This window comes from Xanthomonas hortorum, from assembly GCF_040279205.1.
Lineage (GTDB): Bacteria > Pseudomonadota > Gammaproteobacteria > Xanthomonadales > Xanthomonadaceae > Xanthomonas > Xanthomonas hortorum_F.
Genome location: NZ_JBEOLS010000020.1, coordinates 1 through 56,964, shown reverse-complemented (window position 1 = coordinate 56,964; position 56,964 = coordinate 1). Strand labels below are relative to the sequence as shown.

Below are 56,964 nucleotides of genomic sequence, written 5' to 3'. Positions count from 1 at the left end.
TGTGGCCGGCATGGTCAACGTGGTCGGCTACCTGGGCTCCGAACATCAGGTGGTCAGCCACCTCACCGGCACCACCAGCCTGCTCGGCGTTGCCCTGGTGCAAAACACCGCGCCGGAAATCGGCTTTCTCTGGGGCATTCTGATCGCCTTCTGCGCAGGCGCCATGCTCAGCGGCCTGATCATCCAGGACGATGTCTTGCGGCTTGGACAGCGCTACGGCGCGGCACTGCTGCTCGAAGCGCTGCTGTTGCTGGCCGCGATTCCGCTGTTCAAGCTGCATCACATCGGCGGCGTACTGGTCGCCGCAGGCGCCTGCGGTCTGCAGAACGCCATGGCCACCACCCTCAGTGGCGCAGCGGTCCGGACCACGCATCTGAGCGGCATGTTCACCGACCTGGGCATTGGCCTGGGGCATCTGCTGCGCGGGCGCCCGCTGCAACTGCGCCGGCTTACGCTGAGCGGGTTGATCATCAGCGGCTTTCTCGGCGGCAGCATCCTCGGTACCTGGCTGTTCCAGCGCTGGCACTACGACGCGCTCTATCTGCCAGCCGGCCTCACCGGATTGACCGGTGCCGGCTACGTTGCCTACCTGCAATGGCGTCGCTGGCGAGCGCGATGACCCGCACATCCAACCGACAGCAGTGCAGAATCCACGCATGACCACGCCCAGCACGCTGTCCGCATTGACCATCGCCGGCTCCGATTCCGGCGGCGGTGCCGGCATCCAGGCCGATCTCAAGACCTTCGCCGCACACCGCGTGCATGGGTTGTCGGCAATTGCTGCGCTCACAGCACAGAACACGCGCTCCGTCACCGCCGTGCACACCCCGCCGATCGCATTTCTGCAGGCGCAGATCGATGCCTGCTTTGCAGATTTCGAGATTCAGGCGGTCAAGCTCGGCATGCTCGCCAATGCCGAGGTCATCCATTGCGTGGCCGATCTGCTCGAAAAATATCGCCCACCGTTCGTGGTACTCGACCCGGTGATGGTCTCCACCAGCGGCGCGCGCCTGCTCGAAGACGCCGCACTGGACGCGCTACGTACGCGGCTGCTGCCCCTGGCCACGCTGATCACCCCCAACACGCCCGAAGCCGAGCTGCTGACCGGCCGCCGCATCGACGATGCCGACGCCGCCGAGCACGCCACCGCCGCCCTGCTCGACCTCGGCACCAATGCGGTGCTGCTCAAGGGCGGACATCTGCTCGAAGGCGCACGCGTGATCGACCGCTTCGATGACGGCGTCACCCAGGACGTGTTCATGCATCCACGCCTGCAGGTCGACGCGCACGGTACCGGCTGCAGCTTGTCAGCCGCCATTGCTGCGCAGCTGTGCCAGGGCCTGTCCCTGCTCAACGCCTGCGAAGCGGCCATCGACTACGTTGCGCGCGCAATCCGCCTCGGCCACACCCCAGGTCACAGCGAGGTGCTGGTGCTCGACCACTTCGGCGCCGCGCCCAGCGTATGAGCGCGTGTACCGGCACATCTGACCTGCCGAAATTGGACCACGCACAGCTAGGCGCCTGCAGCGATCACTGCGCATGGATGAAAGCACCTACAGTCGCGCTGGCAGCGCCCCGGCGCGGACGTATCGGCAAGGCAGCCGGCAATCGCGTGTCACAAAAGGATTGACGAGTACGCCGGGCATCCGCATAATTCCGCTCCTGACGACGCGCCCGTAGCTCAGTTGGATAGAGTACCTGGCTACGAACCAGGCGGTCGGGAGTTCGAATCTCTCCGGGCGCACCATCATCAGAACAACAAAAAGACAGCATTGCATCGCTGTCTTTTTAGTTAAACGTCCGCTCGCATTGCGATGGATGTGCAAGTCAAAACAAGATAATGCGCCCGTAGCTCAGTTGGATAGAGTACCTGGCTACGAACCAGGCGGTCGGGAGTTCGAATCTCTCCGGGCGCACCAATCTTGAAGAAAACGACCAGCTTGCTGGTCTTTTTTTTGTCCGAATGAAAGCAAGCGCAATCAGGCCATTGCCCCAACGGCATCTGGCCCACCAACCACCGCCACCGGCAGCAGCGAGGTCACCGGATGCCCGGCATCGCGCCATGCATCCAGCCCGCCCAGCAGCGGACGCACATCGCGATAACCGCGCTCGCGCATTCGCCCTGCCAGCCACGCCGCCGACACCTCATCCGGACACGCGCAATAGATCACCACACTGCGATCGCGCGGCACGGTGGCCAGAATCTGTGCGAGCTGTCGCTCGTCCGCAAACACCGCGCCGGGAATCGTGTACGGCTGCAGATCGCGATACCCCGGTGCGCGGATATCCAGCACGGCAGGCCGCAGGCTCTCTTCGCCATCAAGCAAGGGCACCAGCTCGTCGACCGCAATGCGCGCATGCACCAGCGAACGCAGCAGGCTATGCCGTCGCCACCAGCGCCAAGCAACGTAGCAGGCCAATAACACCGCCAACACGATCACGGCGCCCGACCCCAGCTCGGACAGAAGCGCGAGCACGTCCTGCACCTGATGAGCGAATAATGCACCCAGGCCCAGACCGACAAATGCCCACAGCGACGCACCCAGGGCGTCATAGCGCAGAAACGCCACAGGACGCACCCGCATTGCGCCGGCCATCGGCACCGAGACCATCGACAACCCCGGTACGAACTTGGCCACTGCCAATATCCGCACGCCCCAGCGCGAGAAGAACCGCTCGGTCTTTTTCATGCAGGTATCGCGCGACAGCGACAGCCGGCACAGCGACTGCAAGGTGCGGTTACCGAAACGCCGGCCGGCCAGATACCAGGCCAGATCGCCGAGCAGGCTCGCCAACACCGAAACGCCCAACGCCGCCAACCCGGCCAGCCATGCATCGCTGCCGCCGCGCAGCGCGTAGCCGGCACCGACCAACACCAGCGTCGGCAACGCCGGCACCGGCAGCCCCAGCGACAACGCCAGCACGTTGGCGAACACCAGGGCCAATCCGTACTGTTCGATTAAGCCCTGCATGCGACGACCCTGCGCGACGACGAACGCGCATTATCCGCCCTTCCTCACGCGCGCGACTGCCCGGCAGCGACGGAACGATACGTCTCGGCAAGCGACTGCAACCAGCCATCGAACAGGCCCTCGCTGCGCAGGGCGCGCCGCCACCAGCCCAATGCCTCACCCTCCTCGCCCGGCCGCCATGCCAGATAGAACGTCTCGTCGGGCTTGTGGGTTTCTACCTGCACCTCGCACAGCCGGCCGTCCTGCAGCGCGCCGCGCGCATACGCCTCAGGCAGAAAGCCGTAGCCGGCACCTGCCAGCTGCAGCTGCAGCTTGGCCTGCATGTCCGGCACGGTGAGCACATCGCGTCCGGACAACAGGCCCACGGTGCGCGGCAGCAACCGCCGCGCCGAATCCGCTACAGCGATCGCACGATGCTCGGCCAGCTCGGTCGCACCCAGCATGCCGGCGCCCGCCAGCGGATGCGTAGAGGCCACCGCGAACACAAAGCGCAGCGTGCCGATCTGCTCGGCGACATAGCCACCACCACTCGGCCCCTCGCCCGCCGCGACGATCAGATCCACACGCCGATCTAGTAGCGCCTCCCAGCTGCCGGACAGCGATTCGCTCACGACGCGCAGGCGCGTGCTATCGGCCACCGTGTAGAAATCCAGTATCTGTGCCTGCAGCAACGCCACCGGCAGAATCGCATCCAGCCCGATCGCAAAGTCCGACTCCCAACCCGATGCCACCCGCCGCACCCGCACCTCCAGCTCCTGCGCGGCACGCAACAGGTGCCGCCCCTCGCGCAACAACTCGCGCCCGGCCTGGGTCGGTGTTGCCTTCGGACCGAGCCGCTCGAACAGTTGCACCCCCAGATCGTCTTCGAGCTTGGACACCGTGTAGGAAATCGTCGACGGCACCTTGAACAACACCTTGGCCGCGGCCGCGAACGAGCCCCGACGGTCGATTGCATCGAGGATTTGCAGCGCTTCCAGGCTGATTTTCATTGTTCGATTTTTTCGATGATAGCAGCCAAATCTACTCGCTTTTTGTCTCCCGCACAGAGGCGGAGACTACGCATCAAGCCGCAGGGACACCGATTCACTCCCCGGCGCCATTCGAGATCTTTCAAGGAGAAGCAACATGTTGAATGTCCGCAAGAGCGAAACCCGTGGCCGCGCCGAGCATGGCTGGTTGTCCTCGCGCCATACCTTTTCCTTCGCCAGCTACCACGACCCGCGCCACATGGGCGTCGGCCCGCTGCGGGTGATCAACGAAGACAAAGTGCAGCCGGGCGAAGGCTTCGGCACCCACGCCCATCGCGACATGGAGATCATTTCCTACGTGTTGGACGGCGCGCTGGAGCACAAGGACAGCATGGGCACCGGCTCGGTGCTGCACTACGGCGACGTGCAGCGTATGAGCGCCGGCAACGGCGTCAGCCACAGCGAGTTCAATCACTCGGCCAGCGAGCCGGTGCACTTCCTGCAGATCTGGGTGATGCCCGAACGCAATGGCATCGAACCCAGCTACGAGGAAAAGCATTTCGACACCGACAGCAAGCGCAATCAGCTGCGTCTGATCGCCTCGCCCGACGGCGAAGCCGGCTCGTTGCGCCTGCACCAGGACGCACGCCTGTACGCCTCCATCCTCGATGGCGACGTGCGTCTGCAACACCCGCTGGCACCGGGACGCATCGGTTACGTGCAGGTGGTGCGCGGCAGCCTGAGCGTCAACGGACAGGCACTGTCGGCTGGCGATGCACTGCAGATCACCGCCGAGCCGGAACTCGTGCTGGCCGACGCACGCGACGCAGAAGTGCTGGTGTTCGATCTGCCGCAGTAAGCGGCAACGCGTGGTAGTGCGGCGCGCTGCCGTGAATCGGCGCGCCGCATGATCGCAGCTGGTTGGAACAGGCAAAGCACGCTCCTGGCGCAATGCAGTTCACTTGAAAAAAACGGCACTTCCCGCGCGGGGAGCGCCGTTTTTTATTTGGCTTGAAGAATGAGCCGATTGGGGACTATGCCGAGATGCAGGAGCCCTCGATCAGCAACCTCAGTGAACAGCATTAGGTTCTGGCGGCCTTTGTGGTGCGCGGATGCATCTGCTGGAGAGCACGTTTAGTTTTGCGCAAACGTAGCGGCTGGCACGCGCGGCAACGATGCAACAACGAGCGTGCGCGTCACCGCTTCAACGACGCCGCACAGCGAATGCACCAGACCTCCCACAGTCACGTGGCCTGAGTCACGCGGCCTGCGATTTGGCGAACGGCTCTGCGTGCGCATCCTTTAGTGCAGAAGACCCTTCGGCATCGCCGTTGACCAATGCAAACAACGCATCCGCATCGGCTTCGAGCACATGCGCCGAACGCGCCAGATCATCGACCATCCGCGCCTGATCGCGCGCCTGCACGCCAATGGATTGCAGCGCCGTGTTGGCGGTCGAAATATCCTGCGCCTGCTCATGGCTGGCGGCGGCGATCTGCTCCACGGTTGCGGTCACGCGAAGCACCGATCCGACCATGTCCTGCATCACCACACCGGCCTGCTCGGCCAGGCGCGAACCATCGCCAACCTGATCGGTCGCGTTGTCGATCAGGGAACGAATCTCCTTGGCCGACACGCTGCAGCGCTGCGCCAGGCTACGCACTTCGGTCGCTACCACTGCAAATCCACGCCCCTGCTCGCCGGCGCGCGCCGCTTCCACCGCCGCGTTGAGCGCCAGGATGTTGGTCTGGAAGGCGATGCCGTCGATCACCTCGATGATCTGGCCAATGCGATCGGTCGCCGAACGAATGTTGGCGGTGGTCTTGACCACCTCGGCGATGACCTCGGCACCGCGTCGCGCAACATTGGCCGACTCTTCGGCCATGCGCTGCGCCGACCCCGCGCTCTCGGAATTGATGCGCACCGTCTCGGCCAGTTGATCGATGGTGGTCGAGGTCTGCGCCACTGCGGTGGACTGCGAGGATGCGCGGCTCACCAGTTCCTCATTGCTGATCGAAATATGGTGCGCCTCGCGCTGCACGTTCTGCGCGATGCTCATGGTCTGCCGCATCAACTCGCGCATGCGCTCGGCCGAGCGCACTTGATCGGTCACATCGGTGGCGTACTTGACCACCTTGTACGGCCGTCCGGAGACATCCAGGATCGGATTGTAGGAGGCCTGGATCCAGACCGCGCTGCCGTCCTTGCGCAGCCGGCGATAACGGCCCGCATCGAACTGCCCACGCGCCAGCTTCGCCCAGAAATTGCGGTACTCCTCGGAGGCGCCATACACCGCATCCACGAACACGCGATGGTGCTGGCCGATCGCTTCGGCGGCCGGATACCCCAAAATCGCCAGGAAATTATCGTTGGCGCTCAGTACGCGCCCTTCCAGATCGAATTCGATCACGCCCATCACCTTGTCGATGGCCTGGATGCGGCCATCCGCATCGGCAGAATCGATCACCTGACGGGTCACCTCGGTGGCGTACTTGACCACCTTGTATGGACGCCCATGCTCATCGAGTACCGGGTTGTAGGACGCCTGGATCCACACGTCCTGCCCATCCTTACCAACGCGCTTGTAGCGCCCCGCATCGAATGCGCCGCGCCCGAGCTTTTCCCAGAACGCGCGATAGGCGGCCGATTGGCGCGTGGACGCATCCACGAACATGCCGTGATGCTGGCCGCGGATCTCATCGAGCCGGTAACCCATCACCTGCAGAAAATTCTGGTTGGCCTCGAGCACGGTGCCATCCAGCGAAAACTCGATGACCGCCATGACCCGGTCGATCGCATCGATCCGCCCTTCGAAATCGGCGGTCTGGCGCACCTGCGCCGTGATGTCGGTGGCGTACTTCACCACGCGATAGGCGTTGCCGGATCGATCCAGCAGCGGGTTGTACGACGCGTTGATCCACACCTCGCGCCCGTGTTTGTCCAACCGGCAAAAGCGCCCGGCGTTGAAGTCGCCGCGCCGCAGCGCCGCCCAGAACTGACGATAGCTTTCGCTGTCGCGATCACTGGCAGTCACGAACATGCGGTGATGCTGGCCGACCACCTCGTCCAGCCGATAGCCCATCAAGGACAGGAAGTTCTCGTTCGCATCCAGAATGCGGCCATCCAGATCGAACTCGATCACCGCCATCACCCGGTCCACCGCATTGGCCTTGTGCTGCAGCCCACGGCCCCAGAAAGAGAACAGGCGTCCAAGCAGTGGCGGTAGGCGCATTACGTTGAAGTCCGAGATATATGTCACGTGTTTAGCGACCTATACCGCAGTTACTTGAACCGCTTCATGCAGCACGTTTGAGGCGATTCAGATGTTGTCGCGACAACCAGATGCCTTATGCAGGATGCGGCGAGCCGACTGGCAGCAAGCATGCTGCGCAGCTCACTCGAGGGCTTGCAAACCCAAGCCGCGATGCAAATAAAAACGCCCGCAAATCAAACATTTGCGGGCGTCTAGAACACTGGCGGAGCGAGAGGGATTCGAACCCTCGATAGAGCTTTTGACCCTATACTCCCTTAGCAGGGGAGCCCCTTCAGCCGCTCGGGCATCGCTCCAGTTTCGCGTCCTGCCGCGTTGTCCGTGGCAGGCCGCGAAGAATACCGGGTAAGGGGGGTTAACGTAAACCCTTTGCGACAATCAATTCGAAGAATCGTCGCCGTGATGCGCGCCGGAAGCGACCGGCTCATCGCCGCGCTGGATGCGCTGATAGATTTCTTCGCGGTGCACAGCCACATCTTTCGGTGCGGTGATGCCAATGCGCACCTGATTACCCTTGACGCCGAGCACGGTAACAGTGACCGAGTCGCCGATCATCAAGGTTTCGCCTACCCGGCGAGTGAGGATCAACATTTTTCAAATCTCCTGGAACCGGTGGGTTTCCCACCAGCATCGACGGCCTCCTGATGAGACGCGTCTATAGGTAAAGGGAATAGACCGGAAATGGTAGCGGCAGATCCTGCCAGCCAGCAAGGCATGGCAGGACAAGTGTTCAGCCCAAGTGTTGCTTGACCCAGGAGTGCACGCCGTCGAGCGCAGTCGCAAGGGCGGGCCCGTCCTCGCCACCACCCTGGGCGAGATCCGGACGGCCACCGCCCTTGCCCCCGATCTGACTGGCGATATGGCCGAGGAGTTCCCCTGCCTTCACCTTGCCAGTTGGGCTACCGTTCACGCCGGCAACAAGCGCGACCTTGCCGGCAGATGCGCCCGCCAGCACGATCACCGAATCGCCCAATTGCTGCTTCAGCCGATCCATCGCATCGCGCAGCGCCTTGGCGTCGAAGCCTTCCAGACGCACCGCGATGACCTTGATCCCTGCGACATCGACGGCGCTGGCGCCCAGATCTGCAGTCGCACCAGAGGCGAGCTTGGCCTTGAGCGATTCCAGCTCACGCTCCAGACGCTTCTGGCGCTCGGTGAGCGCGCGTACCTTGTCGACGACTTCAGTCGCATTGCCGCCGAGCAGATGAGCGGCCTCAAGCAAACGACGCTCTTCGTCGGCCACATAGTCCAGCGCGCCCTGCCCGGTCACCGCTTCGATACGGCGCACGCCCGAAGACACACCACCCTCGGAGGTAATCTTGAACAGGCCGATATCGCCAGTGCGGGTGACGTGGGTGCCGCCGCAGAGTTCGGTCGAATACCCACCCATCTTCAGCACACGCACGTTCTCGCCGTACTTTTCGCCAAACAACGCCATCGCGCCGAAATCCAGCGCTTCCTGCATGGCCATGTTGTGCACCTCCACACTGTGGTTGGTGCGCACCTCGGCGTTGACCTTGCGTTCGATCACGGCGAGTTCTTCGGCAGTGATCGGCTGAAAATGCGAGAAGTCGAAACGCAGACGATCCGGCGCAACCAACGATCCCTTCTGCTGGACGTGCGTGCCCAACACTTCGCGCAAGGCCGCATGCAGCAGATGCGTGGCCGAGTGATTGAGGATGGTCTTGCCGCGACGCTGCACGTCGATCCCGCCGGACAGCACATCGCCCAGCGCAAGCGCGCCTTCGGTGATGCGCCCCACATGACCATGAAACTGCCCGGCAAATTTCTGCGTATCGGCAATGTCGATGGAGACACCGGTCCCGCTCAGTTGACCGCTATCGCCGACCTGACCACCGGACTCGGCATAGAACGGTGTGCGGTCGGTGAACACGATGACCTCGTCACCGGCGTCGGCGCGTTCGACCGGACGGCCCTGCTTGAGCAGCGCAACGACCTTGAGCGCATCGGCGTCGTAGGCTTCGTAGCCCAGAAACACCGTCGGCGACATGGTGGCAACCAGATCGGCCGGCAATGCGACGCCACCACCGAACTTGCCTGCGGCACGCGCCGTCTCGCGCTGACGCTCCATCGCGAACTCGAAGCCCTCCATGTCCACACGCAAGCCGCGCTCGCGTGCGATGTCGGAGGTCAGATCGACCGGAAATCCGTAGGTGTCGAACAGACGGAATGCATCGGCACCGGGAATGACCTCCTGCGCGCGCGAAGCGACGTCGTCGAAGATCTTCATGCCGGCGTCCAGCGTTTCGGCAAAGCGCTCTTCCTCGGCCAGCAAGGCGCGCGCGACCGTCGCTTGAGCGACTACCAGCTCCGGATAGGCCTCACCCATCAGCTCGACCAGGGTCGGCACCATCTTGCTGAAGAACGGCTGGCGCACGCCCAGCATCCAGCCATGGCGCAGCGCACGCCGGATGATCCGGCGCAACACGTAACCGCGGCCTTCGTTGGAGGGCAGCACGCCATCGACGATCAGGAACGAACAGGCGCGGATGTGATCGGCGATCACCCGCAGCGACTTGTTTTCCAGATCGGTAACGCCGGTCAGCGCGCTGGCCTTGCCGATCAACGCCTGGAATACATCGATTTCGTAATTGGTATGCACGTGCTGCAGGATCGCGGCGAGACGCTCCAGACCCATGCCGGTATCCACACACGGGGCCGGCAACGGAATCAAGGTGCCATCGGGCTGCCGATCGAACTGCATGAAGACCAGATTCCAGATCTCGATGAAGCGATCGCCATCCTCGTCCGGCGAACCCGGCGGACCACCGGCGATGTGATCGCCATGGTCGAAGAAGATCTCGGTGCACGGGCCGCACGGACCGGTATCGGCCATCTGCCAGAAATTGTCGGAGGCATATGGCGCCCCCTTGTTGTCGCCGATGCGCACGATGCGGCTTTCCGGGATGCCGATCATGTCGCGCCACAACGCGAAGGCTTCTTCGTCGGTGTGGTAGACCGTGACCAGCAGGCGGTCGGCTGGCAGCTTCCAGACCTGGGTCAGCAGCTCCCAGGCCCAGCTGATGGCGTCCTTCTTGAAATAATCGCCGAACGACCAATTGCCCAGCATTTCGAAGAACGTGTGGTGGCGCGCGGTATAGCCCACCGAATCCAGATCGTTGTGCTTGCCGCCGGCACGCAGGCAGCGCTGCACGTCGGCAGCACGCACATAGCTGCGCTTTTCCGCGCCGAGAAAGACGTCTTTGAATTGGACCATGCCCGAGTTGGTGAACAGCAAGGTCGGGTCGTTGCCCGGCACCAGCGGTGCGGACGGCACGATGGTGTGGCCCTTGCCTTCGAAGAAGGCGAGGAAGTCACTACGGATCTGGGAAGTGCTGTATTTGGCAGGTGCGTTCATGTGCTGGCATTGGGCGGGCGGCGGTCCCGGTCACCCAATGAATGTGGGCGCAGACGAGCGGAACAACCTTAAACCACAAAGGGTAGCAGGCCTGACGCCCTCAGTCCTCAAGCTCGAAGCGCGTGGCGCTGCGAATGCTGTTGCCGTCAAAACCACGCCGGGCCAACAGATCGGCGGCCTTGCGCCGCTGCGGCAGATCCACCGGACCTTGTTCACCGAACCGGCGACGGATCAGATCGCGTGCGTTTTCGGTCCAATCGCCTTCAAAGGTCGCCATCGCAGCACTGATGGCCTCGCTATCCAGACCATGGGTTCCGAGTTCGGCGCGAATATGCAGTGGACCGTAGCCCGAGCCTGCACGATTACGAACGACCGACGCCGCAAACCGGGTGTCGTCCTGCCAGCCTTCACCAGCGAGACGCTCTACGGCAGCCTCGGCAGCTTCCGGCTCTATGCCGCGTGCCAGCAGCTTGCGGTTCAATTCCTTGCGCGAATGCTCGCGACGCACCAGCAATCCGAGTGCGCGTTGGACCGGCGTCTGCTCCTTGAACCGGCGTCCCCGCTTTGGCGCGGGCTCTTGCTCGTCCATCGTGAGGTGTCCTGAATTACCAAATCACTGCTCAACCAATGCGCCGTCCATGGCGCCTGCCCTCCTGGCCTTCGATAGATCTACCGCGAAGCGCGGCGGCACTGACTCCACCGTCCCCGCGATAGAAAAACTTTGGAGCGGCCATCAAAACCTGTTGCGCTGCTTTCAGGCGGGTGCGGCCAGCGTTAGAGACGAGCACCTACCACTCGTCGCCTGCGCTTCCTGCGCACCGCCCCACCTATCTGACAGCTATCCGCCAGGTTCTTCTGGCTGCTCTTATCGCTTATTCCTTCTCGGCGTCGTCGCCGGCTTCACGCGGCGCTTCGGCGGGCTGGAACTTCTCGCGCAGCTCGGCTTCCAGCTTGATCGCAACCTGCGGGTTGTCGCGCAGATAGGTACGCGCATTGTCCTTGCCCTGCCCGATGCGCTCTTCGCCGTAGCTGTACCAGGCGCCGGCCTTCTCGACCAGCTTGGCTTCCACGCCCATATCGATCAATTCGCCCTCGCGGCTGATGCCTTCGCCGTAGAGAATTTCAGTCACGACCTGCTTGAACGGAGGCGCCAGCTTGTTCTTGACCACCTTGATCTTGGTCTGATTGCCAATGATTTCATCGCCCTTCTTGATCGCGCCGATACGACGGATGTCCAGACGCACCGAGGCGTAGAACTTCAGCGCATTGCCGCCGGTGGTCACTTCCGGACTCTGGCCCGGCATCATCACGCCGATCTTGTGGCGCAGCTGGTTGATGAAGACCACCAGGGTGTTGGAGCGCTTGATGTTGCCGGTCAGCTTGCGCAGCGCCTGGCTCATCAGACGTGCCTGCAGACCCGGTAGCTGGTCGCCCATCTCGCCTTCGATTTCTGCCTTCGGGGTCAGCGCGGCGACCGAGTCGACCACCACGATGTCCACCGAGCTCGAACGTACCAGCATGTCGGCGATTTCCAGCGCCTGCTCGCCGGTATCGGGTTGCGACAGCAGCAGGTCGTCGACGTTGACGCCCAGCTTGGCGGCATAGATCGGGTCCAGCGCATGCTCGGCATCGATGAAGGCTGCGGTGCCGCCCTTCTTCTGGCATTCGGCGATCGCCTGCAGGGTCAGGGTGGTCTTGCCCGATGCTTCCGGCCCGTAGATTTCGACCACGCGGCCCTTGGGCAGACCACCAATGCCGAGTGCGATATCCAGCATCAACGAACCGGTTGGAATGACTTCGACCGCCTCGATGGCGCGGTCGCCCATGCGCATGACCGAACCCTTGCCGAATTGCTTTTCGATCTGGCTCAGTGCTGCGGAAAGGGCGCGCTTTTTGTTCTCATCCATCTGGGTGATCCTTGTCAGTGATTTCGGTGTAGGGCGAATGTAGCGGTGGTGTATCGCACAGGCTGAGACTAGCGGCGACACACTCAGATTAGGGATGCGGGCAGTGCGATGGCAGCGGGAAATCCTGCGGTGCCGGCTCGGGAAAAAGCCAGCACGCCCATCGGCGCACTGCTCAACGATTTGGCCTCAGTAGCCCGCAATACAAGCCCTCGATCGCGAAATCCTGATCCGGCAGCACTTCGATCGGCGCGTAGTCCGGGTTGCGCGGCAGCAGCCGAATGCGGTCCTTGCCGATCTTCAACAGTTTGACCGTGATCTCCTCGTCGATCCGGGCGACCACGATCTGCCCCGAGCGCGCGTCACGGGTGCGATGCACGCCGATCAGGTCGCCGTTGAAGATGCCTTCGTCGCGCATCGAATCGCCCTGCACTTTCAGCAGGTAGTCCGGCGAGGGCGAGAAGAACACCCGGTCCAGCACCACGAAGTCGTCCGAGCCGATATCCGCGCCGATCGGCAGGCCCGCTGCAACGCGGCCCAGCACTGGCAGACGCAATACGTCGTCGCGGACAGGCTCGCTGGCCGGCGGTGTGCGCGACTGTGTACCCCGCCCGGCCAGGCGGATGCCACGCGCTTGACCCGGAACACGACGGATCGCACCCGCCTGTTCCAGCGCCTCCAGGTGGTACTGCGCTGCGCGCACGCCCTTGAAACCGAACGCACGCGCGATCTCGGTCTGCGAGGGCGGCACGCCGTCGGCGTCGATACGCTCGGCGATCAAGGCCAGGATTGCTTGCTGGGTATCGGTGAGTTCCATGGTTAGTAGTATTACTACTAACTGACGCCTGCGCAACTGTTGATTGCGACTTCAGCCGGCGATTCGACGAACGGGTTGCACACAACTGCATCGAAGCCGAACGGTTGCGCTAGCGCCGGCTGCGCCAGATCGAGAACAGGATCCAGATGCCGCACAGTGCCGCGCCGATGAACCCGCCGACACCCAACGCCAGCAGCCAGCGACTGGCACTGCCGCCGACGCTGTTCATGACGATCGACGAGCCAATCACCAATGCGGCGGTGACAATGCCCATGGTGAGCCGATTGGCGGCACGATCGACCTGCTCGCCGAACTCGCGCAACGCACGCGTTTCGACATGCAGTTGCAGCTTGCCGCGACGCGCGGCCTGCAGCAGCCGTTTGAGATCGCGCGGCAGGTCGCCAAGTAGATCGATCGCCCCGGTCACGGTACGCCGGCTGCGCCGCAACATCGCGCTCGGTGCGTAACGCTGCAGCACCACGCGTTCAAGATACGGGCGCGCCTCGCTGGCCATATCGAAATCCGGGTCGAGCTGGCGGCCCATGCCTTCGAGCGTGAGAAACGCCTTGATCATCAACGCCAGATCCGAGGGCAACGTGAGCCCGTGATCGCGAAGGATGGACGTGACATCGCCAAGCATTGCGCCGATGCGCAGTTCCTTCAACGGCACACCGCGATACTCGTCGACGAAGGCGCCGATGTCCTGCTGCAGGCGCGACTCATCCACATCCAGATTGGTGCCGGCCCATTCCAGCAGCACGTCGATGACCGCTTCGGCGTCATAGCTCACCATGCCATGCAGCAGTTGCGCGACCTGAAACCGGCGCTGCTCGGAGACGCGCCCGACCATGCCGAAGTCGATCACCGCAATGCGCCCGTCACGCAGATAGAAAATGTTTCCCGGGTGCGGGTCGGCATGGAAGCAGCCATCCTGCAGCACCATCTTGAACACGATGCCGGCACCCGTGCGTGCAAGCGCCTTGCGGTCCAGGCCAGCCGCATCGACTGCGGCCAGGTCGCGCCCGGGAATACCGTCGATGAACTCCTGCACATTCAGCGATTCGCAGGTCCACTCCCAATACACCCTTGGCACCACGACATTGGGGTCGTTGGCGAAATTGGCGGCGATGCGTTCGGCATTGCGGCACTCGGCGGCGAAGTCGAGTTCGCGCCGCAGGGACACGGTGAATTGCTGCACGACTTCGGCGGGGCGATAGCGCTTCAGGTCGGGGGCACGTGCTTCCACGATCTCCGCTAGCCGCGCAAGCAAGCGCAGATCCGCATCGATGGTGTCGCCGATGCCGGGGCGACGGATCTTCAACACCACCGATGTGCCATCGGCGAGCCAGGCGCGATGGGTCTGCGCCAGCGATGCGGCAGCCAACGGTTGCTCGTCAAGGCGCGCGAAGATGCTCTCAGGCTCGGCGCCCAGCGCTGCAACCAGTTGCGGGCGGATCTGCTCGAACGGCAGCGCGGGCACTGCGTTTTGCAGCTCGCTCAACTCTTCGATCCATTCCTGCGGCAACAGGTCCACGCGTGTGGCCAGCACCTGCCCGAGCTTGACGAAGGTTGGCCCGAGTTCTTCCAGGGCGCGCCGCACGCGCATTGCGGCGGACATGCGCAAACGGCCCTCGGCGTTATGCCAATGCAACAGCTTGCCGGCACGCTCGAGCACATCGGCCAGACCGATACGGCGTACCACATCGCCGAACCCGTAACGAATCAGGACCGCGGCGATTTCCTGCAGACGTCCGAGGTCACGAACGGTGCCGAGCGCTTCCCACATCAGTGCACCGCCTGTGCGTGTGCGGCAACCAGGCGCTGCACGCGTGCAGGAGGTGCAGCGCGTTGCGGGTCGTCGAAGATCGACTGCATCGGGGCTGTGTTCCGAGACGATCCCGGCGCCATGCAGGCACCTGCATCATCACGCACGCGCAGGGTCATCGAGTGACCGGCAGATGTGTGTGCAGGCGGTTGAAAATAGGCGCCCGGGCGATCCAGAGACGCGACCCGTCTGCCAACTGCCTCTGGCATGGACGAAAACAACACAGGGGCAAACATCAGATGCATCGGCACGCAGCTCAACAATGAGAGCTTGTTTGTAGCCGATCTGCATGACGATGTCGCGCCTCCCTCCACATCAGGCTTAGCCCACGTTAGATCGTGTTTGCTGTAACGCGTCCGTGTAACGCTGCCAGGACGTCAGGCGAAACAGGCTCAATAACGCAGCCGCAACGTCACTCCATACGTGCGCGGCGCCCCCAGAAACGCATTCCACGAACCAGCCTGTAGCGGCGCGTCGATGACGATCTGCCGATAGGTTTCATTGCCGAGATTTTCTGCCCACGCTTCCAGCAACCAGCGCTTGTCGTTGGCGCCGATGCCGAAGCGCGCATTGAGCAAGGTGTAGCCCGGTTGCGATTTTTGCGGATCCAGATCCGAGCCTGCGTTGTATTCGGAGCTGTACTTGGCGCCAACGTTGAAACGGCCCGTGAGCCGGTTGCCAAGCGCGCGTTCGTAGGTCACCGACAGATTGGCCGACCAGCGCGGCGCAAAACTCAAACGGCTGCCCGGCAGCAGCGCCAGATCCGCATCCGGTAAGAGATCGTCGCCATAGCGGGTGTCGGTATAGCTGAGCCCGCCTTGCAGCATCAGGCCGGGCACTGCGCCCTGCCAAAGGATTTCGGCATCGATGCCGCGCGACACCACGGTGGGAATGGCACGCACCACAAAGCTGGTCCCCAGGAAGTTGTTGAGCTGAAAATCGCTGAAATCCTGATAGAACAGCGCTGCATTTAACAGCAGGTTGCCACCTAGCCAGGTGCTCTTGGCGCCGAGCTCGTAGCTGTCGACGAACTCGCCCGGGAACGCGGTGTCATCCACCGGCAGGATGCCCTGCACGCCGCTCGATAAACCATCGGAGGACTGCACGCGATCCAGATTGAAACCGCCTGCCTTGTAGCCACGCGCCGCCGACACATACGTCATCAGCGCATCGTCCCAGCGATACGCCAGCTTGGCGGTACCGGACCACTCGCGCTCGGTGCGTTGCTGCTCGGTCCGACGACCATCATGGGCGACATTGGCCCAAGGCAGACAGGTGAAGCCGATAACCTGCGGTGCGATCGTCGGCACCGCAGACGCGGGTACACCGCGCGCCACTAGCGCCGCACCGATCCGCCCTAATGCAGCCGGATCGACCTGGCCGCTAGGCGCGAAATAACTGGCACACGCCGGGCTTCCATCGGGATTCTGAAATGCCGATCGCAACGTTTTGTTCTCGTAGGTGTAGCGCAACCCCACCACGACATCCAGCGCGTCGGTGGCATGCCAGGTGTTGTTGGTGAACAGCGCGGCGCTGGTGCCATCCTGCCGAAAGCGGTCCTGGCTCCCCTGGCCGCGGAACAGCGTGCCGGCCGGCAAGCCGGTGGCGTCGGCGAGAAAACGCGTCGCATCCGCACGTGCGGCCAACGCCGGATTGACGCGTGCAAGCAGCACGCTGGACAGATATGGCTCGTAGGCGCTGCCGAAGCGATAGGACTCGTTGCGATGCAGGGTTTCGTCTGCGTAAAACGCGCCCACCATCCAATCAAGACGCTCACTCGATCCAGCCAGGCGCAGTTCCTGACTGAAGGTCTTGAACCTGGTCAGCATCTCGTCCTCGCGCGGAGCGCGATAGAGAATGTCTGCAGTGCTGTAATCGAAATCCAGGCCGTTGACGGATTTCCAGTCGCGCACTGCGGTGATCGAAGTCAGCACCGCCTCGCTCAACCACGGGGTGGTCCAGTACGCCTGTGCCGAGATGCCCTTGTCCTGAATCTCCTGCGCGGTACTGCGATTGCTGTAGGCACGCCTGCTCTGCGGGTCGGCACGCGCAGTGGTGCCCTGCCCGCCCGGCGTCAGCGCATCGATCAGCGCAGCGGTCGGTCCGCGCTCGGTGGTCACGGTGACGCAGCAATTTTCCTGGCGGCTGGTGTCGTCGGCCGCCAGATTGATGTCCAGATCGTCGGTGGGCTCCCAAAGAAGCTGCAAGCGCGCGGTGCGCAGATTCTGGTCGCCATCGTCGGTGGCGGTGCGCGGGCCAGCGCCGGTGACCACCTGCTCGAATCCATCGCGACGCCGCCTGGCGGCATACACGCGTAATGCGCTGGTGTCGCCCAGCGCATCGTTGAAGGCGGCGGCAATCCCGAGCGCGCCATAGTTGCCTGCGGTGATTTCGGCATCGGCGCTGCGGGTAAAACTGGGCCTGCGCGTGACCACGTTGATGACACCGGCCGAGGTGTTCTTGCCGAACACGGTGCCTTGCGGGCCTTTCAACACTTCGATGCGCTCAAGCTCTCCCAGGTCGGCAAAGCTCACGCCGTTGCGCGCGCGGGCCACGCCATCGATGACCACACCCACCGAGGATTCGAGCCCGGCATTGTCGCCAACCGTGCCGATGCCGCGAATGCGCGCGGTGGTCTGCGCTGCACTTTGACTGCTGGTCACGATCAAGCCGGGCACCAGCATCTGCAGCTCCTTGATGTCGTGCACGCCGCTGTCCTGCAACAGCTGCTCGGGAAGCACCGAAAGCACCACCGGCACGTTCTGCAGCGATTCCTCGCGCTTTTGCGCGGTGACCTTGAGCGCTGCCAGCGTTGCCGGCTCCTTCGGATCCGGCTGCGCCGTTGTCTGTGCACATAGCGGCGATACCTGCATGCCCGCAAAAAGTGCGAGCGCAAGCGTGGTGCCACGTTGCTGATCCATACCCATGTTTATCCCCCGACAAAGCGCGCAGGCGGTGCAGTACGGCGAGCGCCGCAGTTCACGTGGCTTCACACCTTACCGGGTTAACGAGACTGAGCAACGCAGGTAACCGAACACGCGGAGCGCGTGACGAATGCGGCCATCGTTCGATACGCATTGGAGCCATGCGTTAAAACAATGCCACGCATCGTCAGGCGAGCATCGCGGCGTTGGCAATCACACTTGTGCGACACATCAGACAGTTAATGCACCAGAGCGGCTGGCGCGCAGATCACGCGCTTACAGCAATGCGCTCAATCCGCGCAGCGCCGCAACCACGGTTTGCCGTCGCACTGCATCGCGATCGCCGTTGAACTGGAACAGCTGCGCAGTGGCATAACCACCACGACGCTTCCAGCCGATCCACACCGTGCCGACCGGCTTGTCCTCGCTGCCGCCACCCGGCCCGGCAATGCCGGTCACCGCCACGGCGATGCTGGCGCCGGAATTGACCAGCGCACCGGACACCATTTCGATCACCGTTTCGCGGCTGACCGCACCATGCACTTCCAACGTATGCGGACGCACGCCCAGCAATGCCTGCTTGGCCTCGTAGCTGTATGCGGCCATGCCGCAATCGAACCAGTGCGACGAACCCGCCACATCCGTCACCGCCTTGGCGATCCAGCCGCCGGTGCAACTCTCGGCGGTGACTAGGCGCTCGCGCGCAGCAAGCAGTTGCTGACCAAGGGTTTCGGCCAACTGCTGCAGTTCGAAATCGGCGGACATGGACATAGGCAAGGGAATAAAGAGGCAGCGAACGTTTTAGCCCAATTCGTCCCATCTGTCTGCGGCGGCTGCAGAAACGGGGCAGCCACGGCGTGCAGAGGTTCAGTGGCGATATGCACAAGGCAGGCTTACTGCTCGGCCCGCGCTGGATCGACTCGGGCGTTCTGCACAGTCGAGCCAACCCGACTGTGCAGTGCCGATCACGATTCCCAGTCTTCGCGGCGATCCGGCAGCATCGCACGCAGCGGTGCGCCGTCTTCGGTGGCGGCGAGCCGCTCGGCTTCGACCATCGGCAGATCGACGTCCAGCAACCAGCCATCCTCGTCGGATTGCTCGTTACGCACCACTTCCAGCTGATGCAGCTTGGAACGCAAGCGCCCCGCCGACGGCGGCAGCCGCAGCTGTCGGGTCAGATGACGCAGATCCAGCCGCTGGCCGAGTGCGTGTTGCAACTCTTCCAGCCCGCGTCCATCGCGCGCAGAGACCCACACGCGTTCGCGCCGCGCCTGGTCGGGGATGCCGTCCTGTGCATCGTGACGCACTTGCGCGCCCTCGATCTTGTCGATCTTGTTGAACACCAGCAGCTGCGGCAGATCGCCCGCGCCGACCGCATGCAACACCTCATCGACCTGGCGGATGCGTTCTTCGCGCAACGGGTCGGCCGCATCGACGATGTGCAACAACAGATCGGCGTCGCGTGCTTCGGACAGGGTCGAGCGGAACGCGGCGACCAGTTGGTGCGGCAGATCGCGTACGAAGCCGACCGTATCGGCCAAAATCGCGCTACCGCCCGGCAATGCGATGCGGCGCACGGTGGGATCGAGCGTGGCAAACAATTGATCGGCCACGTAGGCCTCGGCACCGGTCAGCGCATTGAACAGCGTCGATTTGCCGGCGTTGGTGTAGCCGACCAAGGCAATGCGCGGCAGTTCGCTGCGCATGCGCGCGCGGCGCATCTGGGTGCGCTGCACCTCGACCTTTTCCAGCCGCTGTTGCAACTGCTCCACCCGCTTCTGCAGCAGGCGGCGGTCGGTTTCCAGCTGGGTTTCGCCGGGGCCCCGAAGGCCGATCGCACCGCCACGCTGACGCTCCAGGTGGGTCCAGCCGCGCACCAGCCGGGTGGCCATGTGCCGCAATTGCGCCAGCTCGACCTGCAGCTTGCCTTCATGGCTGCGCGCACGTTGCGCGAAGATATCCAGGATCAGCCCGGTGCGGTCGATCACGCGCCGCTCCAGGTAGCGCTCCAGATTGCGCTCCTGGCCCGGCGACAAGGTGTGGTTGACCAGCACCAGATCCGCGCCGGTGGCTTCGGCAGCCGCCTTGACCTCTTCCAGCTTGCCGCTGCCGATCAGGGTCGACGGGCTCGGTTTGTCGATGCGCGCGGTGAGCGTGGCCGCGATCGTGGCGCCCGCCGACTTTGCAAGGTCGGCGAACTCCTCCAGCACATCCTCTTCGGCAGGCCCACCGGAGTGGGTCTGAATCAACAGCGCATGTTCACCCTTACGTGAGCGATCAAACACGCACTACTCCATTACTGCTCGACGTCGTCATCTTCCGCCTGGTTGCCTTCATTGGGTTGCACATAACCACCGCCCGGTCCCACGCGCACATTGCGCGCCGGCACAACCGTGGAGATGGCGTGCTTGTAAACCATCTGACTCACGGTGTTGCGCAGTAGCACCACGAACTGATCGAACGACTCGATCGTGCCCTGCAGCTTGATGCCGTTGACCAGATACACAGAGACCGGCACCCGCTCGCGCCGCAGCGCGTTGAGGAATGGATCCTGTAAAGATTGCCCCTTAGCCATCGAAAACTCCTCTTCATTATTGTTCTTATTGTCCCGGTCGACACCTGCCATCCCCAGCCGGCCCCGGAAACGGGATGTTACACGCCTGAAGCCTGCGGCACAGCGGGACGATGAGCGAGGAAGCCGACAAGTGCGGCTTCCAATTGATGGCGGTCACGCTCCGGATCGAACCAGCGCGCGTCGAGCTCGCCACGCAGCCAGGTGAGTTGCCGCTTGGCCAGTTGACGCGTCGCATGGATGGCTTTTTCGCGGAACTGCGCCAGGCTGCCGGCGCCATCCAGATACTCCCAGGCCTGGCGATAACCGACCGCGCGGATCGCAGGCAGATCCAGCGGCGCGGCAACCGCGCGCAGTTGCGGTGCCGCGCGCAGACGCTCCACTTCGGCCAGAAAATCCTGCGCCAGCATGGCGTCCAGTCGCTGTTCGATCCGCGCATGCAGCACTGCGCGCTCGCGCGGCGCCAGCACCACCTTCAACACCCGCACCGGCAGGCGCGGGCCTGGCGGTAGCGCCTGCCAATAGCTGATCGGCCTGCCGCTGATGCGGTAGACCTCCAACGCCCGCTGGATGCGCTGCGGATCGGTAGTGTGGATCCGCGCAGCTGCAATCGGATCGACCTGCGCCAGTTGTGCATGCAGCGCGGACCAGCCGAGTTGTTCGGCTTCGGCTGCGATCGTCAAGCGAACCTGCGGATCGGCTTCGGGCAGCTGCGACAGTCCTTCCAGCAAGGCGCGAAAGTACAGTCCGGTGCCGCCGGCGAGAATCGGCAACTTGCCGCGCGCCACAATCTGATCGATCGCCTGCCGCGCGTCGCTGGCGAACTCCGCCGCCGAATAGATCTGCCAGGGATCGCGCAGATCGAGCAGATGATGCGGCACGGCTGCACGCATGGCGGCATCCGGCTTGGCCGCGCCGATCTCCAGCCCGCGATACACCAGTGCCGAATCGACGCTGACGATCTCGCCATTCCAGCGCTGCGCTGCTTCCAGTGCCAGCGCGGTCTTGCCGCTGGCGGTCGGGCCCATCAACGCGATCGCGAGCGGGCGTCGGTCGGCCGGCATCAGTCCTCGTCCGGCCAACGGATGGTCGGTGCCGCAGGCGCACTCACGCGCGGCACGGGGATTGCCGACATCGCACTCCACACCTTCAAGGCATCCACGGTCGCGGCCACATCGTGCACGCGCAGCAACAGGGCACCGTGTTGCGCGGCAATCAGGTGCGCGGCGATCGAACCGTATACGCGGTCTGCGGCAATCTCGCGGCCGGTCAACTCGCCGATGCTGCGCTTGCGCGACAGCCCTGCCAGCACCGGCAGGCCAAATTCCTGCAGGCGCTGCAGCTGTGCCAGCACGGTAAGGTTATGTGTGGTGGTCTTGTCGAAGCCGAAGCCCGGGTCGAGGATCAACCGGCGTTTGTCGATGCCGGCCATTTCGGCGGCGAAGATGCGCTCGGCCAGAAAGCGGTGCACCTCGGCCACCACGTCGTCGTAGTGCGGCGCCTCCTGCATCGCATGTGGTGCGCTCCGTGCGTGCATCAGCACCACCGGCACCCGCAACTCGGCTGCCGCGTCCAGCGCGCCCGGCGAGCGCAGCGCATGCACGTCGTTGATCATGCCGGCGCCGGCTGCGACCGCCGCACGCATTATCTCCGGCTTGAAGGTATCCACACTGATCGGCACGCCGGTCTGCTGCGCCAATGCCTGGATCACCGGGATCACACGTTGCAGTTCTTCTTCCAGCGACACCGGTGTGGCGCCAGGACGGGTGGATTCACCGCCGATATCCAGCACCGCAGCGCCTTCCTCGACCAGACGCAGGCCGTGCGCAATGGCGGCCTCGCAGCTGGCGTGCTGGCCGCCATCGGAAAACGAATCCGGTGTGACATTGACGACGCCCATCACCTGCGGCGCATCCAGTCGCAGGATGCGACCGGCGCAATCCAGCTTGAGGGCGGTGTCGAACATCGTGGGGTTCTCCTGGAGCGGTTGCGATGGGTGGCGATTGGTGCGCACTGCCGTGGCGCGCGTGTTTTGCGATCTGCCGAATGCATTATCAACCGAGGCCGCCAAATGACCGAGGCCGGGAGCTGCGTTGGTCAGCGTCCAAACGCATCAAGGCCGGGAATCGCTCCCCGGCCTTGATGGATGCTGCTGCAGCTGACCGATGCGTAGTTACAGCTGCTCGGCAGGCCCTGCAATCGGCGGCAACGGACGTGGGCTGCCCTTGTCGTTGTTGTTGCCACCGTCCTTGTCGGACTTGCCCCAACCGGCCGGCGGCGGCGGCTCGCGGCCTTCCATGATGGCGTCGATCTGCGGCACGTCGATGGTTTCGTACTGCAGCAACAACTGCGACATCGCGTGCAGCTTGTCCAGGTTCTCGGTGAGGATGGCCTTGGTCTTGCTGTAGGCCTTGTCCAGGATCGAGCGCACCACTTCGTCGATCTTGCGCGCGGTCTCGTCGGAGACATTCTTGTGCTGGGTCACCGAACGGCCCAGGAACACCTCGTCTTCTTCCTCGCCATATGCCACCGGGCCGAGCTCGTCGGACAAGCCCCACTTGGTGACCATGTTGCGCGCCATCTTGGTCGCGCGTTCGATGTCATTGGACGCGCCGGTGGTGACCTTGTCGCCACCGAAGATCAACTCCTCGGCAACACGGCCGCCGTAGAGCGAGCACAGCTGCGATTCGATCGCCACGCGGTTCATCGAGTAACGGTCGCCTTCCGGCAGATACATCGTCACGCCGAGCGCGCGACCGCGCGGAATGATGGTGACCTTGTAGACCGGGTCGTGCTCCGGCACCAGACGGCCGACGATAGCGTGACCCGCTTCGTGGTACGCGGTCAGCGTCTTCTCGTCCTCGCTCATGGCCATCGAGCGACGCTCGGCGCCCATCAGGATCTTGTCGCGGGCACGGTCGAAGTGGTCCATGCGGACTTCCTTCTCGCTACCGCGCGCCGCAAACAACGCCGCTTCATTACACAGGTTGGCCAGATCGGCACCCGAGAAACCCGGCGTACCGCGTGCGATGACCATCGGCACCACGTCGTCGGCCAGCGGCAGCTTGCGCATGTGCACACGCAGGATCTGCTCGCGCCCCTTGACGTCCGGCAACCCGACCACAACCTGGCGATCGAAACGACCCGGACGCAGCAACGCCGGATCCAGCACGTCGGGACGGTTGGTGGCCGCGATCACGATCACGCCTTCGCCGCCTTCAAAGCCGTCCATTTCGACCAGCAGCTGGTTCAAGGTCTGCTCGCGCTCGTCATGCCCGCCGCCGAGACCGGCGCCGCGATGACGGCCCACTGCATCGATTTCGTCGATGAAGATGATGCACGGCGCGTGCTTCTTGGCCTGCTCGAACATGTCGCGCACACGGCTCGCGCCGACGCCGACGAACATTTCGACAAAGTCCGAACCGGAGATGCTGAAGAACGGCACCTTGGCTTCGCCAGCGATGGCGCGGGCCAGCAGCGTCTTACCGGTACCCGGCGGGCCGACCATCAACACGCCGCGCGGAATCTTGCCGCCCAGCTTGGTGAACTTGGTCGGGTCGCGCAGGAAGTCGACCAGCTCGCTGACTTCCTCCTTGGCCTCGTCACAACCGGCAACGTCGGCAAAGGTGATCTTGACCTGGTCCTCGCCCTGCAGCTTGGCGCGCGATTTGCCAAAGCTCATCGCACCCTTGGCACCGCCGCCACCGCCCTGCATCTGGCGCATGATGAACAGCCAGAAGCCGATGATCAGGATGACCGGCAGGAAGTTGAGCACCAACGACCAGAAACCAGGGCCGGTAGAGGGCTTCTGGCGGGTCATTTCGATGTTCTTGCTGTACAGCACGTCGACCAGCTTGTCGTCGCGCGGACCGTAGACGGTGGCTTCGCTGCCGTCGGTGCGCTTGAAGCGGATCGCGTTGACGGCCAAGTTGGTCTCATCGGTGTAGTCCACCGACTTGACGCGCCCGGAGTCCACTTCCTTCAGGAACTGGGTGTAGGTGATCGAGTCGGGGCCGACGCCGCCTGCCATCCGCGGCGAGAAGCTCTGGAAGACGACCATCAGCACAACCGCGACGACCACCCACAGCAGCAGATTCTTGGTCAAGTCGTTCATCCTCATTGGCTCCGGTGCCCTCTACTCTTCAAATTCTTGAAACACGGTGGTCATTGGCAGCTTACTTGATCTGGGCACGCTTGCCCTGACTAAGCGCATAAACTTCCGGGGAGCGCTTGCGCGAGGCCGCCGGTTTGCGAATCGTCACCTTCTCATAGCGGCGGCGAAGCTCGCGAATGTAGTCGTCGGATCCAACACCCTGAAACAGCTTGATCAAAAATGCCCCACCCGTCTTGAGGTGGTTGTCGGCAAATTCCATCGCCAGTTCCGCCAGGTGCATCATCCGCGGTTGGTCGACCGCATCCATGCCACTCTTATTGGGGGCCATATCGGACAGAACAAGGTCCACCGGCACATCGCCCAACATCGCTTCGAATTCCGATAGGACGGCTTGTTCCCTGAAGTCGCCATGAAGGAACTCCACCCCGGCCAGCGGGGGCATCTCCAGGATGTCCAGCGCCAGTACCCGGCCGGTGTCGCCCAGCGACCTGCGCACCTGCTGACACCAGCCGCCAGGCGCGGCGCCCAGATCGACCACCACCATGTCCGGCTTGAGCAGACGGTCGCGCTGGAGCAATTCCTCCAGCTTGTAGGCAGCGCGCGAGCGCATGCCTTCGGCCTGAGCCTTCTTCACGTAAGGGTCGGCGAAGTGTTCCTTGAGCCAGCGCTGGCTGCTTTTACTGCGGGAGGGCATTGGCAAAGGGGTCCGAACGGGTCGCCATGATACCCTGAACACCCTTTGCTTCCCTTTGATCCTGCATGTCCATTGTTCTCACCTCCGCCCAGAACCGTTTCCTGCGCGGCCAGGCCCACGATCTCAAAGCACTGCTGCAAACCGGCGGCAAAGGGGTCACGCCGGCATTTCTGGCCGAACTCGAGGAAGTGCTCGAGCGCCACGAACTGATCAAGGTGAAGATGGCATCGGAGGATCGCGAGGCCCGCGACGCCATGATTGCCGACATTATCCAGAAGACCGGCAGCGCGCTGGTGCAGCGGATCGGCCATGTCGCCATTCTTTACCGCCCCAGCAAGGAAAAGCGCCAGATCGTGTTGCCACGCGGCTGACCTGACGAGTTCGTTATGCCTTTAAGCCAGGAACATCCCGACTACACCTATGCGCTGCGCGCGGCCGATGGCCGCCATGCCAAGGTGAACGAGCGCATCTTGCAGCAGAGCTTCATCCTGATGCCCGATGAACTGGTCGAACGCTGGCCAGTGCCCAACCTGAAACAGCTCCAGGCGGGGCATATGAACGCGGTGCTGGCGCTGGCCCCGGCGGTGATCCTGCTGGGTACCGGCGAGCGCCAGCAGTTTCCGACCACCGATGTCCTGGCGGCCTGCCTGACGCGTGGCATCGGGCTGGAAGCGATGACCAATGCGGCCGCGGCGCGCACGTATAACGTGCTGGCCAGCGAAGGCCGCCGGGTGGCGCTGGCGATGATTCTGGAAGGCCGGGATTAGGGAGTCGGGATTGGGGATTCGTAAACGCAGGCTGGAGCAGGTTTCGCTCTCAGGCGAACGGCGGCAGCGATGCCTCAAGCGATTTTCCTGCCGCTAGAAAGCGCCTTCCGCGCAGCACCATCAGCCCAGCGCCGTTGCCGTTGCGAATCCCGAATCCCGAATCCCCATTCCCGAATCACTTCTTCGGCAGATACAGCAGCGGATCGACCGGCTTGCCGTTGTAGCGAATTTCGAAGTGCAGCATGTCGCGGGCGGCACCGCTGCGGCCCATCTCGGCGATCTGCTGGCCGGCCTTCACGCTCTGGCCTTCGTTGAGCAGGCGCTTGCGGTTGTGCCCGTAGGCGGACAGCCACTGGTCGTTGTGCTTGATAATGATCAGCTCGCCGTAGCCGACCAGGCCGGCGCCGGAATATACCACCACGCCATCGGCAGCGGCACGTACCGCCTGCCCGCTGGCACCGGCGATATCCACGCCCTGCTTGGTGGTCTCGCCGGCGACAAAGGTGCCGACCACCACACCATCAGCCGGCCAGCGCCACTGGAATCCACTACTGACAGGTGCAGTGATCGGTGCAGTCGGCCGCGGCGGAACCACCGTGCCGGCCGTCGAGGTGCTGCTTCCCGGCCTGCTGGCACTACCCGGATACAGCTTGAGCGTCTGGCCGGGATAGATGGTGTTCGGTGAGGACAGCCCGTTCCAGGCCGCCAGGTCCGGCGCAGTGATGTTGGTCCGGCGCGAAATGGCGTACAGCGTATCGCCGCGCTGGACAGTGACGGTCGCACCTGGGCGCGGCACTGAGGGACGCGCAGCCGCAGACGGACGCGAGGACGACGAACCACCGCCGGCGCCGGGCGAACGCACCACCGTGGCGCTGCTGCAGGCGGTCAACCCGGCTGCGACTACGAGCATCACTGCTGTCTTACGTACCGAATTCATCTGCAACGTGCTCATCCGTTCATTGTCTTCCACACCAACCATCCTGCGCCCGCGGCCAGGACGGCCATGGCCACCCAGCCCAGCGGCTCGATCCAGCGATGCAGCGCTGCCTCGGCGCGTGCGCCACCCAACCGGATCGCGCCGGCCACCAGATACACGCGCTTGCCGCGCCCCACCAGCATGCTGGCGATGAAGGGCAGGATCGGTACACCGACCACGCCCGAGGCCCAGGTAAAGATCTTCAGCGGAATCGGGGTGAAGCCCACCAGCACCAGCGCCCAGAAGGCCTTCCACGGCGACTCGGCCACCAGTGCGCGCAGCATCTCGATCTGCGCCTGGATCTTCACGCTCCAGCCTAGCCATTCGATCACCGGCTGCAACGCGGCAAAGGCGAAATGGCCGAGCAGATAGCCGACCAGCGCGCCGCACACCGAGCCGATCAGGCTCAAGGTGGCGAACCACAACGCACGCTTGGGCTCGGCTAGCGACATCGGCGCCAGCATCACTTCCGGCGGCACCGGGAAGATGAAGCCCTCAACGAAACTGAGGCCGGTCAGCAGCGCAGGTGCGCGCCGGTTGCGCGACCAACGAATGGCCACGTCGTACAACGGCCCGAAGATCTTCATCGAGGAACTCTCATGGATTCAATCCAGCATGCCCGACAACAACGGGACGAACGTGACCGGCGCCAGAACCTGCTGTTCGATCGCGCCGTCGGCACCACGCGTGAGTTGCATCAGCGATTGCGAGGACGCACCACCGACCGGGGCGACCAGCCGCCCGCCGACCGCCAGTTGATCGACCAGCGCATCCACCAGCGCCGGAGCGGCGGCCGTGACCACGATGGCGTCGTACGGGCCATGCTCGGGCCAACCGATGCGGCCGTCGTCGTGCTTGCTGCGCACGTTCATGCCCAGATGCCGGAAGCGCTTGCGCGCCTGCCGTAGCAGGTCGCCGATGCGCTCGACGGTGTAGACCTCCAGGCCCAGCGCGGCCAGGATCGCGCCCTGATAGCCGGAGCCGGTGCCCACTTCCAGCACCTTGGTCGGGCCGACCTGCAGCACCGCCTCGGTCATGCGCGCGACCACCCAGGGCTGCGAGATGGTCTGGCCGTGGCCGATCGGCAATGCGGTGTCTTCGTAGGCGCGCGAGGCCAGCGCTTCATCGATGAACAGATGGCGCGGCACGGTACGCACCGCGTTGAGCGTGGCCTCGTCCTGGATGCCGGCCTCGCGCAGGCGCTCGACCAGCCGGTCGCGCACGCGTTGCGAGGTCATGCCGATCCCCACCGACTCCGGTTGCAGCAGACGCAGCCTCGGCGTCATGCCGGTGCGTCCAGTGCGGCAGTCAGGCCACCGACCCAGCCAGCGACGGTTTCCAGCGCCTGATAGCGGGTGAGGTCGACATGGATCGGGGTGATCGAGATATGCCCGGTGCGCACGGCGTGGAAATCGGTGCCGGCGCCGGCATCCTGCTCGGGACCGGCCGGGCCGATCCAGTACACGGTACGGCCGCGCGGATCGCGCTGCGGCACGCAGGGCTCGGAACGGTGGCGGTTGCCGAGCCGGGTGACTTCGAAACCGAGCACATCCGACCAGGCCAGATCCGGCACGTTGACGTTGAGGATGGTGTCGGCGGGCAAGGGATCGGATTTGAGCCGCGCCACGATCTCCACCGCTGCGCGTGCGGCGGTTTCGTAGTGATGCGCTTCATGGTTGTGCGTCACCAACGAGACCGCCACTGCGGGCAAGCCTAGAAAGCGGCCCTCCATCGCGGCAGACACGGTGCCCGAATAGATCACGTCGTCGCCCAGATTGGCCGAGTTGTTGATGCCGGAGACCACGATGTCCGGGTCGTAATCGAGCATGCCGGTCAGCGCCAGATGCACGCAGTCGGTCGGCGTGCCGGCAACCGCGCAAGTCTGCGCGTCAATGCGGCGGGTGCGGATCGGCACGTCCAGCGTCAGCGAATTGCTGGCGCCGGAGCGGTCGCGGTCAGGGGCGACCACCATCACTTCATGACCGGCACGCCGCAGCGCCTCGGCCAGAATCTGGATGCCGGGGGCGTCGACACCGTCGTCGTTGCTAACCAGTACGCGCATGGGACTCCTCGGAAAACCGGGTCATGATACCGGATGCGTCCCTCGCCTTCGCGCTTGATCTTCGCTTGCACCTGAGGTTGGGCACGTTACGCTGTGACCATGTCGCATCCTGAAGACGAAGACGACGGCGCGTTGTTCCGCGCAGCGATTGGCGCGGTCAAGCCGATTCGTGAAGTCGCCCCCCCTGCCAACGCCAAACCGCGCCCGAAGCCGCGCGCGCGCATGGCCGAGCGCGACGACGCCGAAGCGCACACCGAATTCGCACGTCTGCTACGCGACAGCGCGCCGTTGGAGGCGGGCGACACCGCCAGTTATCGGCGCGAGAATCTTCCCACCCGATTGTTTCAGCGGCTCAAGCGCGGCCAGTTCTCGATCCAGGACGAACTGGATCTGCATGGCGCCACTGCGGCGCAAGCCGAATCGTTGTTGCGGCAGTTCCTGCTCGATGCGCATGCGCACGAACACGGCTGCGTGCGCATCATCCACGGCAAAGGCCTGCAGTCGGATAACGGCGCGCCGGTGCTGAAGAACCTGATGGACCGTCTGTTGCGCCAGCGCAACGATGTACTGGCGTTTCATTCGGCGCCGGCTACGCAAGGCGGCACGGGAGCGCTGTTGGTGTTGTTGGCGCGGCGCTAGGGAAGATGCGCTGGCGCATTGTTCGGTTTTATCGGTAACGCCCGTCGCGGCCAGGGCCGCTCCTACAACTCCTCGGCTCCGGCAACGTTTGTTTGCGCTGCGCGTCGCCGCACGACGCAAAACTCAAGTGTCGGAACGGACACTGGCCATGCCGCGACCGGCGTCGATCACCTCGCCCAGCTCCCACAGCACCGCGGTGGCGTAGCAGCCCGGCGGCAGTGCGAATTCGACCTGCAGGGTCTGCGCATCCAGCCAGCGGTAGTCCAATCCTTGCGGGCGCAAACGCAAGGCGCGGCGCTCCTGCTTCAAGCCAGCGGCTTCCAGACCGATCCGCAGCGCCTCGGATTGTGGATCGGACAACGCGCCCTGCTCCACTGCTGCCGCCTGGTCGGTCGAGCGCAGCTCACCCACGCCCCACAACGGGCCACTGGGATGGATATCGAAACGCGCCAGCCGCTCGGCCAGCACCTCGCTCCACGGCTCGGGACCGAACACGCTGCGTGAGCCATCCAGCATCCAGGCCTCGCCCTCCAGCGCGGCGTCCCAACTGCCCTGCTCCACACGTGCAGTGAGCACGCGATTGAACAGTGCTGAGCGCGCCGCCGACAACAATATCGAACGTTGATCGTTGCGCAGACGCCGCTTCGGTGCCGGCACCAACGCACCGTCGACCTCCTGGGTATAGCCGAACATCGCCAACGCCGATGCCACGTTGCCACCATCGCGACCGAAGCGTTGTTCGCCGAACCAGTTGGGAATGCCGCGTGTGGCGATCGCTTGCAAGCGTTGCTCGATCGCGTCGCGTTCGCCCTGCACCTGGCGCAGCGTCAACACAAAGCGATTGCCGTGCAGCGCGCCGCGTTGCAGCTTACGGTTGTGCCAGGTGCTATCGACCACCTGCATTTCGTCGTCGTCGAGCGCAGCGATGTCCGGCGCGATACGTTTGGGCAGATGCACGCTGAAACGCTGCGTGGTCACCGCATGGCGATCCTTCAAGCCGGCGTAGCTGACGCCCATTTCCGCAATGCCCGCCCACAGCGCAAGTTTCTTGGCGATATACGCGGTGTTCTGGCCACGTTTGCGCACGCTGAGCAACAGGTGCTCGCCTTCGCCGGAGGCTTCGAATGCAGGCAGCTCATCGACCTGAAAATCTTCGGGAGTGCTGCGCATTGCTGCGCCAAGGACCGCAGCGCCATGCGCGCGCGGCAGAACAGAGGTGTCGCTCATGCTGTGGTTGACCTTCGCGCCGACGTGTCGTGCGCTGTGTGCCGAGTGCCTCGGCGCGGTGGTGTCGCATTGCAACGCCGACGCGAGCCCGGCGTGCGTGACTGCGAGTTAGAGCGGCTAAAAACCTGGCCGGCAGGCGTCAGGTGAGTGTGGACGGCACGCTCGGAACCGCAGGGTACGCGTGCGACATGCTGTAACGAGCATCGGCCGCGCCCGCCTGACGATGAGCGCCGTGGTTTTGTTGGTCGCCGTCAGGCTGCGATCCTGCCGAGCAACACCGCCGCCTGCGCAGCGATGCCCTCGCTGCGACCGGTGAAGCCGAGTTGTTCACTGGTGGTGGCCTTGACGCTGACCGCATCGAGCTCGATCGCCAGCAGCCCGGCGATGCGTTCGCGCATTGCGAGCGCATGCGGGCCGATCTTGGGGCGCTCGCAGATCACGGTGATGTCGGCATTGCCCACGCGCCAGCCACGCTCGCGCAGCAAGTGATCGCAGTGCTGCAGAAACTGCGCGCTGTCGGCATCCTTCCAGCGCGCGTCGGACGGCGGAAAATGCTGACCGATATCGCCCAGCGCCAGCGCACCCAGCATTGCATCGCACAGCGCATGCAATACCACGTCGCCATCGCTGTGCGCGAGCACGCCATGGCTGTGCGCCACGCGCACCCCGCCCAGCATCACGTGGTCGCCCGCACCGAACGCATGCACATCGTAGCCCTGACCGATTCGAACATTGAAAGACATGGAAATTCCGTGGTGAGTGAGATTGCCCAACAACAGGGAGCAAGCTGTCGTTTAGGTCGGCATGGACGTTGCAGAGAGACCGCAGTGTACGAGTGGCCTACACAGCCGGTTCCGCAAACCGGCCTGGCAATCGTTCGACAGCCGCTCTAAAGCGTGTTGACGTCGTGATTGGCACCGGCAAACAGCGCATCGTTGCGTGTAGCCACTAATTCGGCATCCACCGCCACGCCGCGACGTGCCAGTTCGAATTCGAACCGTGCCAGGTCAACCGGCGTGGTCACCTTGAAGTTGTCCTCGGCACCTTCCACCAGCAACGGACGCAATCCCAACCGTTCCATCGCCATCGCCTCGTCGGTCACGTCGACACCAGCGGCCGATGCTTCGGTAAGGCCACGGATCAGTTGATGGCGACGAAACAGCTGCGGGGTCAGCGCGCGCCACAGACGCTCGCGCGGCTCGGTGGCATCAATGCCGCCATCGTCGCCGGCCCGCTTGAGGGTATCGCGCACCGGTGCGGCCAGGATCGCGCCGACCGGATCGCCGCGACCGATTTCCAGCAAGCGCTCCAGATCGGCCAGCGCCAGATTGGGACGTGCGGCATCGTGCACCAGTACAAAGTCGTCGGCGCGCACGCTCTCGGGCAAGGCCAGCAATCCAGCCAGCACCGATGCGGCGCGGGTCACGCCGCCCACGCAGGTCAACACCGGCTTGGACTGCACCGCCGTCCAACCCGGCCAGTCGGCATCGTCGGGCGCGATCGCCACGACAATTCCGGCCACCACCGGATGCGCTGCCAGTGCCGCCAGCGTGTAAGCCATCAAAGGCTGACCAGCAGCATGCAGATATTGTTTGGGGACCTGCCCGCCAAAGCGCGTGCCGCGCCCGGCGGCCGGCACGATCGCCCAGATCGAACCGCTCATGGCTGTTCCGCCGGAGCGGTTGCGGCGGGCGCCTCGGGTTCGGTCGACGGCGCGGCCACTGCGGGCGGCAGCGGCGGCGCATCCTCGACCACGCGATAGAACGTCTCGCCCGGCTTGATCATGCCCAGCTCGCTCCGTGCGCGTTCCTCGATTGCCGCCTCGCCGTCCTTCAAATCCTTCACCTCTGCTGCCAACGCCTGGTTGCGTTGGCGCAGACCTTCGTTGTCCTGTGTCTGATGCGCGACCTGGGCTTCCAGCATCATGACTTCGCCGGAATTCCCAGGCCCGAACCAGAAGCGGTACTGCAGCCAAGCCAGCAGCACCGCCAGCACCAGCAGTAGCCAGCGCCAGTTGCGCACGACTTATCGCTTGATCGAAACGAACGCGTCGCGGCCGGCATAGCGTGCGCCGGAGCCCAACGCCTGCTCGATGCGCAGCAACTGGTTGTACTTGGCGACGCGATCGCTGCGGCACAGCGAACCGGTCTTGATCTGCGTGGCGGTGGTGGCCACGGCGATGTCGGCGATGGTGGTGTCTTCGGTTTCGCCCGAACGGTGCGAGACGATCGAGGCGTAGTTGGCCGCATGCGCCATCGCGATGGCTTCCAGCGTCTCGGTCAGCGTGCCGATCTGGTTGACCTTGATCAGGATCGCATTGGCGGTGCCCGAGTCGATACCCTGCTTGAAGATCTTCGGATTGGTGACGAACAGATCGTCGCCGACCAGCTGCACCTTCTTGCCGACACGGTCGGTGAGCAGCTTCCATCCGGCCCAGTCGTCTTCGGCCAGGCCGTCTTCGATGCTGATGATCGGGTACTGCGCGACCCAGTCGGCCAGGAAGTCGACGAACTGCTCGCTGGTCAGGCGCTTGTTCTCGCCGACCAGGTTGTACTTGCCGTTGTCGTAGAACTCGCTGGAGGCCACGTCCAGGCCCAGCAGCACATCTTCGCCTGCGGTGTAGCCGGCCTTGCCGATCGCTTCGAGGATGGTGTCCAGCGCTTCGACATTGCTGCGGAAGTCCGGCGCAAAGCCACCTTCGTCGCCCACCGCCGTGCTCAGGCCGTGGCCCTTGAGCACCGACTTGAGCGCGTGGAAGATTTCGGTACCGGCACGCAGCGCTTCGGAGAACGAGCTGCAGCCGACCGGCAGCACCATGAACTCCTGGAAGTCGACGTTGTTGTCGGCGTGCGCGCCGCCGTTGATGATGTTCATCATCGGCACAGGCAGCGACACATCGGATTCGGTGATGGTGGACAGGTACTGCCACAACGGCTGCTTGCGCGAGGCGGCCACGGCATGCGCGGCGGCCAGCGACACGCCCAGCAGCGCGTTGGCGCCCAGGCGGCCCTTGTTCTCGGTGCCGTCCAGGTCGATCAGGCGACGGTCCAAGCCCTGCTGGTCGGCCGCATCGAAGCCCTTGAGCGTCTCGGCAATGGTGCCGTTGACGTTCTGCACCGCATGCAGCACGCCCTTGCCCAGGTAGCGGGTCTTGTCGCCATCGCGCAGTTCCACCGCTTCCTTGGTGCCGGTCGAGGCGCCCGAGGGCACAGCGGCGCGGCCGAACGAGCCGTCTTCCAGCGTGACTTCGGCCTCCAGCGTGGGATTGCCGCGGGAGTCGAGGATTTCGCGGGCGAGGATCTTGGCGATAGTGGTCATAGGAACGATCGGTTACCAGTAAGGGGGGAAGTACACCGGAAACAAGCTGCGGGATTATCGCCGCACACCGGCACATTGCCAAATCGCATTCAGCCGCCGCACGCGACAGGCCGGCGAACATGCCGCTAGGCCATCAAGCCCAGCAGCGGTAAACCAGACAGCAGCAGCAAGACCGACAGCAACACCAGCGCAATGATCGCTACGCCGGATTGGCGAGCCAGCCGCAACGCCAGCGGGCCGGCGATCAGGCAACTTGTGATCGCTATCGCGGCCAGCAGCAGCGTGACCAGCATTGGCACCCGCGTGGCCCGCATGGCATGGTCGCCGTCGCCCGGCATGCCCATGCTGGCAGCGACCAGCACCGTCATCGCGGCCATGCACGCCCACGCGGTGATCGATGCGACCAGCGCGATCCAGCCCCAAGGCCAGTGGCGCCACTGCCGACGCTGGCGGCGCGACGCGGCCAGCGCCCAGGGATCGGAACTCATGCGAAGCGCGCGAACCCGTGCTTCTTGGTGACGGCATCCAGTTCCATCAGGGTTTCGAGCAGTTCTTCCATGCGGTCCAGCGGCCACGCGTTGGGGCCATCGGACAGCGCCTTGGATGGATCCGGATGGGTTTCGGCAAACAGGCCGGAAATGCCCACCGCCACAGCAGCACGCGCCAGCACCGGCACGAACTCGCGCTGGCCGCCTGAACTGCTGCCCTGCCCGCCCGGCAACTGCACCGAATGGGTGGCATCGAAGACGACCGGGCAGCCGGTGTCGCGCATGACGCTCAGCGAGCGCATGTCGCTGACCAGATTGTTGTAGCCGAACGAGGCGCCCCGCTCGCAGACCATGATCTGCTCGTTGCCGGTCGACTTGGCCTTGTCGACCACCGGCTTCATGTCCCACGGCGCCAGGAACTGGCCCTTCTTGATGTTGACCGGCTTGCCGGCCGCGCAGACGTTCTTGATGAAGTCGGTCTGGCGCACCAGGAAAGCCGGGGTCTGCAACACATCGACGACGGCGGCGACCTCGTTCATCGGGGTGTATTCGTGCACGTCGGTCAGCACCGGCACGCCGATCTGCTGCTTCACCGCAGCCAGCACCTTCAGGCCCTCTTCCAGGCCAGGGCCGCGGAAGCTGGTGCCGGAGGTGCGATTGGCCTTGTCGAAGCTCGACTTGAAGATGAAGTTGATCCCCAGCTTGCCGGTGATCTCCTTGAGCTTGCCGGCCACGTCGAGCTGCAGCTGCATCGACTCGATCACGCAGGGGCCGGCGATCAGGAACAACGGCTGATCCAGGCCAACGTCGAAGTCACACAGTTTCATCAGGTCACCTATTGATTAAAGCCCCTCTCCCATCGGGAGAGGGGTTGGGGTGAGGGTATGGTTGCGAAGCGCTTGTGAAGCCCGATGGTTTGCCCTGGCTGGCGCGTGGCGACGCGTTCGTCATGGTTGCCATCTTCCGGTTTACTGCGGCGCCCCTCATCCGGCGCTGCGCGCCACCTTCTCCCGATGGGAGAAGGAAAATCTCACGCGCGCGCTTCCTTCAACAACTTGCCGCCCGCCTTCTTCTCGCGCGCGGCGCGCACGAAGCCGATGAACAGCGGGTGCCCGTCGCGTGGTGTGGACAGGAACTCCGGGTGCGCCTGGCAGGCCAGGAACCACGGGTGCGTCTCGCGCGGCAGCTCCACCATTTCCACCAGCGTGTCGTCCATCGACTTGCCGGAAATCACTAGGCCGGCATCTTCCAGCTGAGTGCGGTAGCGGTTGTTGAACTCATAGCGATGACGATGCCGCTCTGCCACCACATCCTTGCCATACACCTCGCGTGCCAGCGTGCCCGGCTTCAGGCGCTGTTCCTGCAGACCCAGCCGCATGGTGCCGCCCAGATCGGACTTCTCGTCACGCTTTTCGACTTCGCCGGTGGCGGTACGCCATTCGGTGATCAGGCCGATCACCGGGTGCGGCGACTGGCGATCGTTCTCGGTACTGTTGGCCGCATCCAGATTGGCGACATGGCGGGCATAGTCCACCACCGCCGCCTGCATGCCGTAGCAGATACCGAAGTACGGCACCTTGTGCTCACGCGCGTACTTGGAGGTCTGCACCTTGCCTTCGAAGCCGCGATCGCCAAAACCGCCCGGCACCAAAATGCCGTCGATGTCCTGCAAGGCGGCCATGTCGCTGCCTTCCAGATCCTGCGCTTCCAGCCACTTCAGATTGACCTTGGTGCGCTGGCGCAGGCCACCGTGCCGCAATGCTTCGGCCACCGACTTGTAGGCGTCCTGGTGATCGACGTACTTGCCGACCACCGCAATGGTGACTTCGTCCAGCGGATGCTTGACCGCATCCACCACCGCAGCCCACTCGGACAGATCGGCCGCGGCGACCTTGTCGCGCAGCTTGAACTGGTCGATGACCAACTCGTCCAGGCCCTGGCGGCGCAGTTCCAGCGGCATGCCGTACAGCACATCGATATCCGGGCAGCTGATCACTGCGCGCTCGGAGACGTTGGTGAACAACGCGATCTTGCGACGTTCCGAATCCGGCACCGCCTGCTCGGAGCGGCACAGCAGCACGTCCGGCTGGATGCCGATCGAGCGCAGTTCCTTGACCGAATGCTGGGTCGGCTTGGTCTTCAACTCACCGGCAGCAGCGATGTACGGCACCAGGGTGAGATGCATGAACATGGCCTTTTCGGCACCGCGCTCGGTGCGCACCTGGCGGATCGCTTCCAGGAACGGCAGCGACTCGATGTCGCCCACGGTGCCGCCGATCTCGATCAATGCAACATCGAAACCTGCGGTGGCCTCGTCGATGCAACGACGGATCTCATCGGTGATATGCGGAATCACCTGCACGGTGGCGCCCAGATAATCGCCGCGACGCTCCTTGCGGATCACGTTCTCGTAGATCCGGCCGGTGGTGACGGAGTTCTTGCGCGAAAGACGCGTGCGCACGTAGCGCTCGTAGTGGCCCAGATCCAGATCGGTCTCGGCACCGTCGTCGGTGACGTAGACCTCGCCGTGCTGGAACGGGCTCATCGTGCCCGGGTCCACATTGATGTACGGGTCCAGCTTCATCATCGTGACCTTCAGGCCACGCGCTTCAAGAATGGACGCAAGCGAAGCGGCCGCAATGCCCTTACCCAACGAGGACACTACGCCGCCTGTAACAAAAATCAGGGGGGTCATGGGGCTTGAAGCCTCCCGGAAAGCCATAGTTTAGCGGGTGACGGACGAATGCCCAAGGGTTGCGTGACGCCGCTGCGATCACGCAGTGACAAACGCGCGCCGCGTGGGCCGCAAATGCAGACGCCCCGACCTAGGCCGGGGCGTCTGTGGAGCAGATGACCGATGTGAAGCCAGTCGGTGCGCAGCGCGATCAGCGCGCCGGCTTCTTTTCTTCCTCTTCCTCTGGCAGCGCGGCATCGGCCTTGGGCTTCTGCGCAGCAGCGGCGGCACGGCGCTCTGCCTTGCGCTCGGCTTCGGTCTTGGCCTTAGCGTCGTCGGCCTTCTGCGCGGCGGCGCCCTGACCGGTCTGCTGCGGAGCGGCCTGGGCCATGGCAGGAAGCGCCGCGACTGCGGCCGCACCCAGGGTGAGCATCAGAATGTGCTTGAACTTCATGGTGTCCTCCGGTTTCGGTGACATCCTCAGGTGGGGACGATTGGTTCCGAATCCAACGCCAGGGTATCCAGCCGCACCCCGCCCTGCACTGAACGCCTGTCGCGTGCAAAAAAACGGTTCTGCCCCCACACTTGCGCGTCGTTTCACGTGCCAAGAGATGCATGAACACCCGTTATAACGCCGCCGATATTGAAGTGCTGTCGGGCCTGGACCCGGTCAAACGCCGTCCTGGCATGTACACCGACACTGCGCGCCCGAACCATCTGGCGCAGGAAGTGATCGACAACTCGGTCGACGAGGCGCTGGCCGGTCACGCCAAGCAGGTCGAAGTGACCTTGTTCAAGGATGGCAGCTGCGAGGTCTCCGACGACGGCCGCGGCATGCCGGTGGACATGCACCCGGAGGAGAAGATTCCCGGTGTGGAGTTGATCCTGACCCGCTTGCATGCCGGCGGCAAATTCAACAATCGCAACTACACCTTCTCCGGCGGCCTGCACGGCGTGGGTGTAAGCGTGGTCAATGCGCTGTCGACCAAGGTCGAGCTGTTCATCAAGCGCGAAGGTAGCGAGCACCGCATGGAGTTCCGCGACGGCATTGCCGCCTCCAAGCTGGAAGTGGTCGGCACCGTCGGCAAGAAGAACACCGGCACGCGGCTGCGCTTCTGGGCCGACCCGAAGTACTTCGACACGCCCAAGTTCAACGTGCGCGCGCTGCGCCATCTGCTGCGCGCCAAGGCGGTGTTGTGCCCCGGCCTGACCGTCAAACTGCACGACGAAGCCACCGGCGAGCAGGACAGCTGGTACTTCGAAAATGGCCTGCGCGACTACCTCAAGGGCGAGATGGCCGAGCACGAGATGCTGCCGGCCGACCTGTTTGCAGGCAGCCTGAAGAAAGACACCGAGATCGTCGACTGGGCCGCGGCCTGGGTGCCGGAAGGCGAACTGGTGCAGGAAAGCTACGTCAACCTGATTCCGACCGCGCAGCACGGCACCCACGTCAACGGCCTGCGTTCGGGCCTGACCGATGCGTTGCGCGAGTTCTGCGACTTCCGCAACCTGCTGCCGCGCGGGGTCAAGCTTGCGCCGGAAGATGTGTGGGACAGGGTCACCTTCGTGCTCAGCCTGAAGATGACAGACCCGCAATTTTCCGGGCAGACCAAGGAGCGTCTGTCCTCGCGTCAGGCCGCCGGCTTCATCGAAGGCGCCGCGCACGATGCCTTCAGCCTGTACCTCAATCAGAACGTGGAGATCGGCGAGAAGATCGCGCAGATCGCCATCGATCGCGCCAGTGCGCGGTTGAAGACCGAAAAGCAGATCGTCCGCAAGAAGGTCACCCAGGGCCCCGCCCTGCCCGGCAAGCTGGCCGATTGCATCAGCCAGGACCTGTCGCGCACCGAATTGTTCCTGGTCGAAGGCGATTCGGCCGGCGGCTCGGCCAAGCAGGCGCGCGACAAGGATTTTCAGGCGATCCTGCCGCTGCGCGGCAAGATCCTCAACACCTGGGAAGTGGCCTCGGGCAGCGTTCTGGCGTCCGAAGAAGTGCACAACCTGGCGATCGCGATCGGCTGCGACCCGGGCAAGGACGACATCAGCGGGCTGCGCTACGGCAAGGTCACCATCCTGGCCGACGCCGACTCCGATGGTTTGCATATCGCGACCTTGTTGACTGCGCTGTTTCTCAGGCACTTCCCGGCATTGGTGGCCGCCGGCCATGTGTTCGTGGCAATGCCGCCGCTGTTCCGTGTGGACGTGGGCAAGCAGGTGTTCTACGCGCTGGACGAGGAAGAAAAGACCACGCTGCTGGACAAGATCGCGCGCGAGAAGATCAAGGGCCAGGTCAGCGTTACACGCTTCAAAGGCCTGGGCGAGATGAATCCGCAGCAGCTGCGCGAATCGACCATTCATCCGGACACGCGCCGGCTGGTGCAGCTGACCATCGACGACGGCGAACAGACGCGTTCGTTGATGGATATGTTGCTGGCGAAGAAGCGCGCCGGCGATCGCAAGCAGTGGCTTGAGAGCAAGGGCGATCTGGCTTCGCTGGAAGTTTAAAAGATACGGAAAGGGTAAAAACATCGGAAGTTAAAGCCCCTCTCCCGCCGGGAGAGGGGTTGGGGTGAGGGTACGGGGCGAAGCCACTCTGTAATGGATGACACGAGGCTTCGCCCGTACCCTCATCCGCCCCTGCGGGGCACCTTCTCCCGAGGGGAGAAGGGTGTGCTATCGGTTTTTTCGGTAAACGCCGATTTTCAACGGACTGCGCAAACCCGACACTTTGGGTCAGACAGCCACCTGCAGCCGCACACGCCGCTTCAAGCCACCAGGCAAGCCACATCGGTCAACGCGACACACATGCCTTTGTGCACATCCACCGAGCGCTGCCGGGGCCTAGCATCGTCGCTCCCCTGTTCGAACCTCGATCGCCATGCCCTCTTTTCTCCATGCCGGCCTGCTGGCCTGTGTCCTGCTCAGCGGGACGGCGCTGGCCGCTGCGCCAGATAAAAACGATAGTAAAAGCGACGCCAAAAGCGATGCAAAACCCGACGCAGCGGCATCCAAGCCTGCGCCGTTGCCGGCCGATGCCAGCGTACGTCAGAGCACGCGCGTGGCCGGCCGGACGCTGAGTTACACCGCCACCGTCGGCACGCTGCCGGTACGCGACGCGCAAGGCAAGACCACCGGCGAGGTGGTATTCACTGCCTACACCGTGGATGGCAAGGACCGGCCAGTCACGTTCGCATTGAACGGCGGGCCCGGCGCGTCGTCGGTGTATCTGAACATGGGCGCGATCGGGCCGAAGGTGGTGGGTTTCGGCGCCGAAGGCGATAGCGCCTCGGCACCGGCGGCATTGCGCGACAACCCCGGCACCTGGCTGGACTTCACCGATCTGGTGTTCATCGACCCGGTCGGCACCGGCTTCAGCCGCTCCCTGATCGGCGACGACGAGGCCAAGAAGCAGTTCTACAACCCGCAGGCCGACGTGGAATATCTCTCGCGCGTGGTCTACGACTGGCTGCTCAAGAACCGTCGTTTGCAGGCGCGCAAGTACCTGGTCGGCGAAAGCTATGGCGGTTTCCGTGGACCGCGCATCACCCATTACCTGCAAACCCGGCTGGGCGTGGCGATGAACGGTGTGGTGCTGGTGTCGCCGTATCTCAATCCGACCCTGGACGACAACAGCGATGTGTCGCCACTGGCATGGATGATGACGCTGCCCTCGATCGCCGCCGCGCACCTGGAGCGCCAGGGCAAGCTCAGCGACAGCGCCATGCGCGAGGTGATCGATTACACCCGCGGCGACTACGCGGTGGCGCTGATGAAAGGACGCACCGACCCGCAGGCCAGCGAGGCGATGCTGCAGCAGGTCACGCGCATGACCGGGCTGGATCCGGCCTATGTGCGACGCTCCGGCGGACGCCTGGAAACCCAGGCGTATCTGCGCGAGGTGTTTCGCGACAAGGGCGAACTGGGTAGCCGTTACGACTCCAACGTGACCGCGTTCGACCCGTTCCCGAACGATCCGGAGCAACGCGCCAACGACCCGTTGCTGGACAGCATCATCGCCCCGACCACCACCGCGATGGTGGACTTCGTCACCCGCGTGGTCGGCTGGAAGGTCGACGCGCGTTATCAGGCGCTCAATTACGACGTCAACAAACTGTGGGACTGGAACGACGAACTGCGCAAGGGCGCGGTAACGCAACTGCGTCAGTCGGTGGCGATCGACCCGAAACTGCGCGTATTGATCGCGCACGGCTGGAACGATCTCTCCTGCCCGTTCATGGGCTCGGTGCTGACGGTGGATCAGATGCCGGCGATGGGCAACGACCCGAAACGTGTGCAGGTGCGCGAGTATCCGGGCGGCCACATGTTCTACAACCGCGCCGACAGCCAGACCGCATTCCGCAACGACGTCAAGGCGATGTACGAAACACGCTGAGCGCAAGCATCGCCGGCCGCACATGCGGCTGGCGATGCTGCGGGCCGGTTGCAGCAAGCAAATGCGCAGCAGTCGCAAAACCACCGTGCTGAGCCGTTACTTTTCCCGGCCGCCGCGCGTGCGTTGCTCCCGTCGAGACCTCCACCGCACCAAGCAATGTTGGAAATAAATCAGCCGCGCACACCAGGACGCACGCCGGCTTTTACGAATCTCGAATCTCGAATCTCGAATCTCGAATCTCGAATCTCGAATTCCCAATCCCGAATCCCCACTCCCCGCTCACAACTCCCCAGGCAGCGTGGCCTTCACATTCCAGCCCAACCACTCGTAGACCCGGTAGCGCGCAATGCCCAGATACTCGTGCAGGGCGACATCGGCCACGGTGAAGTTGTAGCTCTGCGGCAACCAGGCCCAGGAGGCGGTCAACCAGTCCGAGCGCACCGGCGTGGCCTTGATGCCGAAGTGACGGAAATACAATTCGGCGCGGCGCAGGTGCGTGGCCGAGGACACCAGCACAACCCGATCGGCACGGTACTTGCGCAGCAACGGCTGGCTGAACTGCGCGTTCTGCCAGGTGTTCATGCTGGAGGGCTCCATGATCAGATCGGCCTGATCAATGCCTATCCCGATCAACACCTTCCGATACACCACCGCTTCGGACAGGCCCAGCCCGCGCGCGTCGCCGCCGCTGATCTCGATCTTGCAGTCGCCGCCATGCGCGCGGCATTGCCGATACAGCCGCGCCGACTCGACGATGCGGCCGTAAGCAAACATGTTCGCTTCGGCGGTGGCATCCGGGCCATCGGGCCGCACCGTGCCCGCGCCCAGCAACACGATCATGTTGCGCGCGCGCCAGTCGTTGAAATCGTTGACGCCGGTCTGTTGCAAGCCGTGCAGCATCCAGCTCGACAAGGGACCGCAGCCGACCAGCAGCAGCAACGCCAACGTGGCCGCCGCCAGCGCGCGTGCGCTGCGTCGCCAGCGCCGGCGACCGATCAGCCAGGACAGCAGGAACAACACGCACACCAGTGCAAGCATCATCGGCGCGTTTTCCTCAGGCAGAACGCGTTAGAACATCAGTGTCGAACGGGATGACCTGCAACAGGACCACCCGCAATCAGCGCCGTATCGTCGCCGACCGAGGTGACCAGGCTACGACAGCACTCAGGTCCAGCCAAACCATTCGAAGCAACGCAGGATCAGATACGCCACGCCGCCAGCGGCCGGGATGGTCAAAATCCAGGCCCAGACGATGCGCTCGATCACGCCCAGCCGCAGCGAGCGTGGATTCTTGGCAAAGCCCACACCCATGATCGCGGTGGAAATGCTGTGCGTGGTCGATACCGGCATGCCGAAATGCGCGGCCACGGTGAGCACGGTCGCCGAGCTGGTTTCTGCGGCAAAGCCGTGGATGGGGTGCAGCTTGACCATCTTGTGGCCGAGCGTCTTGATGATCTTCCAGCCGCCCGAGGCGGTACCGGCGGCCATCACCACCGCGCAGGTCAGCACGATCCACATCGGGATGCCGTCGCCGGCTCCAATGCCGGTACCCGGATGCAGGAAGCTCAGCCAGCTCGGCAGATCGTCCAGTGCACCGGCCGACTGCGCGCCGATCAGGGTCATGGCGATGATGCCCATGGTCTTTTGCGCATCGTTGTGGCCGTGCGCATAGCCCATGTAGGCAGCCGAGGCGATCTGCGCCTTGCCGAAGAAGGCGTTGACCCAGCGCGGACGCGCCAGCCGGCCGATCGGCCCACCGAGTTTGGCCATGCCGGCGATGATCGCCCACAGCAGCAGCATCACCACGATGCCGAGCAGGAAGCCGGCGATCGGCGAGGTGATCATCGGCACGAACACCTTCCACAACAGGCCCTTGTTTTTGGCCCAGTTGCCGATGTTTTCCGACCAGATCAAGGCGTTCCAGTTGTTGTGCGCCGCGGCCAGACCGGCGCCGCACAGACCGCCGATCAAGGCGTGCGACGACGACGACGGCAGGCCCTTCCACCAGGTGATCAGGTTCCAGATGATGCCGCCCAGCAGCGCGCACAGAATCACCTGCGGGGTGACCTCGACCACGTTGGTGTTGAGCAGGCCGGAAGCAATCGTCAGCGCAACGGCGGTGCCGGTGAGCGCGCCGATGAGGTTCATGCCGGCGGCCAGCATGACAGCCCAACCCGGCGACAACACCTTGGTGGCGACCACGGTAGCGATGGAGTTGGCGGTGTCGTGGAAGCCGTTGATGAACTCGAATACCAACGCCGCCAGAATCACCACCAGAACTAGGGTAAGCACGCGGCGACCTCAGCTGTTCTTCAGCACGATCTGGTACACCACCACCCCTGCCTCGCGGCAACGGTCGATGGCCTTTTCCAGAATCTCGAAGAATTCCTTGAGCAGGAACATCTGCAGCGTGTCCAGGCGGCCGGAATAGATGTCGCGATACAGCTCGAGCATCAGCCGGTCGGCTTCGTTTTCCAGCATGCGCAGCTTGTCGTTGAGCGCGGTCATGCGATCGATGTTCATCTGCGGCAGGTCGGTCACCATCTCCACCACCACCGCAGCGGCCTGTTCCAGCATCGCCGCGCGCGGCGCGAAGTCGATGTGCTCCAGATGCTTGGTGGCCAGCGAGTAGCGGTCGGCGAACTTCTCGACCTGCTTGGGAATCTTGTACAGCGCCGAGCCCAGCGCTTCGATGTCCTCGCGCTCGATCGGGGTCATGAAGCTGTCCACCAGCGCCTGGCCGATCTTGTCCGAGGCGGCGCGTTCGCGCAGGCGGGCCAGCTTGAAGGCGTCCAGCGCGGGTTGGCGGTCGGACGTGCGCATCATGGCGTGCAAGGCCTTGGTGCTGTCGTAGGCGGCCTGCGCCGCTTCGTTCAGAAGCGCATAGAACTGCTTGCCGGAGCCGAAGATGGTCTGCAACGAGAACATGGGTGAAGAACTTCCTGCCGTCGAGGGAGAGACGGACGCCGAGGGCGAATTATGACCGTTCCGTGACGTGTCTGGATATCTCGGTGCCTGGGGCGGCCTTCACATGCGCATTTCCCGGCTCGAACCACCCTGCGGTTTGCTAACATGCTCGCGCGCCTTCGGGTGCACCCTATGGAAGACGACCCCCTACCCTCCCGTTGCCGCCCCGCCCTCGTGCGCGCCGGCCAACCTAGTGCTCGCCCGCCCTCCCCTTCACTGACCGGGGAAGACGCCCGTGGTTGAGTTTCTGATCGTTATCGCGCTGATTTTGTTGAACGGCTTCTTCGCCATGTCGGAGATGTCGCTGATGACCTCGCGCAAGAGCCGCCTGAAGCAGATGGCCGGCTCCAGCAAGCGCGCCGCGCGGGCCCTGGCATTGGCCGAAAGCCCGGAAAACTTTCTGTCCACGGTGCAGATCGGCATCACCTCGATCGGCATCCTGACCGGCCTGTTCGGCGGCGAAGCCATCGGCGAGGCCATCGGCGAGCGGCTGCAGCTAGCCTTCCCTGCGCTATCGGCCACTTTCTCGCTGGTTGGCGAGCCCAAGCCGTATTCGGCGGTGATCGGCAGCACGCTGGCGGTGGCCTTGATCACCTTCCTGACGCTGATCTTCGGCGAACTGGTCCCCAAACGGCTGGCGCTGCGCAATTCCGAAGACATTGCCGGCGTGGTGGCGGTGCCGATGGCGTGGCTGGCAAAAATTGCCGCACCCGGCGTGTGGGTGCTGGCGCGCTCGACCCGGTTGGTGCTGCGCATGCTGGGCATGGGCAAGGACGAATCGGCATCGGTGACCGAAGAAGAGATCCGTATGCTGGTGGCCGAAAGCCACGAGGCCGGCGTGATCGACGCGCACGAGCGCGACATGATGAACCGGGTGATGCGGCTGGGCGACCGCACCGCCGACAGCCTGATGACGCCGCGCAATCGCATCGCCTGGCTGGATGCCAACGCCGAGCCGGAACGCAACCTGCAGATGATGCGCGAGCACGAATTCTCGCGTTACCCGGTGTATCGCGGCAGCGACCAGGACATCGCCGGCGTGCTGGAAGTCAAATCGCTGGTCACGCGCATGGGCGGGCACGGCGAGAACCTGTTCCAGGCACTGCGCGATACCTTGTTCGTGTCTGAATCCACGCATGCGATGAAGCTGCTGGAGATCTTCCGCGAAGAACAGCAGTCGATGGCGTTGGTGGTGGACGAATACGGCGAAATCCGCGGCCTGGTGACCATCAGCGACCTGATGGGCGCAGTAGTCGGCCGTCTGCAGGCGGTGGAAAACACCGACGAAGACGCGCTGGTGATCACGCGTGCGGACGGTTCGTTACTGATCGACGGCTCGCTGCCGGTGGAAGAACTGCGCGAAGTGCTGGGCGCCGAACTGCCCGAAGCCGACGAAGGCGATTACCACACGCTCGCGGGTCTATGCATCTATTACTTCGGGCGTATTCCGCAGGCCGGCGAATTCTTCGATTGGGCCGGCTGGCGTATCGAGATTGTGGATCTGGATGGGGCGCGCGTGGACAAGCTGTTGCTGAGCCGCATCGGCGATGAGGACAGCGATGACATCGTCGGATAACGGCGCGCCGCCATCCGATGATTCCGGCGGCGAACACATGCGGTATCGCAATGAAGGCATCCGCAGCTTGCTGGCGGCCTTCAGCGAGGGCGACCCGAATCATGTGTTGCGTGTACGCGAGATTCTGGCCGATCTGCAGCAGAGCGCGTTCGGCGTGTTTCTGTTTCTGGCGATCCTGCCCTCCTTCATTCCGATTCCCGGCGTGGCCGGTGGCATCAGCGGGCCGCTGACGGTCTTGATCGGCGTGCAGATGATGTGCTGCCTGCGCAAGCCGTGGGTGCCGCGTTTCATCGGCGAGCGTGGGCCGCGCCGCAGTACCAGCCAGCGTTTCGTTGCGCGGCTTGCGCCAACGCTGCAGCGCCTGGACCGGCTGCTCAAGCCGCGTTTGCACGGCATGCTGGATCGTATCCCGGCGCAGGTATTCACCGGCTTGCTGCTGGTGCTTGTCGGCATCTTGCTGACGCTGCCGATCCCGTTTACCAACTACATTTTCGGCCTGATCCTGCTGCTGTTCGCGCTGGCCCTGCTGGAGCGCGATGGCGCCTTGCTGCTGGTGGGCTGGGCGGCGGCGCTGGTGTCGGTGGCGGTGTTCGGGGTCACTTCCGACCAGCTGCTGGATCTGGTGCGCGATTGGTGGCCGGTCGCCTAGCGCTGATGCGCGAGGCGATCGGCACACCTGATCGGTCGCCGTTACTTCAGATCGACCACACGGTTGTCTGAAAGGCTGCCCGTGTCGTCGGTGACTGCCGTCATCACGAAGTACAGCGCCTTGCCCAGCAACCCGCTCGGGCCATCCCAGTATTCGGCCGATTCGGCACGCACGTGGATCAGACGCAGATTGGGGTCATCCTTGCCGCCCGGAAAAAACACCTTCATTGCCGGCGACCAGAGTTCATCGATCTTGGCGCGGTCATTGACCACGCGCGCGGTACCGGCGACCGACACGTAGCTGTTCTTCGACGCCGAGGCGTACGCCACATTGACGCGCGGGTCGGCGGCAATCTCTGCCACCTTCGGGCTATCGGCAGCGGTGGCGAACCACAGATCGCCATCGAATTCGACTTCCTGGGTGCCCAACGGCCGGCTCACCAACTTGCCGTCGGCCGAGACGGTGGTGAACATCGCAATGTCCACGCCGCGGATCAATTCCGCCAACTGCTTGATGCTCTCGCTGCGTTGCTGAAGGTGCATGCTGTTCTTCCCAATGGATGTGCACGCATCTGAGCGGATCGCCGCGCAAAGCGACGTGAATCACACAGTGGTCACGTCCAGTTCGCGGCAGGCGATGGCGGCGATTTCGAACGAACGCAAACGCGCGGCATGGTCGTAGATGTTGGCGGTGAACAACAACTCGTCCGGTGTGTGGCGATCGATGAACTCGGCCACGCCCTGCGCGATCTGCTCGGCATCGCCCAGCACCGTGCAGGCCAACGCGCGCTCCACACCGGCACGTTCGTGCGGCTGCCAGAAGCTGTCGATATCGTCGATCGGTGCGGGAATCTTGCCCGGCTTGCCGCGCCGCAGGTTCACGAAACTCTGTTGCTGGGTGGTGAACAGGCGACGCGCCTGCGCCTCGGTCTCGGCAGCCACCACGTTCAAGGCCAGCATCACGTGCGGCTTGGCCAACTGTGCGGACGGGCGGAACTCGCGGCGGTAGATCGCCACGGCTTCGTCCATCGCATCGGGTGCGAAGTGCGAGGCGAACGCGAACGACAGGCCCATCGCTGCGGCCAGGCGTGCACTGAACAGGCTGGAGCCCAGCAACCACACCGGCACGTCGAGACCGGCGCCCGGCACGGCTTGCACCAGTTGGCCCGGCACCGCCGGTGCGAAGTAGCGCAGCAACTCGGCCACGTCCTGCGGGAAGTGATCGGCACTGTCGAAATAGCGGCGCAAGGCGCGCGCGGTGGGCTGGTCGGTACCGGGCGCACGGCCCAGGCCCAGGTCGATGCGCTGCGGATACAACGACGCCAGCGTGCCGAACTGTTCGGCCACCTGCAGCGGCGCATGGTTGGGCAGCATGATGCCGCCGGCGCCGACGCGGATGGTCTTGGTGCCACCGGCCACATGACCGATCAGCACCGCAGTGGCCGCGCTGGCGATGCCCGGCATGTTGTGGTGCTCGGCCAGCCAATAACGCTGATAGCCCCAGCGCTCGGCGTGCTGGGCCAGATCGAGCATGTTGGCGAAGGCGTGGGTGGTGTCGCTGCCTTCGCAGACCGGCGCCAGGTCGAGCACGGAAATGGGCGTCATCGGATGACTCCGGGGAATGAATGATGTGCAAGAGATGGGGCTGGCCGGCCGGCATTGCTACCCGCTCAGGTGGCGCTGAGGGGATTACAGCATTCCAGTGGTCGAACAGCGGGGATGGTTTATGGAGGCGTTACTCCCTTCTCCCCTCGGGAGAAGGTGCCCCGCAGGGGCGGATGAGGGTACGGGCGAAGCCTCGTGTGCTCAACTATTGCTAGGGCCTCGCCCCCGCTCCGCGCCCCGGCCCGCGCTTGCGGCGCGGGCGCTCCAAGACACGCGCGCCAGTGGCGCGCAAGCCGTGCCTTCTCGCCCCGCAGGAGAGGGGCTTTTAGAGGGGCTTTTAGATGCCTGTGGCTGCTGGTGCGCGAATGCGTTGAGCGCGTCGCGAAGCACAGCTGCTGACCGATCAGAGGGCTGGCTATGATGGATGCCGAACTGGCCACGCTGCATGACAATGACTTTGACCGCTCCGCTTGACCCTGCTTCCGGCGCTGCGCAGATCGCGGCGCGCATCGATCGGCTGCCGGCCAGTGCCACGCTGTGGCGATTGGTTGGCTTGCTCGCGCTGGGCGGATTTTTCGAGTTGTACGATCTGTTCCAGACCGCCTACATCAGCCCCGGGCTGATCCGCGATGGCATTTTCGCCAGCGGTGCGGATGGTGTGTTCGGCATGTCCGACCAGGCCGCGTTTGCGGCAGCAACCTTTCTGGGGCTGTTTGTCGGCGCGGCATTGCTGAGTCCGTTTGCCGATCGTTTTGGGCGCAGGCTGGTCTTTACGTTCGCGTTGATCTGGTACACCGCTGCCACTGTGGCGATGGGCCTGCAAAGCACTGCCACCGGCGTCATCGTGCTGCGCTTTGTGGTCGGGATCGGGTTAGGCATCGAGCTGGTCACCATCGACACCTACCTGTCCGAATTGGTGCCGCGGCATATGCGTAGCGCCGCATTTGCGTTTGCGTTCTTCGTGCAGTTTCTGGCCGTGCCGGCCGTGGCGCTGACCGCCTGGCTGCTGGTGCCGCATGCACCGCTGGGGGTGAGCGGCTGGCGTTGGGTGGTATTGCTGAGTGGCGTGTTTGCGCTGGCGATCTGGTGGCTGCGCAGCCGTTTGCCGGAATCGGCACGTTGGTTGGCGGCGCAAGGACGCCATGCCGAAGCGGACGCGGTGCTGATCCAACTGGAGGCGCGCTGCGAACACGATCTGGGCGCGCCATTGGCAATGCCGCAGCAGGTGGCGGCGCCGTTGGCACACAGCGACACCCAGGCATCGCTGTTATGGCGAGCGCCCTATCGCGGGCGCATCGGCATGCTGGTGGTGTTCCATATCTTTCAGGCGATCGGCTTCTTCGGTTTCGGCAATTGGCTGCCGGCACTGATCTCGGCGCAAGGCACCGGCGTGACCAAGAGCCTGGGCTATTCCTTTGCGATCTCGCTGGCCTACCCGTTGGCGCCGCTGCTGTTGTTGCGGTTTGCGCAGAGCTGGGAAAACAAGTGGCAGATCACCGCATCGGCGTTGGGCGCAGTGCTGTTTGGCGTGCTGTTTTCGCAGCAGCATCAGGCGACCGGCATGGTGGTGTGCGGGGCGATGATTGCGTTCTGCAATGCCTGGATGAGCTTCGCTTATCACGGCTACCAGGCCGAGCTGTTCCCCACCGGATTGCGCGCGCGTGCAGTAGGGTTCTGTTATTCCTTCAGCCGTCTTTCCACCGCTGTGAGCAGCGTGCTGATCGGTTGGCTGCTTGCTCAGGTCGGCAGCCATGGCGTGCTTGCGTTTATCGTCATCAGCATGTCGATCGTGGCGAGCGTGATTGCGCTGTTCGGGCCGCGTACGCGCAATCGTGCGCTGGAAGAAATTGCCGGTTAATCCAGGTGCCGACGCAATTGAACTGCGCAGCGATTACGCGCGCGAGCTTGCAACTGCATCGACTTTGACAGCCGCCTGCGCAGCAAGCACGACGCCGAGCGCAACCGTACGATCGGCCACTGCTGCCAGACTGGTGCGGTGCGAGACCACCACCAACACGGTCTGCGGCAGACGCTGGCGTAGCGTGCACAACACCTGCTGTTCGGCATCTGCGTCCAGCGCACTGGTGGCTTCGTCCAGCACCGCCAAGGTCGGTTTGCGCAACAGCACTTGCGCCAATAACAAGCGCTGCGATTCGCCACCGGACAGGCGTCCCTCCGGGCCGTTGATCGGCGTCTCCAGACCTTGCCCGTCGCGCTGCAGGCGCGCGCTCAAACCGACATCGCCCAACACCTCCCACATGCGTGCATCCGCTGTGCCGGGTAGCGCCCAGTCCAGACAATCGCGCACGCTGCGCTGCCATGGCCGCACGCCCTGGCCGATGTAGGCGCTATGCCGAACCAATGCGCGATATGCGCCGAAATCCAGCCGGCGCCCGGCCATATGCGCGGTGAACTGCGCGGGCGGGGTCTGCCCGGAAAGCACATCCATCAGACTGCTCTTGCCGATACCGGACGGCCCGACGACCAAGGTCATTTCGCCCGGCAGCAGAATCATCGGACCGAGATCAAGCCTGGGCAGCGGCGGTGCCAGGCCGATGTGTTCGATATGCAGCGCTGCCGGCAATGGCACTGCCGTTTCTGCCGATGCGTGCGGGCGCGTGGTACCCAGTTCCACATAACGCCGCCACAACTGCAGCGCCGGCCAGGCCGAGCGCAGTTGCTGCACGCTTTGCCGTGTGGTGACCAGATACGGCAGCAAGCGCCCGAGCAGCAGGCTGACGGTGATCAGCGCGGCGCGGTCGGCGCCCTGCCAGAGATTGGCCAGCACCAGAATGCCGGCGATCGCGGCTACGGCAGTGAGTTCGAGCACCAAGCGGCTACCCGCCACCAGCTCCTGCTGTTGTGCATAGCCCTGCCCCAGCCGCGTGGAAATGCGCTCGTAATGGTGGCTTTCGACGTCTTCGCGCTGGAACGAGCGCACATGCCGCAGGCGACGCGGGAAGTCTTCGCTCAACCAGAACAACTGCGTCATGTCGGCCACGTAGTCGCGGCTGATGCGCGCCTGCCTGTCGCTGCTGGAGATGCGTAAGCCCAACCAGGCCAGGGCGAGCAGCAACGGCATCGCCAGCACTAGCGCGGGTGCGATCAGCACGGCAATGCAGATGCTCACCAGCGCAGTGATGCCGGCTACCAACAGCTGCAGCACCGCACTGAAACCTTGTGTGGCGATTTCGATGTTGTAGGTGAGTACGTTGGCGATTTCTGCCGAACTGGCGCCGGACAAGGCTGGCAACGGTGCGTCGATCAACGCGGCATGCACGCGACGGCGCAGCCCGATCGCGTAGCGGCTGGTCAGCCGTGCGGCCAGCCGCGCGCTGTGCCATCGCAGTGCGGCAAATACCAGGCTGACGCCGGCAAACAGCGCCGTCTGCATCGCCAGACCATCAGGCAACGCCAACCGATAGCCGGCCAACTGCACGCCATGGCCAGGCTGCACCAAGGGGACCAGGCAGACCGCCACGATGCTGCCGGCCAATGCAGCCGCCAGCGACAAGGCAACATAGAGCGCGATGGTTGGCACGTCTGCAGGCACCAGCGTGCCGACGAACGTGCGCAAGCTGGCACGCCTGCGATCGCGGGGGATGGAGGTCTGCATCTCAGTGACGCACATCGTGCAAGAGGCGCTTCGGCACGCTGGCAGGCGTATGGATCACGCGACGACGCACCGGCATCTGCGCCCTCATCGCAACAGCTGCAGCAGTGCATCCACCGATGCCTGCGGATGCGCGCCGCGCCGCAGCGTGAACATGCCGACGCGCTGCACCTGTTCGACAAAGCGCTGCCACCCTGGTTGACCGGCGGCGTAAGGCTGATCGCGCGCCAGACAGTCGGCAATCTGCTCGGCCGGCGTTGGCAGCAGACGCTGCGCCGACGTGCTGGCAGGTGTGCCGGACAGCATCACCACTGCGCACATCTGCAAGGGCGTGCGCGCAAGCCGTGCACGGCCATGGCGGATATCGATCTCGAACTTTTCCACGCCACTGCGACGACGGATGGTCGGCGATGCGCTGATCCACGCGCGAGTGTCTGCATCGACCAGACCAAGCGCGTCCGAGCGCAGATGCAGGAAGTTGGCAACGCCGGTAGTCAGCAGACTCTCCGGCGCAACGAACACGCCATCTTCGGCGATGAAGTCCAGCCCATGCAGCAAGCTGTGCAGCGCCAGCGTCGACTTGCCCGCACCGCTGGCGCCGAGCAGCAACACGCTGCGCCCGTGCCGGCCCACGCATGCGCCATGCAACGGCACCAAGGCCATGCCACGCGCGGCGAGCAAGAACACTGCAAATTCGATCAGCTCATAACGCACGTGATAGGCGTGGGCGAGCATGTCCTCGGAGACCACCAGCATGGCGCGGCGCTCGGGCACCGACAGCATCAGGTAATTGCAGGCATCCAAGATGCCGCACAGCAAGCCACCGCTTGCGTGCGTGTGCACCGGTGGCGGTTCTGCGCTCGATGGCGCCTGGCCACGCGATACCAGATCCAGCGTGATATGGAAATCCGGCGCAGCCGGCAGGCGATGCGCGGGCAAGCCTGCATAGGCAGCATCCACCAACGCCAGCAACGCCTCGCTGTCGCTCTGGAAATGAAACAGCGCACCGAGAATCTGCCGGCGCACCACGAATCGACGCTCACTGCGCTCACCGAACGGGTCTGCAGGCGATAGCGCATTGCCGGGCGGCGCCAAGCGTGCGGTATCGCTCACTGGCAGGTGTTCCGCCAACGCGGCCGAGTGCGGCATGCCTTCCATCCATTGCATCAATCAGCCGGTGTGTGCCGATCCGTTGCTGAAAGGTTGCATCGCTGCCATCGATGCAGATGCACAACGCTTTGCACAGTGTGCATCGCAGCGGCGCAACCAAACGCATCTGCGTGCGCACCTACTGCCGAGCCGAATGCCGGTGTCTGCGCACGCCATTGCTGCGCGTAGCTGGCGACAGAACGAGAGCCTTGTGCAGATGCTAAAGATCCAGGTCAGTCATTCGTATTTTCTGCGTTACGACCCAAAGCAATGGGAGCGCGGCAAGCCGTATCCACCGTTGGCAACACTGCAGGTCGCAGCGTTGCTGCGCGAGCGTGGCCATACCTTGAGCCTGTTCGACGCGATGCTGGCCGAGGATGTGCAGGACTACACCGGCGCCTTGCACGCCGCGCAGCCGGACCTGGTGGTGTTCTACGAAGACAACTTCAACTTCCTCACCAAGATGTGCCTGAGCCGCATGCGCGAGGCTGCCTGCCAGATGATTGCGCAGGCGCGTGCGGCCGGTTGCCGCGTGCTGGTGGCCGGATCGGATGCTTCCGACAACCCGGATGTGTTTCTGGCCGCTGGCGCGCACGCGGTACTGATCGGCGAAGGCATCGCACCGCTGCTGGAACTGGTGGCACGCGTCGAAGCAGATCCCACCATCGACACGGGTGCCTGGCTCGCAGGCGTTGCACGTATCGCCACCAGCCCCTCTGCTGAGGCACACGTGCATCGCGGCGCACAACCGCCGGACGCACGCCTGAGCGGCCTGCCGGCGTGGGACCTGGTCGACATGCCGCGTTACCAGCGTTTCTGGCAGCAACGGCACGGCTATTTCAGCTTGAACATGGCCGCCTCGCGTGGTTGCCCGTTCCGCTGCAACTGGTGCGCCAAACCGATCTGGGGTAACCACTACAAGCGCCGCGATGCCGAAGATGTGGCTGCGGAAATGATCCACCTCAAACGCAGTTTTCAGCCCGATCACATCTGGATGGCCGATGACATCTTCGGCTTCCATATCGATTGGGTGGAGACCTTTGCGCAGCGTTTGACCGATGCCGATGGCGCGATTCCCTTCACCATCCAGACCCGCGCCGATCTGGCCAGCGAGCGCATGGCCGCGGCACTGGCGCGCGCCGGCTGCGCAGAGGCCTGGTTGGGTGCAGAAAGCGGCAGCCAGCGCATCCTCGACAAGATGACCAAGGGAACCACGGTTGGCGAGGTGATCGCCGCACGCCAACACCTGGGTGCGCGCGGCATTCGCGTGGGTTTCTTCATTCAACTCGGGTATCTGGGCGAGGAACTCGACGACATCCTGGCCACGCGCGCACTGGTGACGCAGGCCAACCCGGACATCATCGGCGTCAGCGTGTCCTATCCCCTGCCCGGCACCAAGTTCTACGAAGAAGTGAAAAACCAGTTGGGCGGCAAGACCCATTGGCAGGACAGCGACGACCTGGCGATGATGTTCCATGGCGCTTACGACTCGGAGTTCTATCGCAGCGTGCGCGATCTGCTGCATACGCAAGTGGATCTACAACAGGCGCGCGCAACGATGAGCGCCGATGCGTTTGCGCAGGCATCCGAGCACCTGGAGGCGCGCTGGTCTGCCCTGATAGCATCAGAAAAACAGCATCGCACCGAACCGCTGGTCAGCGTTGCCACAGGTCAACCGCGCCAGCTGGCAACCGTGCTGGTCGGCTAGCGCGCAACGCCTCTCGATCTTCTCGCACATCACCTCGCCTTACCGGATCACCTTCGCATGCAGCCTTCCCTTCGCACCATCAAGCACGGCCTGCGCACGGCCACCGAACGGCTGGCGCAGGAATTGGCGCAGCCAGGCGAAGTGGCGCCGCAGTGGGATCGGTTGCAATGGCAGCTGGCAGCCGCAGCGGCGGCAGCGCATGGCGTATCACCGCTGCTGCAGCGTCGCTCGCTATGGCAGAACGCCGAATGGACGACGTTTCTGAGCGAGCAACGCCGCCATGTCGAAGATCGGCATCGGCGCATCGCCGTATTGCTGACGCGCATCGATGCTGCGGCGCGTGCTGCAGGCATCGCGTTGGTCGGTCTGAAGGGAACTGCACTGCATCGGCTTGGCGTGTACCTGCCGGGCGATCGGCCGATGGCCGATATCGATCTACTGGTGGAACCGGAAGACGCACCAGCTGCAGCAGCACTGTTGTGCGAACTCGGTTACGTGGCCTCGTTCGAACAATGGAAGCATCAGGTCTTCAAGCCGATCCAAGGCGAAGCGGTCGCGGGACTGGGCGAGCATCGCGATGCGCCGATCAATATCGAGCTGCACACACGCATCCAGGAACGCTTGCCGGTGCACAACGTGGACATCACATCACGCATCCTGCCGGAGCGCCCGCAGCCGGGCTTGAATCCCTATCCATCCATTGGCGCATTGATGTGCCATCTGCTGCTGCACGCCGCCGGTGGCATCTGCCATCGCAGCATCCGGCTGATGCATCTGCACGATCTTGCGTTGCTGGCCACGCGCATGGGGCAGCGCGATTGGGACCAATTGTGGGAAGAGGCGAGCGTGTCGCCGTGGTGGGCATTGCCGCCGCTGCTGCTGCTGCAACGCTACTACCGCAGCGTGGTGCCGGCGGCGGTGATGGCGCGCCTGCAGGCCGATTGCCCGCGGTTGTTGCGCATGCGTGCAGCCCGCCAGACCTTGACCACGGCCTCGTGCTCCAACCTGTGGTTGCCGGCACTGCCCGGCATCGAATGGTCGCGGTCGCTGAGCGAAGCGCGGCAGTATCTGCACAACCGCGTTGCGCCGTCGGCCGAAAGCCGCAAGGAACGTGCGGACATGTTGCAGACACAGCTGTGGCTTCAAGGGCAACCATGGGTACGGCAGACTCAGGCACGCCGATTGATGACGCGGCTTACGCGACCAGTACCGCGCACCGACATGTTGTACGTGGTGCGTGCGGCGTTGGATGGGTATTTGCAGCCGGTTTGAAGGTAGGAGCGACTGACAAAACCAGTTTACGCAGGTCTGCTGCAGGGCGGCTGATCTGCGGCTTGGCGGCTTGGCTGCAGAGCCGTTGATCTGCGGCCTGGTTGCAGGGCCGCTGATCTGTGGCCTGGTTGCAGGGCCGCTGATCTGTGGCCTGGTTGCAGGGCCGCTGATCTGTGGCCTGGTTGCAGGGCCGCTGATCTGTGGCCTGGTTGCAGGGCCGCTGATCTGTGGCCTGGTTGCAGGGCCCTTGCCCGCCCACCATCGCGGGACACGCCGCAAGTACGTCCATGTAGGCTCTTACGCGGCATCCATGCCGCGTAAGGTCCCGCGATGGTGGGCGGGCAAGGACCAATCAAGATGGTCGGTGTGCTTAGCTCTAAAGCGAACAGCAAACTGTCTGGTGCGGTGCCCTCACCGATTGCGGGACCGTGTGGGGGGCTGG

The 56,964-nt window shown here is 64.0% G+C and carries 50 protein-coding genes and 3 tRNA genes (1 of these 53 only partly in view); 15 read left to right on the top strand and 38 right to left on the bottom strand.

The genetic code is table 11. From position 1 onward, the window contains the following. From ABS769_RS10265 to ABS769_RS10250, 4 genes are all read left to right on the top strand, one after another. Positions 1–619 carry the 3' portion of a YoaK family protein gene (locus ABS769_RS10265; protein ID WP_317061501.1) on the top strand. The gene continues 53 nt to the left of window position 1, outside the view, so 619 of the gene's 672 nt are visible here — the last part of the coding sequence; its start codon lies off the left edge, out of view; it ends in the stop codon at positions 617–619. A gap of 37 nt (positions 620–656) precedes the next feature. Next, complete coding sequence (gene thiD / locus ABS769_RS10260) at positions 657–1,466, top strand: bifunctional hydroxymethylpyrimidine kinase/phosphomethylpyrimidine kinase (RefSeq protein ID WP_317061502.1); 810 nt, start codon at positions 657–659, stop codon at positions 1,464–1,466. Between the two features lie 204 nt (positions 1,467–1,670). Next, positions 1,671–1,747: transfer RNA gene (locus tag ABS769_RS10255), tRNA-Arg, on the top strand. A 95-nt stretch (positions 1,748–1,842) separates the two neighbouring features. After that, positions 1,843–1,919 (top strand) — tRNA-Arg (locus ABS769_RS10250). 60 nt (positions 1,920–1,979) lie between these two features. Here ABS769_RS10250 and ABS769_RS10245 read toward each other — a convergent pair. Both ABS769_RS10245 and ABS769_RS10240 read right to left on the bottom strand, forming a co-directional pair. After that, a complete protein-coding gene (locus ABS769_RS10245) occupies positions 1,980–2,972 on the bottom strand; it encodes a DedA family protein/thiosulfate sulfurtransferase GlpE (protein WP_317061503.1) in 993 nt (330 codons plus the stop codon). A 44-nt stretch (positions 2,973–3,016) separates the two neighbouring features. Next, positions 3,017–3,961: a LysR family transcriptional regulator gene (locus tag ABS769_RS10240; protein WP_317061504.1), complete on the bottom strand. Its 945-nt coding sequence runs from the start codon at positions 3,959–3,961 to the stop codon at positions 3,017–3,019. A gap of 136 nt (positions 3,962–4,097) precedes the next feature. On the opposite strand from ABS769_RS10240, the gene ABS769_RS10235 reads away from it, so the two are divergent. Beyond that, positions 4,098–4,799 (top strand): pirin family protein, encoded by a 702-nt coding sequence (locus tag ABS769_RS10235; protein WP_317061505.1) that lies wholly within the window; start codon positions 4,098–4,100, stop codon positions 4,797–4,799. 399 nt (positions 4,800–5,198) lie between these two features. Here the strand turns inward: ABS769_RS10235 and ABS769_RS10230 are convergent, their stop codons facing one another. From ABS769_RS10230 to rlmE, 16 genes are all read right to left on the bottom strand, one after another. Continuing rightward, on the bottom strand, positions 5,199–7,145 hold the full coding sequence (locus tag ABS769_RS10230; protein WP_317061531.1) for a methyl-accepting chemotaxis protein: 1,947 nt from the start codon (positions 7,143–7,145) through the stop codon (positions 5,199–5,201). Between the two features lie 269 nt (positions 7,146–7,414). Beyond that, positions 7,415–7,507: transfer RNA gene (locus ABS769_RS10225), tRNA-Ser, on the bottom strand. Between the two features lie 82 nt (positions 7,508–7,589). Beyond that, positions 7,590–7,802, bottom strand: a complete 213-nt coding sequence (gene csrA, locus ABS769_RS10220) for a carbon storage regulator CsrA (RefSeq protein WP_003481884.1) — start codon at positions 7,800–7,802, stop codon at positions 7,590–7,592. A 139-nt stretch (positions 7,803–7,941) separates the two neighbouring features. Continuing rightward, positions 7,942–10,590, bottom strand: a complete 2,649-nt coding sequence (alaS, locus tag ABS769_RS10215) for an alanine--tRNA ligase (RefSeq protein WP_317061506.1) — start codon at positions 10,588–10,590, stop codon at positions 7,942–7,944. Positions 10,591–10,690: 100 nt separating this feature from the next. Continuing rightward, the gene (gene recX, locus ABS769_RS10210; protein WP_055828615.1) at positions 10,691–11,179 is read right to left on the bottom strand and encodes a recombination regulator RecX; all 489 of its coding nucleotides are present in this window, start codon (positions 11,177–11,179) and stop codon (positions 10,691–10,693) included. Between the two features lie 283 nt (positions 11,180–11,462). After that, positions 11,463–12,497, bottom strand: coding sequence for a recombinase RecA (gene recA, locus ABS769_RS10205; protein WP_006453296.1), 1,035 nt, complete (start codon positions 12,495–12,497; stop codon positions 11,463–11,465). Between the two features lie 172 nt (positions 12,498–12,669). Then, positions 12,670–13,311 carry a transcriptional repressor LexA gene (lexA, locus tag ABS769_RS10200; RefSeq protein WP_006453297.1) on the bottom strand — a complete coding sequence of 214 codons (642 nt, stop codon included), beginning with the start codon at positions 13,309–13,311 and terminating at the stop codon, positions 12,670–12,672. Between the two features lie 109 nt (positions 13,312–13,420). Further along, the gene (gene ubiB / locus ABS769_RS10195; RefSeq protein ID WP_317061507.1) at positions 13,421–15,097 is read right to left on the bottom strand and encodes a 2-polyprenylphenol 6-hydroxylase; all 1,677 of its coding nucleotides are present in this window, start codon (positions 15,095–15,097) and stop codon (positions 13,421–13,423) included. 431 nt (positions 15,098–15,528) lie between these two features. Beyond that, positions 15,529–18,063, bottom strand: coding sequence for a TonB-dependent receptor (locus ABS769_RS10190; RefSeq protein WP_317061508.1), 2,535 nt, complete (start codon positions 18,061–18,063; stop codon positions 15,529–15,531). Between the two features lie 273 nt (positions 18,064–18,336). Beyond that, positions 18,337–18,831 carry a CinA family protein gene (locus ABS769_RS10185; protein ID WP_023903749.1) on the bottom strand — a complete coding sequence of 165 codons (495 nt, stop codon included), beginning with the start codon at positions 18,829–18,831 and terminating at the stop codon, positions 18,337–18,339. A gap of 194 nt (positions 18,832–19,025) precedes the next feature. Further along, a complete protein-coding gene (gene hflX, locus ABS769_RS10180; protein WP_317061509.1) occupies positions 19,026–20,345 on the bottom strand; it encodes a ribosome rescue GTPase HflX in 1,320 nt (439 codons plus the stop codon). An 11-nt stretch (positions 20,346–20,356) separates the two neighbouring features. Continuing rightward, positions 20,357–20,635 carry an RNA chaperone Hfq gene (hfq, locus tag ABS769_RS10175; protein ID WP_043889764.1) on the bottom strand — a complete coding sequence of 93 codons (279 nt, stop codon included), beginning with the start codon at positions 20,633–20,635 and terminating at the stop codon, positions 20,357–20,359. 77 nt (positions 20,636–20,712) lie between these two features. Next, a complete protein-coding gene (gene miaA / locus ABS769_RS10170; protein WP_317061510.1) occupies positions 20,713–21,696 on the bottom strand; it encodes a tRNA (adenosine(37)-N6)-dimethylallyltransferase MiaA in 984 nt (327 codons plus the stop codon). Further along, complete coding sequence (gene folP / locus ABS769_RS10165; protein ID WP_317061511.1) at positions 21,696–22,598, bottom strand: dihydropteroate synthase; 903 nt, start codon at positions 22,596–22,598, stop codon at positions 21,696–21,698. Before folP ends, miaA begins: the two co-directional genes overlap by 1 nt. A gap of 207 nt (positions 22,599–22,805) precedes the next feature. Continuing rightward, positions 22,806–24,746, bottom strand: a complete 1,941-nt coding sequence (gene ftsH, locus ABS769_RS10160; RefSeq protein ID WP_317061512.1) for an ATP-dependent zinc metalloprotease FtsH — start codon at positions 24,744–24,746, stop codon at positions 22,806–22,808. 61 nt (positions 24,747–24,807) lie between these two features. Next, positions 24,808–25,440 carry a 23S rRNA (uridine(2552)-2'-O)-methyltransferase RlmE gene (gene rlmE, locus ABS769_RS10155; protein WP_317061514.1) on the bottom strand — a complete coding sequence of 211 codons (633 nt, stop codon included), beginning with the start codon at positions 25,438–25,440 and terminating at the stop codon, positions 24,808–24,810. Positions 25,441–25,505: 65 nt separating this feature from the next. Here rlmE and yhbY point away from each other — a divergent pair, with 65 nt between their 5' ends. Together yhbY and ABS769_RS10145 are read left to right on the top strand one after the other, a co-directional pair. Beyond that, a complete protein-coding gene (gene yhbY, locus ABS769_RS10150; RefSeq protein WP_317061515.1) occupies positions 25,506–25,811 on the top strand; it encodes a ribosome assembly RNA-binding protein YhbY in 306 nt (101 codons plus the stop codon). Positions 25,812–25,826: 15 nt separating this feature from the next. Further along, complete coding sequence (locus ABS769_RS10145; RefSeq protein ID WP_317061516.1) at positions 25,827–26,207, top strand: Mth938-like domain-containing protein; 381 nt, start codon at positions 25,827–25,829, stop codon at positions 26,205–26,207. 175 nt (positions 26,208–26,382) lie between these two features. On the opposite strand, the gene ABS769_RS10140 is transcribed toward ABS769_RS10145, so the two are convergent. Genes ABS769_RS10140 through surE form a run of 4 tightly spaced genes read right to left on the bottom strand, consistent with a single transcriptional unit; the run spans position 26,383 to position 29,245 of the window. Beyond that, on the bottom strand, positions 26,383–27,159 hold the full coding sequence (locus ABS769_RS10140; protein ID WP_317061517.1) for a peptidoglycan DD-metalloendopeptidase family protein: 777 nt from the start codon (positions 27,157–27,159) through the stop codon (positions 26,383–26,385). Continuing rightward, positions 27,156–27,770 carry a YqaA family protein gene (locus ABS769_RS10135; protein WP_006453310.1) on the bottom strand — a complete coding sequence of 205 codons (615 nt, stop codon included), beginning with the start codon at positions 27,768–27,770 and terminating at the stop codon, positions 27,156–27,158. The genes ABS769_RS10140 and ABS769_RS10135 overlap by 4 nt, the downstream gene beginning before the upstream one ends. An 18-nt stretch (positions 27,771–27,788) precedes the next feature. After that, entirely contained in the window at positions 27,789–28,469 is a 681-nt protein-coding gene (locus tag ABS769_RS10130; protein ID WP_006453312.1) for a protein-L-isoaspartate(D-aspartate) O-methyltransferase, read from the bottom strand. After that, positions 28,466–29,245 carry a 5'/3'-nucleotidase SurE gene (surE, locus tag ABS769_RS10125; protein WP_023903742.1) on the bottom strand — a complete coding sequence of 260 codons (780 nt, stop codon included), beginning with the start codon at positions 29,243–29,245 and terminating at the stop codon, positions 28,466–28,468. The genes ABS769_RS10130 and surE overlap by 4 nt, the downstream gene beginning before the upstream one ends. A gap of 99 nt (positions 29,246–29,344) precedes the next feature. Between surE and ABS769_RS10120 the strand changes: the two genes are divergently transcribed. Then, on the top strand, positions 29,345–29,884 hold the full coding sequence (locus ABS769_RS10120) for a Smr/MutS family protein (protein ID WP_006453314.1): 540 nt from the start codon (positions 29,345–29,347) through the stop codon (positions 29,882–29,884). A 123-nt stretch (positions 29,885–30,007) separates the two neighbouring features. Here the strand turns inward: ABS769_RS10120 and truD are convergent, their stop codons facing one another. The 9 genes from truD to ABS769_RS10075 form a co-directional block, all read right to left on the bottom strand. Continuing rightward, positions 30,008–31,111 (bottom strand): tRNA pseudouridine(13) synthase TruD, encoded by a 1,104-nt coding sequence (truD, locus tag ABS769_RS10115; protein WP_317061518.1) that lies wholly within the window; start codon positions 31,109–31,111, stop codon positions 30,008–30,010. Between the two features lie 251 nt (positions 31,112–31,362). Continuing rightward, entirely contained in the window at positions 31,363–31,854 is a 492-nt protein-coding gene (gene ispF / locus ABS769_RS10110; RefSeq protein WP_115038668.1) for a 2-C-methyl-D-erythritol 2,4-cyclodiphosphate synthase, read from the bottom strand. 146 nt (positions 31,855–32,000) lie between these two features. After that, on the bottom strand, positions 32,001–32,774 hold the full coding sequence (ispD, locus tag ABS769_RS10105; RefSeq protein WP_317061519.1) for a 2-C-methyl-D-erythritol 4-phosphate cytidylyltransferase: 774 nt from the start codon (positions 32,772–32,774) through the stop codon (positions 32,001–32,003). Beyond that, the gene (ftsB, locus tag ABS769_RS10100; RefSeq protein ID WP_055828664.1) at positions 32,771–33,133 is read right to left on the bottom strand and encodes a cell division protein FtsB; all 363 of its coding nucleotides are present in this window, start codon (positions 33,131–33,133) and stop codon (positions 32,771–32,773) included. Before ftsB ends, ispD begins: the two co-directional genes overlap by 4 nt. Before the next feature lie 3 nt (positions 33,134–33,136). Beyond that, positions 33,137–34,429 carry a phosphopyruvate hydratase gene (eno, locus tag ABS769_RS10095; RefSeq protein ID WP_317061520.1) on the bottom strand — a complete coding sequence of 431 codons (1,293 nt, stop codon included), beginning with the start codon at positions 34,427–34,429 and terminating at the stop codon, positions 33,137–33,139. A gap of 125 nt (positions 34,430–34,554) precedes the next feature. Beyond that, positions 34,555–34,917 carry a hypothetical protein gene (locus ABS769_RS10090; protein ID WP_317061521.1) on the bottom strand — a complete coding sequence of 121 codons (363 nt, stop codon included), beginning with the start codon at positions 34,915–34,917 and terminating at the stop codon, positions 34,555–34,557. Further along, positions 34,914–35,744 (bottom strand): 3-deoxy-8-phosphooctulonate synthase, encoded by an 831-nt coding sequence (gene kdsA / locus ABS769_RS10085; RefSeq protein ID WP_006453321.1) that lies wholly within the window; start codon positions 35,742–35,744, stop codon positions 34,914–34,916. The genes ABS769_RS10090 and kdsA overlap by 4 nt, the downstream gene beginning before the upstream one ends. Positions 35,745–35,947: 203 nt before the next feature. Beyond that, positions 35,948–37,612 carry a CTP synthase gene (locus ABS769_RS10080; protein ID WP_023903735.1) on the bottom strand — a complete coding sequence of 555 codons (1,665 nt, stop codon included), beginning with the start codon at positions 37,610–37,612 and terminating at the stop codon, positions 35,948–35,950. Positions 37,613–37,802: 190 nt separating this feature from the next. Next, the gene (locus ABS769_RS10075) at positions 37,803–38,045 is read right to left on the bottom strand and encodes a hypothetical protein (protein ID WP_006453323.1); all 243 of its coding nucleotides are present in this window, start codon (positions 38,043–38,045) and stop codon (positions 37,803–37,805) included. Between the two features lie 161 nt (positions 38,046–38,206). Here ABS769_RS10075 and parE point away from each other — a divergent pair, with 161 nt between their 5' ends. Continuing rightward, positions 38,207–40,096: a DNA topoisomerase IV subunit B gene (gene parE / locus ABS769_RS10070; RefSeq protein WP_074057659.1), complete on the top strand. Its 1,890-nt coding sequence runs from the start codon at positions 38,207–38,209 to the stop codon at positions 40,094–40,096. Positions 40,097–40,469: 373 nt separating this feature from the next. Then, entirely contained in the window at positions 40,470–41,984 is a 1,515-nt protein-coding gene (locus ABS769_RS10065) for a S10 family peptidase (RefSeq protein ID WP_023903732.1), read from the top strand. Between the two features lie 279 nt (positions 41,985–42,263). Here the strand turns inward: ABS769_RS10065 and ABS769_RS10060 are convergent, their stop codons facing one another. From ABS769_RS10060 to ABS769_RS10050, 3 genes are all read right to left on the bottom strand, one after another. Then, the gene (locus ABS769_RS10060; protein ID WP_317061522.1) at positions 42,264–43,025 is read right to left on the bottom strand and encodes a YdcF family protein; all 762 of its coding nucleotides are present in this window, start codon (positions 43,023–43,025) and stop codon (positions 42,264–42,266) included. A gap of 123 nt (positions 43,026–43,148) precedes the next feature. Beyond that, the gene (locus tag ABS769_RS10055) at positions 43,149–44,276 is read right to left on the bottom strand and encodes an inorganic phosphate transporter (protein ID WP_317061523.1); all 1,128 of its coding nucleotides are present in this window, start codon (positions 44,274–44,276) and stop codon (positions 43,149–43,151) included. Positions 44,277–44,285: 9 nt separating this feature from the next. Beyond that, entirely contained in the window at positions 44,286–44,912 is a 627-nt protein-coding gene (locus ABS769_RS10050) for a DUF47 domain-containing protein (RefSeq protein ID WP_006452783.1), read from the bottom strand. 274 nt (positions 44,913–45,186) lie between these two features. Here ABS769_RS10050 and ABS769_RS10045 point away from each other — a divergent pair, with 274 nt between their 5' ends. Continuing rightward, positions 45,187–46,527, top strand: a complete 1,341-nt coding sequence (locus ABS769_RS10045; protein WP_006452784.1) for a hemolysin family protein — start codon at positions 45,187–45,189, stop codon at positions 46,525–46,527. Further along, on the top strand, positions 46,511–47,176 hold the full coding sequence (locus ABS769_RS10040; RefSeq protein ID WP_317061525.1) for an exopolysaccharide biosynthesis protein: 666 nt from the start codon (positions 46,511–46,513) through the stop codon (positions 47,174–47,176). The genes ABS769_RS10045 and ABS769_RS10040 overlap by 17 nt, the downstream gene beginning before the upstream one ends. Before the next feature lie 41 nt (positions 47,177–47,217). Here the strand turns inward: ABS769_RS10040 and ABS769_RS10035 are convergent, their stop codons facing one another. Together ABS769_RS10035 and ABS769_RS10030 are read right to left on the bottom strand one after the other, a co-directional pair. Then, a complete protein-coding gene (locus tag ABS769_RS10035; RefSeq protein ID WP_006452786.1) occupies positions 47,218–47,718 on the bottom strand; it encodes a pyridoxamine 5'-phosphate oxidase family protein in 501 nt (166 codons plus the stop codon). Between the two features lie 60 nt (positions 47,719–47,778). Then, positions 47,779–48,780: an LLM class flavin-dependent oxidoreductase gene (locus ABS769_RS10030; protein ID WP_317061526.1), complete on the bottom strand. Its 1,002-nt coding sequence runs from the start codon at positions 48,778–48,780 to the stop codon at positions 47,779–47,781. 445 nt (positions 48,781–49,225) lie between these two features. On the opposite strand from ABS769_RS10030, the gene ABS769_RS10025 reads away from it, so the two are divergent. Then, positions 49,226–50,638: an MFS transporter gene (locus ABS769_RS10025; protein WP_317061527.1), complete on the top strand. Its 1,413-nt coding sequence runs from the start codon at positions 49,226–49,228 to the stop codon at positions 50,636–50,638. A 33-nt stretch (positions 50,639–50,671) separates the two neighbouring features. Here ABS769_RS10025 and ABS769_RS10020 read toward each other — a convergent pair whose 3' ends face one another. After that, positions 50,672–52,396 (bottom strand): ABC transporter ATP-binding protein, encoded by a 1,725-nt coding sequence (locus tag ABS769_RS10020; protein WP_317061528.1) that lies wholly within the window; start codon positions 52,394–52,396, stop codon positions 50,672–50,674. An 84-nt stretch (positions 52,397–52,480) separates the two neighbouring features. Continuing rightward, on the bottom strand, positions 52,481–53,542 hold the full coding sequence (locus ABS769_RS10015) for a serine kinase (protein ID WP_317061529.1): 1,062 nt from the start codon (positions 53,540–53,542) through the stop codon (positions 52,481–52,483). Positions 53,543–53,696: 154 nt separating this feature from the next. Here ABS769_RS10015 and ABS769_RS10010 point away from each other — a divergent pair, with 154 nt between their 5' ends. Together ABS769_RS10010 and ABS769_RS10005 are read left to right on the top strand one after the other, a co-directional pair. Continuing rightward, the gene (locus ABS769_RS10010; protein ID WP_317061532.1) at positions 53,697–55,250 is read left to right on the top strand and encodes a B12-binding domain-containing radical SAM protein; all 1,554 of its coding nucleotides are present in this window, start codon (positions 53,697–53,699) and stop codon (positions 55,248–55,250) included. A gap of 57 nt (positions 55,251–55,307) precedes the next feature. Continuing rightward, a complete protein-coding gene (locus ABS769_RS10005; protein WP_317061530.1) occupies positions 55,308–56,522 on the top strand; it encodes a nucleotidyltransferase family protein in 1,215 nt (404 codons plus the stop codon). Positions 56,523–56,964 lie beyond the last annotated feature (442 nt).

Bases quoted from the DNA above. Each gene is read 5' to 3' on its own strand.
- ABS769_RS10050 (WP_006452783.1), bottom strand. From the start codon at position 44,912: ATGTTCTCGTTGCAGACCATCTTCGGCTCCGGCAAGCAGTTCTATGCG.
- ABS769_RS10240 (WP_317061504.1), bottom strand. From the start codon at position 3,961: ATGAAAATCAGCCTGGAAGCGCTGCAAATCCTCGATGCAATCGACCGT.
- thiD (WP_317061502.1), top strand. From the start codon at position 657: ATGACCACGCCCAGCACGCTGTCCGCATTGACCATCGCCGGCTCCGAT.
- ABS769_RS10020 (WP_317061528.1), bottom strand. From the start codon at position 52,396: ATGCAGACCTCCATCCCCCGCGATCGCAGGCGTGCCAGCTTGCGCACG.
- ABS769_RS10235 (WP_317061505.1), top strand. From the start codon at position 4,098: ATGTTGAATGTCCGCAAGAGCGAAACCCGTGGCCGCGCCGAGCATGGC.
- kdsA (WP_006453321.1), bottom strand. From the start codon at position 35,744: ATGAAACTGTGTGACTTCGACGTTGGCCTGGATCAGCCGTTGTTCCTG.
- ABS769_RS10060 (WP_317061522.1), bottom strand. From the start codon at position 43,025: ATGATGCTTGCACTGGTGTGCGTGTTGTTCCTGCTGTCCTGGCTGATC.
- hfq (WP_043889764.1), bottom strand. From the start codon at position 20,635: ATGGCTAAGGGGCAATCTTTACAGGATCCATTCCTCAACGCGCTGCGG.
- ABS769_RS10030 (WP_317061526.1), bottom strand. From the start codon at position 48,780: ATGACGCCCATTTCCGTGCTCGACCTGGCGCCGGTCTGCGAAGGCAGC.
- ABS769_RS10065 (WP_023903732.1), top strand. From the start codon at position 40,470: ATGCCCTCTTTTCTCCATGCCGGCCTGCTGGCCTGTGTCCTGCTCAGC.
- ABS769_RS10135 (WP_006453310.1), bottom strand. From the start codon at position 27,770: ATGAAGATCTTCGGGCCGTTGTACGACGTGGCCATTCGTTGGTCGCGC.
- ABS769_RS10040 (WP_317061525.1), top strand. From the start codon at position 46,511: ATGACATCGTCGGATAACGGCGCGCCGCCATCCGATGATTCCGGCGGC.
- eno (WP_317061520.1), bottom strand. From the start codon at position 34,429: ATGACCACTATCGCCAAGATCCTCGCCCGCGAAATCCTCGACTCCCGC.
- recA (WP_006453296.1), bottom strand. From the start codon at position 12,497: ATGGATGAGAACAAAAAGCGCGCCCTTTCCGCAGCACTGAGCCAGATC.
- ABS769_RS10015 (WP_317061529.1), bottom strand. From the start codon at position 53,542: ATGCCGCACTCGGCCGCGTTGGCGGAACACCTGCCAGTGAGCGATACC.
- yhbY (WP_317061515.1), top strand. From the start codon at position 25,506: ATGTCCATTGTTCTCACCTCCGCCCAGAACCGTTTCCTGCGCGGCCAG.
- ABS769_RS10080 (WP_023903735.1), bottom strand. From the start codon at position 37,612: ATGACCCCCCTGATTTTTGTTACAGGCGGCGTAGTGTCCTCGTTGGGT.
- ABS769_RS10185 (WP_023903749.1), bottom strand. From the start codon at position 18,831: ATGTCCATGTCCGCCGATTTCGAACTGCAGCAGTTGGCCGAAACCCTT.
- ABS769_RS10005 (WP_317061530.1), top strand. From the start codon at position 55,308: ATGCAGCCTTCCCTTCGCACCATCAAGCACGGCCTGCGCACGGCCACC.
- truD (WP_317061518.1), bottom strand. From the start codon at position 31,111: ATGAGCGACACCTCTGTTCTGCCGCGCGCGCATGGCGCTGCGGTCCTT.
- ABS769_RS10130 (WP_006453312.1), bottom strand. From the start codon at position 28,469: ATGACGCCGAGGCTGCGTCTGCTGCAACCGGAGTCGGTGGGGATCGGC.
- alaS (WP_317061506.1), bottom strand. From the start codon at position 10,590: ATGAACGCACCTGCCAAATACAGCACTTCCCAGATCCGTAGTGACTTC.
- ABS769_RS10025 (WP_317061527.1), top strand. From the start codon at position 49,226: ATGACAATGACTTTGACCGCTCCGCTTGACCCTGCTTCCGGCGCTGCG.
- ABS769_RS10145 (WP_317061516.1), top strand. From the start codon at position 25,827: ATGCCTTTAAGCCAGGAACATCCCGACTACACCTATGCGCTGCGCGCG.
- ABS769_RS10245 (WP_317061503.1), bottom strand. From the start codon at position 2,972: ATGCAGGGCTTAATCGAACAGTACGGATTGGCCCTGGTGTTCGCCAAC.
- ispF (WP_115038668.1), bottom strand. From the start codon at position 31,854: ATGTCTTTCAATGTTCGAATCGGTCAGGGCTACGATGTGCATGCGTTC.
- ftsH (WP_317061512.1), bottom strand. From the start codon at position 24,746: ATGAACGACTTGACCAAGAATCTGCTGCTGTGGGTGGTCGTCGCGGTT.
- ABS769_RS10075 (WP_006453323.1), bottom strand. From the start codon at position 38,045: ATGAAGTTCAAGCACATTCTGATGCTCACCCTGGGTGCGGCCGCAGTC.
- surE (WP_023903742.1), bottom strand. From the start codon at position 29,245: ATGCGCGTACTGGTTAGCAACGACGACGGTGTCGACGCCCCCGGCATC.
- miaA (WP_317061510.1), bottom strand. From the start codon at position 21,696: ATGCCGGCCGACCGACGCCCGCTCGCGATCGCGTTGATGGGCCCGACC.
- recX (WP_055828615.1), bottom strand. From the start codon at position 11,179: ATGGACGAGCAAGAGCCCGCGCCAAAGCGGGGACGCCGGTTCAAGGAG.
- ABS769_RS10090 (WP_317061521.1), bottom strand. From the start codon at position 34,917: ATGAGTTCCGATCCCTGGGCGCTGGCCGCGTCGCGCCGCCAGCGTCGG.
- rlmE (WP_317061514.1), bottom strand. From the start codon at position 25,440: ATGCCCTCCCGCAGTAAAAGCAGCCAGCGCTGGCTCAAGGAACACTTC.
- csrA (WP_003481884.1), bottom strand. From the start codon at position 7,802: ATGTTGATCCTCACTCGCCGGGTAGGCGAAACCTTGATGATCGGCGAC.
- ABS769_RS10190 (WP_317061508.1), bottom strand. From the start codon at position 18,063: ATGGGTATGGATCAGCAACGTGGCACCACGCTTGCGCTCGCACTTTTT.
- ABS769_RS10035 (WP_006452786.1), bottom strand. From the start codon at position 47,718: ATGCACCTTCAGCAACGCAGCGAGAGCATCAAGCAGTTGGCGGAATTG.
- ispD (WP_317061519.1), bottom strand. From the start codon at position 32,774: ATGAGCGGTTCGATCTGGGCGATCGTGCCGGCCGCCGGGCGCGGCACG.
- ABS769_RS10140 (WP_317061517.1), bottom strand. From the start codon at position 27,159: ATGAGCACGTTGCAGATGAATTCGGTACGTAAGACAGCAGTGATGCTC.
- folP (WP_317061511.1), bottom strand. From the start codon at position 22,598: ATGTTCGACACCGCCCTCAAGCTGGATTGCGCCGGTCGCATCCTGCGA.
- ABS769_RS10010 (WP_317061532.1), top strand. From the start codon at position 53,697: ATGCCGGTGTCTGCGCACGCCATTGCTGCGCGTAGCTGGCGACAGAAC.
- parE (WP_074057659.1), top strand. From the start codon at position 38,207: ATGAACACCCGTTATAACGCCGCCGATATTGAAGTGCTGTCGGGCCTG.
- ABS769_RS10120 (WP_006453314.1), top strand. From the start codon at position 29,345: ATGTCGCATCCTGAAGACGAAGACGACGGCGCGTTGTTCCGCGCAGCG.
- lexA (WP_006453297.1), bottom strand. From the start codon at position 13,311: ATGGAACTCACCGATACCCAGCAAGCAATCCTGGCCTTGATCGCCGAG.
- ubiB (WP_317061507.1), bottom strand. From the start codon at position 15,097: ATGTGGGAAGCGCTCGGCACCGTTCGTGACCTCGGACGTCTGCAGGAA.